This is a genomic window from Marinobacterium stanieri, from assembly GCF_900155945.1.
Lineage (GTDB): Bacteria > Pseudomonadota > Gammaproteobacteria > Pseudomonadales > Balneatricaceae > Marinobacterium > Marinobacterium stanieri.
Genome location: NZ_FTMN01000003.1, coordinates 57,672 through 115,342, shown reverse-complemented (window position 1 = coordinate 115,342; position 57,671 = coordinate 57,672). Strand labels below are relative to the sequence as shown.

Genomic DNA, 57,671 nt, shown 5'->3' with positions numbered 1-57,671 from the left:
TGTTTGCTGAAAACGATGTCGAATTTATCGACCCGACCGGTACTGATCATGAAATGCTGGGTGAAGGGTTACGTAAAGCAATTTACAACTTCATGCATGGTATCGGCTTCGATCAGCCGATGAGCTTCTGGTTCGAGCAGACAGTACCAAGCACACAAGTTCGTCCCGACCTCATCACCAACGCGGTCAATAATCTGATTTTAAGCAGTGAGCATTGATCTAAGCTATTGCTGCATTAAAGAATATGGATGCGCCTGACGTAAACAAGCTTCAGGCCGGTTAACCCATTGGTCTTGTGAACAGACATCAGTTTTCTACGTGTGTTAATGCTTACAAATTGAGATATAGTACGCTTGGCTATCAGGATGTAGCCCGACTCAGGTTTCAATCATTGTGAGTCACGATCAACAAGGAATGTTTCATGAACAAGCCCTCTATACGTGCGGGCGAAACCCACACGCGCCCTGCTGCCGCCGTTAAAACGGTTGTCGTCGCTGAGCCGTTCTCCAGCGATTCCTCTTCATTATTATTTAATAAGCGACCGCTTGCTCGTATCCAAAAACCGGCTGCTCACGGAGAAATAATCTTCAAGGACTCTGAGTCTGCTCGAAATCAGAATTCATCTCCAGCTAACTCCAGTAAACGAGCCACTAGCTACTCTAGTCACCTCAACCAATCTGGAGACTGGATTACCAGATCAAAGTCATGCACGCTCCAGCGCGTCGATAACCATAAAACACGAAAATGAAAAGCGTTATGATGCGTAATATTATTATATGGGTGATGATATTAGTTTCATTTACAATGTTTTTTAATTTTATTTCGAATTACAAAAAAAATAAATATGAGATATGGAGCTATTCTTTACCAAAGCTTTCGACAAGCCCAATCATAATATTTGATGACACCCTTTATTTTACAGATAAAAAAAACAAGATATATTCACTTTCAAAAAACGGCCATCTTAATTGGAAAATAGATTTAAAATGCCCACTACAAAAAAAATTAATTGTAGATAAAGATCATGTATTAACACGAACAAATGCTTCATATATAACATTTTACCCTCACAGCACAAAGGATTGTAAAAATCCTGAGAAACTACACATAATAAATCGAAAAAATGGCCTGCTAGATAGAATCAAAAAAACAAAAGTACTTTCGTATCAGAAAATCGCAGACGAAATTTATTATTCAACAACAACTGAACTTTTTAAATTTAACATAGAACAAAAAAAACAAATACAAATTTTTGATTTCAACTTGAATGATGTAAGACTAGGTGGCTTTGATTCTGATTTCCATATTAATGGACTTTATCTTTATATGAAAAATCAATATCAAGATGTATTCGCCATAGATACTAAAAGTAATAAGGTTGCATGGCGTTTCAATTCTGAATGGAAAATTGGTGAAGAAGATTTAATTGATCGAAATCAAAGATCACAATCACTAATTTATGATGACAACGTCATTTATACTGTCAATAAAGTCCAACACTCATCGGCAGCTGACGTTTATGCCTTTGATGCTAATACTGGTCGTATTTTAGGCCGCCATCATATTGAAGCAGGCGCAAGCCCAGGGCGTTTATCTTCATCGAATCGAAATATTTATGTTTCATCCAATGATGGGCGCGTACATGCAATGTCTAAACGAAACCTCTACCCTGTTTGGGATGTACCTGTGCGAGGTAGAGTTTTAGGAGCTTTAGTGCCTTATGAAGGTAGGGTATATGCTGGAACACAGGCTGGAGGAATCATTGGTCTTGATGAAAAAACGGGTAAGAGGCTTTATTACTACCCTACCAGGCATCCGATCCCGGGAACTCCGGCCATTGAGGATGGAATCATTTACTTTGCTACAAATGGCGGATCAATTCATGCGGTGCGCCTACCAGAAGAGCATACCTCAGATTCTACCGGCGGTGAAAATTAGATGATCATCTTACAGGTTCATAAACATAACTTTACGTTAAAACAATATGCATATTTCAAGAAGAATTAAAATAAACATAAAGAAAAATAAGAAATATTCAATCAGGTTACTATCTTTACTATTAATTATAACCTCAAGCGTTTCATATGGGGCAACGTTTTATAGAGGGAGCTATTCGCAGTCAAGCCACTACAAAAACATAGAAAGTGAGTATCGAGGAGATATAAAATGGGATGTAGAACTATCAAAGCATGCTATTTTGATTTCTCCAATAGTCGATAACCATAACGTATATGTAACAAGTAATGATAATAAATTATTTTCTATAGATAAATCAAATGGCGATCTTCATTGGTCGCGTCACCTTGAGTACCCCATAACATCTCAGCTTTTCATATTCGGAGAAACATTAATAGCTGGAAATAATAATGGTGAGATTTTATTATTTAACATCAATAATGGCAAGAAGGAAAAAACGATACAAAAAGAAGGATCAATATTTGGCCCATTTATAAATAGTGGAGATTATCTTATAGCAGGTAATAACGAAGGCATTATTTATTCTATAAACATTAAAACCCTAAAAGAAAAAAGCCAAATACAACTAAATAGACAGATAGGGCCACCTCTATTTTTTAAATCAAAGCTTATCATTCCAAGTTCCTCAATCTGCTGCGGGGCGATCATTAATATTTATGATTTTATCGATGGGACCTTTGGAGAACCAGTACAATTTCAAACCGACTTGAATTATTTATCACTACCAATTTTAGTCGATGGGAAAATGTATGCCTCTGGTTTAGGAAATAGAGGCTCTTTAACAAAACTGACTGTTTTTGATTTGGAACAAGAAAATTATCAAGAATTATTTGAAATAGAAACAACCTCACATTTGGCATCCGATGGTGAAGCAATAATATTCACAGATAAAAAATCCATTTATGCCATGGACAATAATCATGATCTACTTTGGGGTTATGATTTAGGAGAATTTATTACCCGATATGCTAGCCTTTCACACAACAGTGCTTATATACCTACACAAAAAAGCATACATGGCTTTTCCATAAAGAATGGCGATTTGAAATGGACCCACGAGAGCCCATACGTTATTTCAACTGCCTTAATTTTGGATAAAAAATCCTTATATTATGGAACAAAAGAAGGACGATTAGTTGCATTAGAATAAATTTCACCCTTGAAATTTTATTTAAAATAACTTAGATATTTAATCTTAATAGCCATGAAAATTTCATACTTCAGTATTTTATTAATATTTTTAACCAGTACTAACACCTTCGCCAAATGCGTTTGTGAACGATATAATGACCCGAACACCCCCGTCAATGTGGCAATCATAGATTTAATCAGAGGAAATAATACAACTGCCATAAACCTTTTGACAGAATCAAAAAAACCAAATATTTCTAATGCCTGCGGCGCCGGAATCTTACTTATTTCTTCTATCAATAACAATGAAGAAGTCACTAGTTTATTTCTACAAGCAGGAGCTGACCCAAACATGGCCAACCTAAAAGGCCTCACTCCTGTCCACAATGCTGCAAAATGGTCTAGCAATGAAACCTTATCAATTTTATTAAAGGCAGGAGGTAATCCGAATCCGAGCTTACACGGCTGCTTAAAAGAAAAAATTTATAACACGCCTTTACTGATTGCAGCTGCAAATAAAAACATCAATGGTATTAAACTTCTTCTAAAATATAATGCAGACTTTAATCACGAAAATAAGAATGGCTATAATGTTTTTGAAGTTCTTCTAATTGGAGAAATCCCTCTCAATTCAATCATTGAAGCAATAGATGAAATTCCGAGTGAAGAGAGAAAGAAAAATGCTTTATCGCTGCTGCTTTTTAACACTGCTACAACCATGAAAAATGACTACCTAATAAAACTGCTTTCTTTAGGAGTAGACCCAAACTTCATTTATAAAGATGATGTGAAATTTAATACTCCATTATTGGTTGCAGCCATATCTAATAATATTGAAGCGGCTAAAGCTTTAATTTCGCATGGTGCAGATATAAATTATAAAAATTCAAAAGGCTATTCCCTTGAAATAATAGTAAGTGAGGGTCATTCACAAGAGCTCTCTCACATATTTAAATAGTAGACTGGAAAATACTTTTATTAAAAATAACTTAAAAATTTGATCTTAATAGCCATGAAAATTTCATACTTTAGTATTTTATTAATATTTTTAACCAGTACTAACACCTTCGCCAACTGCGTTTGTGAACGATATAATGACCATAAAACCCCCGTCAATATAGCAATCATAGATTTAATCAAAGGAGATAATGCAACTGCAATCAAACTTCTGAATGAAACAAACAACCCAAATATTTCTAATGCCTGCGGCGCCGGAATTTTACTTATTTCATCTATTTATAACGATGAAGAAGTCACTCGTATATTTCTAAAAGCAGGAGCTGACCCAAACATGGCCAGTTTAAAAGGTTTGACTCCCATAGAAAATGCCGCGCAATGGTCCAGTAACGAAGTTCTATCAATGCTAATCGATGCAGGTGCTAACCCTAACCCCAAAATACTCGATTGTTCCAAAAACTCATCCTATAACACACCTCTTTTTCTTGCAGCTATAAACAATAATATTGAAGGTGTGTAAATTCTTCTAAATAGCGGCGCTGACTATAACCACAAAAACATTAATGGCATAACCTTTTTCGATATTATAATCTCCAAGCATAATAACGAAACAATAAACGATATAATAGAATCAATTCCTGAAAGCCAAATACAACTAAGAGAAAATATAGCAAATGGAATAATTTTCTATAGCGCTGCAACTATTGGCAAAGAGGATAAGCTAGAATTTTTACTATCAAAATCATTTAGTCCCAACTTCAATATAGATGAAAATGGCCCATACAATACTCCTCTTTTAATAGCAGCAGTTGCTAAAAACACCAAGGCAATAAAAATATTAATTGAATATGGTGCTGATATAAATTATGTAAACAAAAGTGGGTATAGTCTAAAAAGAGTAATAAGGGAACGCAATATCAAGAGTCTTAGTAATATTTTTCAGTAAAAAATCTCACAAATTCATGAAGAGAATCTGAGAAATGATTTTTTATGACCATAACAATATGCCCTCTATTTTTACTAAGATATACTGCCCAACCCATATTATTCGATCAAGGTTCAGGGAAGCACCTGATGTGAACCAACCATCAGGTGTTCTACGTAAAGACTTTCAATATCACTTGGATTCATCCACCCTAAGCTGATGGATGAAACAATTCGACTTCCCAGAGGCTCCCGCGTGAAACAGCTACAAGGCATCATTTTCGATCTGGATGGCACTCTCGTGTCATCGTCTCTTGATTTTCCCGCTATCAAGCGGGAAATTGGCTGCCCTGCCGATGCGGATGTGCTGACTTACCTGAAGACCCAGCCTGAAGACGTACAGAAAGCCGCGATGGACGTGATTCATCGGCATGAGCGGCTTGATGCAGAAAGTTGTGAGTGGATTCCCGGTGCTCGGGCATTTGTTGAGGCTTGCCATCACCAGGGCATTCCCATGGCCATTGTGACGCGTAATTCTCTGAAATCGTCTCAGGCCAAAATCGAGCGCAATTCCATCCCGATTGAACGGGTTATTACGCGGGAAAACTCCAAGCCCAAGCCGGACCCGTCCGCCCTCCTCCAGGTTGCAGAGGAATTTGGTCTACCACCCGAGTCGATGCTCATGGTCGGGGATTACCGTTATGACTTGGAAGCAGGCCGCAACGCGAACATGAAGTCCTGCCTGGTGAATTTCACCACCCTGCCCGATTATTCCCACCTGGCGGATTACACCTTTGAACATTTCGGCATGCTGCACCGAGCCATGTTTGGTAACTGAAGAATGTTTAAACGCCAGAGGTGCCCTGCCTCCAGGGCACTCGTATAAACCACAAGGATGGATTCAACAACATCGGCTTACAGCTGCAAAACCTTATCAAAGAAATTAACCAGTGCGCTGTTCAGCTGCTCATGAAAATCACCGCGATCGAAGCCTTCAGCATCGACACACACCATATTCCAGATACGCGGGTTGTGCTCTTTAAGCTTGGGGTTACATTCGGCCATGAAGGCAAAATGACCGGCTTTTTCGACGACGTGTGTTTCTACGATGTTGGGCAAGTGAGCCGCCAGATTGGCACCGTTGCTGGCGTGGGGCACGCGGACATCCACTGCACCCGACCAGAGCTGAACAGGCATATTCACTGCCGCCAAGGCTGATTCGTCAAACATATAGCTCAAGCCCGGTGCCGCAATGCTAATCGCCTTGATGCGACCATCCCCCGCCACGGCCTGTACCTCTTTGCCCAGAGCGTCAGGGTCGATCCCCTCCAACATGCCGATTTCACAGGTAAACTCCTGCGGATTGTTCTCGCAATGCTGCAGTGCCCGCTGGAAGTCAGGCACTGCACCTGCCGCTACCAGCGCGGTATAACCGCCTGCCGAGAAGCCGTAAACACCAATCCTGTCGGCTGCGATATGCTCTGACGCAGGCCAGTCTTGCAGCATGAAATCGATAACCTTTGAAATATCGGCTGGACGGGACACCAGCCACTCTGCCGTGCTGGCTGATTCATCCTCGCTGTTATTGCCCGGATGTTCGGGGGCCGCAACGATATATCCGGCCTCCGCCAGTTCAAGCGCAGCATCGGCATGTCCACCCATCCAGCCCCCATAACCATGTGACAGGATAACCAGCGGCAGATAATCACCAGAGACCTTGGCATTCAGCGCCAGAGTTTGGCGGAAGGGTGAGTTAATGGCCTTGGGTACAGGCGCATCAGAGGGATACCAGATACCCATCTGGATTGGGGTGGGAGCGTTGATGGATACACGTTCAAATCCAACCGCCAGCGTCTGCAGCGGCCAGACGATAATCGCGAGTAACAGTGATAAGTGGAGTTTCATGGCTTGTCCCTAACAGGGTGTTGAAAAGCGTTATCGAGGTAGCCGAGGCAAGGCAAAAACAGGCGAAAAAGCGCAGTTTAGTGGACTAAATGAGCATTTTGAGCCTGTTTTTAACGACGCACCGGCAACGCAGATAGATTTTCAGCAGCCTGCTAAGTCTCCAGTGACTTTAACGGCCCCTGACCGAAAAACCGCCGACTTTATCACAGCTTGCCTGCCAGCAAGTTACCTGTCGCAGATTAGGCTTCTGAAGCTGAAAAGCTTTTGTCTATTCTGTAACCAAGGGTTCACGGAGTGGTTTTAGTGTATTCATCACCATACAGTGATGAGGGTAAGCAGCAGTGAAGCTTGAACGGAAAGACAAAGCGTTTGTGGCCTGGTGGATTGATCACCAGTTTACAACCAAATCACATTTTCCGGATGCCGGTTGTAAACCGGGCACTAACCTCAAACGCCCAACCAAAAAGCACCTCAAGGCCTACAAGGCCTGGCGGCGGTTACCGCTCAAAGCAAGCAAAATGCAGGCATGGATGGATGAGTGGCTCAATGAGCACGACAAACAGGCCCTGATGCATTCCATGAAGCGCCAGCATAAAGATCATCCGCCCTGGAGTTGAGCCTTACTCGATCGGCAAATCTGCATCAGCCACTCCGACCAGGAACCATCATAGAGGCTCAGGTTGTCGTAGCCGGCAATGGCAGCCGCCAACAGAATGATACATGCCGTGATGCCTGAGCCACAGCTGAAAACGGTCTGCCGGTTCCTCTCTATTGGCAACTGACTGAACAGTTCTGCCAGCTCATGCTCGGGTTTGAACTCGATATCATTGAGCATGTCAGTGAAGGGCAAGCTGACAGACCCCGGTATATGGCCAGAGCGAAGCCCGGGCCGCGGCTCCTCTACCTGGCCAAGAAATCGCGCCTGCGAACGCGCATCCAGGATGTTCAACGTCCCCTTGCCCAGTTGTTGAAGCAGATAAACGGCGTTGCGAACGCACTCTGGCTCGAAGTGTACCTGCGGCATCTGATTCAGACTCACCGGTGTTTCCAGCTTGTCTGTTACCACGCGCCCTTCGGCCATCCATTTTGGCAGCCCGCCATCCAATACATATACCTGATCAAATCCGAAAGCCTTGAAAATCCACCAGGCGCGAGGTGAGGCGTAAATACCCTGGTTGTCGTAAATCACGACGGTAGTCTCTGCGGTAATCCCCTGCCTCTGTGCTTCCCGTGCAAACTGCTCGGAGGTTGGAAAAGCATGCACCTGGTCCGAGTTGAGATCACAGAGTTCCTGCTCCAGATTGATGAACTGGCTGCCGGGGATATACATCGGTGTGTCATAGGTGATGGGCTCTTTGCCAATCACCTTGCTCATGCTGGCATCCAGTATTACCAGCCCTTCCCGGTCAAGATTATCCTGCAGCCACTGAGTGCTAACGATGGGCGATGTCATAGGCGCAAATCCTTACAAGTCAGTGTGAGTCCCTGAAGCTCAGCCTAGCGAAAACATCGCCCCTTGTCTCCGAGATAACACGGCCTTCAGGATGACCCAGTATGTGACTGTTTAACAGTTTTACGAGCCTTGAACGCATTGACCGCCGCCGCAAACTCTTCCCCCTGCAGCGCCGTCACCAGTTGGTCCAGCTCCCGACTCATCGCGCCATCAATTGCTGTCTGCTCTGATTGTCGCATCAGTTTCTTCGCCGCCTGCATCGCCTTCGGCGGCGCGGAAGCCAGCCGTTCTGCATAGGCCAGGGCAGACGCCAGCGCCTCACCATCTGCGACGACTCGATTGATCAACCCGGCGCTTGCCGCTGCCTTTGCCTCCAAACGTTCGCCCAGCAACAGCAACTCCGAGGCTTTCTGCCGCCCTGCCAGCTGTGGCAGGATCCAGGTTGATGCAAACTCAGGACAGATGCCCAAATAGACAAACGGCATTTGTAACCAGCTGCTTTCACCCGCAACCACCAGGTCGCAATGCATCAGCAGCGTGCAGCCAATGCCCACGCCGTGCCCTTCCACCGCTGCTACAACAGGTTTCTGTAACCGGTTGAATTGCTGCATAAACCGATACACCGGATGTTCGCTATCACGAATAGGATTTTCCAGGAAATCGTCCAGGTCGTTGCCGCTGCAAAACACCTTGGATGATCCCGTGAATACCAGTGCACGCACGCTTTCATCTTCATCTGCCGCTTTCAGTTCAGCGATCAACGCTTCGTAAATCTGGCTTGTCAGTGCATTTTTGCGTGCAGGGTTATCCAGTCTCAATAACCTGACTGCCCCCTGTGTTTCAACCGATACACCCGTGCTGCTCATTTTGCATGTTCCCCTTCACAGTACCGGGGCCCAGCGGCCCCGACCTTGTTCAATTTCAGGCTGATGTACTGAACTGCTGGCGCAGGTTACGCTTCAGCAGTTTGCCCGATGAGTTTTTCGGAAGTTGCTGCACAAAGTGCACCTGTTTGGGTACTTTGAACGGCGCCAGGTTAGCCCGAGCATGGCTGATCAGCGCTTCGGCATCCGGGTCCGCATCCTGCTTCAACACTACAACCGCCGCGATCGCCTCGATCCATTTGTCATCGGGCACGCCGATGACCGCGACCTCATCAATACCCGGGTAGGTGTAGAGCGCTTCTTCAACATCCCGACTGGCCACCAGCACACCACCGGTATTTACGATGTCCTTGATGCGATCCACAATCCAGATATAGCCCTGCTCATCGCGATAGCCCAGATCACCCGAATGGAACCAGCCGCCATTGAAAGACTCAGCGGTTTCGGTCGGTTTGTCCCAGTAGCCGACCATCAACTGCGGCGAACGATGTACCAGCTCCCCCTGCTCGCCCGGTGCACATTCCTGACCCGTCGCCGGGTCGACAATCCGTGTTTCCACGTTAATGACGGGACGACCGCAAGACGCCGGGCGATCCTGATGTTCAGCCGGTGACAGCACCGTTGCCAGCGGCGCGATTTCACTCTGCCCGTAGCAGTTATACAGCCCCGAATCCGGCAGGCGTTCGCCCAGTTCTTTGACTATGGGTTCCGGCATGATCGACGCACCGTAGTAGAGCTTGGTCAGGTGCTGAAGCTCTGCCTCGACAAAATCATCATGATGCAGCAGCGCAATCCAGACTGTGGGCGGCGCAAAGAAGCTGTTCAGGTGCTTGGCCTTGAGCAGTTGCAAAATGGCATCCGGCGTCGGCGTATCCAGCAGATAGCTGTAGGCCCCCACCAACAGGCTTGGCATGGTAAATACATGCATCTGCGCAGAATGGTACAGCGGCAGCGCCGCCAGGCTGCGGTCTTCGGGTTTGATATCCAGGTGATACAGGCAGCTGAAGTACTCCGCCATCAGCGAACGATGGGTGTGCATGGCGCCTTTCGGGTCGGATGTAGTCCCGGAGGTATACAGAATCTGCACCACATCCTGCTCGGACAGTTCGACCTCTGGCGCCTGATCACTGCCACCACCGTTGGCCAGCTGCAGGATATCATCGCGCCCTTCGGCATTATCCGAATGCAGGCTGCCCTGGATAAACAGATCCAGCTGATCACCGACCTCCTCGACGAAGGCCTTCAGACTGTCATCCGCGAACAGCGCACGCGCCCCGGATTGCGTCAGGACGTAGACCAGTTCACGCTCGGTCAGTGAAAAGTTAACCGGCACGTGAATCAGGCCGGAACGGGTGCAAGCCAACCACAGAATCAGATAGGCATCGGAGTTCTTGCCATAGGCCGCGACGCGATCCCCCTTCTGCAGCCCCGAAGCCAGCAGGTGGTTGGCGACACGGTTCACTGCCGCATCCAGTGCCTGGTAGCACCAGCTCCGACCCTGGTATTCTAGCGCCAGCTTGTCCGGGTACTGCATGGCGGTACGATGAAAGGCATCGCCGATGGTATTGCGCGTCGTTTGTTCAACCACTGTGCGGGTTTGAGTGTCCAGATTCATACTACACCTCGGTTTTTATTGTTTTGTGTTGCCTAGCTCAGTTGTTCAACACCTTGCCGGTCGCCAGCAGATGCTCCATTCGCTGTCGTGATGCGGGGTTTTGCAGCAATAGCAGATTGCACTCGCGCTCCAGGTCACCGAAGGTGTCATACCATCCGGGTGTAACGGCTGCATTCAGTAGCTGCAGAAGTTGCTCTTCCAGCTCATATTGATAGCTGTTTTCTTCGCCATTCAACTGCGGTGAGCCCGCGCTCAGCGCAGGCAGGCTGTTAAAGCGGGTGCGGTCATCGACGCTGCGTAAGCGACGGGCCAGGGTAACCGCATCCGAAAGCACGCGGTCCCGGTTCATGCTGATGCCATCAGTTTCGCGCAGAAAACCCCGTTCGCGGGCTTCAATGGCTGAACCTGTTATCTGGGCATTGGCGATTAAAGCGAAGGTTTTCTCGACAGCAACGTCACTGCCAAAACGCTCCTGAGTGCGTGCCAGCAGTTCCTTGCAGCCACACCAGCCCGGCACGATACCCACGCTGGACTCAACCAGCCCCAGTGACGACTCGGCATGAATCTGCACACCATGGCAATGGAACATCAGTTCCACACCGCCGCCCAATGCCTTGCCAGCCACGGCAGCAACTACCGGAATATCGGCGTTACGAATGGCGGCAAACAGCTGTTGTCCACGGCGCATGTAGGTATCCAGCCCAGTCTCTTGCTCTGAAAGCTGCAGGAACTCCTTCAGATCGGCACCGGCAGCAAAAATACCGCTGTCGCTGTAGAAAATGAGCGCTTTATTCCTTGAGATCGCAGCGGCCAGGGCTGTCTCAATCTCATCCAGCAGCTGGTTACTCAGAGCGTTTACGCGGCTGGTAAATGCGAGGCACCAGGTGTCTTCATCCAGCTCATGCAGTACGCTTTGTGCAAAGGTGCGTACCGGCGCTTGCTGGCAGACCTTGTGCCACTCAATGATGCCTGCTGCCGGCTGATGGGGTTGGTAGACTCCCTGTTCATCGAGCTGCTGACCTTCCTGATAGCAGTGACGCCCTGCAGCCTGTTGCATGAACGGACTCAGCCCGGCCTCGCTGACATGCATCTGCTTCTCAAGCGCTGGCATGCCAATGCGATCCATCAACTCAAAGGGGCCATAGCGCCAGTTGTAGCCCAAACGCATGGCCGCATCGACTGCGCTGATTTCAGCCGCCACATCAGGTACCAGCCGTGAAGCGTAGTCCAACACTTTTATCAGCACCTGCCGTGCATAGCGGCCGCCCTTGTCATCCACCTGCATAAGCTCACCCAGCTGCCCCGGTTTCAGTTGGGCCGATGCCAGTTGGGAGGCCTGAGGGGCCCGGTAACTGAGCCTGTCCAGGTCCAGCACCTCTCTTATCTTGTGACCCTCGTCATCCAGACGCTGACGGTAGAACCCCTGCAGTACCCGTCCCTTGCGACCAAACCAGCTGTTTTTGACCATGCCGTTAATGACCGACACCGGTGATGCGTACGCCTGGAAGGAGTCTGTTTCTGGCAGAAGCCGGCTAAGACTGGCGGTCACTTCAGGCATCAGGTCAATGCCGACCAGATCCCAAAGCCCGAAAATACCCGTTTTGGGAAAACCACACACCTGCATCACGGCATCGGCATCTTCCACACTCAAATCCAGCGTGATCGCCTCCTGAAGCGCGACCTGCATCCAGTAAACACCCAACCGGTTGGCAATAAACCCGGGGCGGTCATTGCAGCGAATCACGGTCTTGCCCATGCAATGGTCAATAAAGGCATCTACGCGCTCAGCGACTTCAGGGCGTGTTTCATCCGAACTGACCAGTTCCAGCAAGCGCATATGGCGTGGCGGATTGAAGAAGTGCGTTACCACAAAGTGTTCACGCAGGGTCGCAGGCATGCCCTCCATGAGGGTTTCCAGCGGGATGGTCGACGTGTTCGAGGACACCACTGCATCCGCTGCACGTACCTGTTCGATGCGGCGGTAGAGGTCCTGCTTGATATCCAGACGTTCCACTACCACTTCGATGATCCAGTCCGCCTCGGCCAGCATATCCAGATCATCATCAATGTTGCCGACCTGAATGCGTTCAGCCACGGACACATCCATCAAGGCGCCTCTGGAGCCCGCTTTCAGCATGCGCTCGCGGGCACCCGCAGCAATGGCATTGCGTGCTTCGGCTGTATCACCCGGCGAGGTATCCGCGGCCGGTATATCCAGCAGGATTACGCGTGCACCACCATTCGCCGCTTGGGCGGCAATCCCGGCACCCATAACACCTGCGCCGATCACCGCGACTGTTTGAATCGGTTTGATTCCCTGAGCACTGCTCATGCTGCACCTCCCAGACGCTCCAGAATCAGGGCAATACCCTGGCCACCACCGATACACATGGTCACCAGTGCACGGCGTTTATTCTGGCGTTCCAGTTCATACAGTGCCTTAAGCGTAATCAGGCTACCGGTGGCACCCACCGGGTGCCCCAGCGCCACGGCACCGCCGTTCACGTTCACAATGGCAGGATCAAATTCCAGTGTCTGGGACACAGCCATGGCCTGTGAGGCAAAGGCTTCGTTGGATTCGATAATATCGATATCGGACATACGCAGGCCGCTCGCCTGCAGCGCCTTTTTCACCGCCGGAATCGGCCCCAGGCCCATCAAGTGGGGTTCGACGCCTGCGAACCCGTATCCCAGAATACGTGCTGTCGGCATGAGTCCACGCGCCTGCGCAACCTGCATGGAGGTCATCACCATGGCAGCCGCACCATCGTTAATGCCCGAGGCATTACCGGCTGTTACCAGGCCATCTTTCTTGAACGCAGGTCGCAGTTTCTGCAGGCTTTCCAGGTTAACATCACCGCGCACATGCTCATCTTCTGCAAACATGAGGGTTTCCTTGCCCTTGCGCACAGGTACCGGCACGATCTGCGATTTGAAATGCCCTGCTGCAATAGCGGCGGCGGCCTTGTGGTGACTGTCACAGGCGTACTGATCAATTTCATCACGGGTGTAGCCATATTGCTCGGCGATATTCTCTGCCGTTACACCCATATGCCCACTGTCGAATGGATCACTGAGGATTCCCAGTGTCATATCCAGTGCCTTGGCATCACCCATTCGCTGACCGTTTCGCATGCTCGGCAGCAGGTAGGCGCCACGGCTCATGCTCTCGGCACCACCCGCCAGTGCAATCGTGCTGGCACCAGACTGGATCAGTTGAGCGGTTGAGATCAGTGACTGTACCGAAGAGCCACACAGGCGGTTTACATTCAGTGCTGCCGAGCTATCCGGCAGACCCGCATTCAGCGCTATATGACGTGACAGATAGACATCCTGTGGACTGGTGGTAATGATGTGACCAAACACCGAGTGATCAATCTCACCGGCTTCTACGCCTGCACGTTCTATCGCAGCTTTTGCGGCAAAGGTACCCAGCTCGGCCGGCGTGTAGGCAGACAGGCTGCCGCCAAAGTCACCAATCGCAGTGCGAGCACCCGCAACAATCACGACATCCTGCAGTTTGACTGTATCGCTCATCATGTTTTTCCCTTTTATTGTTATCGGTTCAACCTGCTCGACCCAGCATGTCGCGGGCGATCACCTCTTTCATGATTTCCGAGGTACCGGCATAGATGGTTTGGATACGTGCATCCACATAGAAACGTGAAATCGGATACTCCAGGGTGTAACCGTAGCCACCGAACAGCTGCAAACAACGGTCTATGGAGCGACACTGCATCTCACTCAGCATCAGCTTCAGCGTTGCCGCATCGGTCCCGTTCATCAGGCCCTGCTGGTAGCGCTGCAGACACTGATTGAAATAGGCGCGCCCCATCTCCAGCTCCGCACGCACCTGCGCCAGACTGAAGCGGGTGTTCTGAAAATCGGCAATACGCTGGCCAAAGGCGCGGCGTTCCTGCACATACTCAAGTGTTAGCTGCAGAGCACCCTCGATGGCACCCAATGCCTGAGCTCCAACACCCAAACGCTCGCGCGCCAGTTCCTGCATCAGATACACAAAGCCCTGACCCGCTTCACCCAGTAAAGCGTCATCCGGCAGGATCAGATCGTCAAAGAAGAGTTCCGCGGTATCGCTGGCGTGCTGGCCAATCTTGCGGATCGACTTGCCACGGGAAAAACCGGGCAGCGAGGTATCCGCCAGAAACAGAGACACACCACGGGCTCCGGCACTGGGGTCGGTCTTGGCACAGATAATCACCAGATCCGCCAACTGCCCATTGGTAATAAATACCTTGGCACCATTGAGTTTCCAGCCACCCTCGACTTTCTCGGCGCTGGTACGCATGGCGGCAAGATCACTGCCCGCTCCCGGCTCGGTCATGGCGATGGCACCCAAGACTTCACCACTGGCCATACGGGGCAGCCAATGCTGTTTCTGGGCCTCAGAGCCAAGGTGGAGAATGTAGGGCATGACGATGTTGGCGTGGATGTTGTAGCCACTGGCCAGACCACCAAAGCCCTGGCGCGACATTTCTTCACAGATCATCAGGCAGATTTCGACGCCAGCTTCAGAACCGCCCAAAGACTCCGGCAGGTCTACGCCCAGCAGCCCGGCCTCGCCCAATCGGTTCCAGAGTTCACGTGGCACCTGATGCGCCTCCTCCCAGGCCTCATAATCCGGAGCCACTTCCTGTTGCAGGATGCGACGCACCATCTCTTCAAACAGTGCCTTATCTTCATTGCCCGCCTCTGGGGCAACAACAGACGTTGCCTGTGTATTCATGCTCAGCCCTTTTGTTGTTTTTACTTTAGGGGCCACCGGCCGGTTGACCTTTTACATCATTAAAGAGCCTGAGCCTTATCCTTTGAATGACCCTTGGGGTCTTTTTAATTGATCGGATAGGCCAATGCCTGCACACTGCTCCTGACTATCCGTTTCAAAACAGGTGGAATGCCATGCTCCCGCCCGACACCCGGCGCTCATCCGACAAGGCTCATATTGCCAACCACTACATACGGGCCAGTATTGGCGGTGCTTTGCGACAGGGCACTGATGCCAAAAGGCTTATGGCAGAAGCGGATATTCCCGGTCATTGGCTTGATAGCCCCGACAAATTGATTACCGAGCGACAACTCAGTGAGCTGGTGAAGGCTGCCTGGCGGGCGACCAACGACGAGTTTATGGGGCTATCGCCACATATCTGTAAGCGCGGTGTGTTTTCACTGGCCGCCGAATTATCCCAAGGGGCCAATACACTCGGCGGGATGCTCAAGCAGAGTGCACGCATGTACTCTGCCCTGTCGGATGATCTGGATATTGGTCTGGAGCTTGAAGGTTCCAGCCAGACCCCTCTGGTGTTTTTCCGCTTGCACCTACGACACCAGGGCGAGGATGCTGATCATTTTCTGCAGGAATTCATCATGTTGATGTGGCAACGCTTTGCCAGTTGGCTGGTGGGTCAGCAGATCCCCATTGCCAGTACGGTCTTTGGTTACCCTGCACCGGCCCACGCACGCGAGTATCGCGCCATGTATCTGGGTGAGCTGATTTACGAACAGCCCTGTTCAGGCTTTTATCTGCACCCGCGCTATCTGCAGCTGCCGATTATTCGCAACGCGGTTGAGTTACAGGCGTTTCTGCGAGATTGCCCTGCGGTAGTACTGCACCGGCCCGTGCGCGATAACAGCCTGCAAACGCGTATTCGCGTATTGCTGCAACGCTATGATCTTGAACAGATGCCGGAGCTGGACGAGATAAGCCAGCTGCTTGCCATCGCCCCGCGCACCCTGCGCCGCAAGCTGATGCACGAAGGCACTTCTATTCGCCAGATCAAGGAAAACCTGCGTCATGACTTTGCCCTGAAACTGCTGGCCAGTGAGCATCTGAGTGTGCAGGAAGTCGCTGAACAGAGCGGATTTGCCGAAGCGGCAGCGTTTTGTCGGGCCTTCAAGCGCTGGACAGGACAATCACCTTCGCAGTGGCGTCAGGCACGCTGCTGAGTCTAGATTTTTAAAACCCTCTTGACCTTACCATCGTTGGAAGGTCTATCGTCTTAGTCATTCAACACCCAAAGGAGGTTAACAATGCACCATCTCAAGGTTACCGGTATGTCCTGCGGCCACTGCGTGTCTGCTATCGAAAAAGCCGTCAAGGCACTGGACTCTCAAGCCGAGGTGTCCGCTGATGTGGCTACGGGCGAAGTGACTGTCAAAAGCGAAACCGAGTTTGCAGCGATCAGTGATGCCATTCGAGAAGCCGGCTACGAGAACCAGGCAATCAACGCCTGAGGGCCACACCTGAGGCCCGCTTCTGCCAAGGCTGTCCCAAGCATCTGCGCCCGGGACAGCCTTTTGTATTCCTGACAAGCTTTTTCAGCTCCTGTCACGCCTTTCCCTGTTATTACGCGTCAGTCCTCCGGCTTATCCTTGTTGCTGCCGCACCCGGAACCGGCCGTTTCATCACCCTTTTCGCTTCCCCATCCTTCAGAGAGCTCGTTGATTATCGGACAGTCGGGTCGAGAATCCCCCTGACAGTTGCCTGCCAGGTGGGAAAGTGTCTCGCTCATTTCCATCAACTGTTGCGCCTTGCGCTCCAGTTCGGCCACATGCTCTAGAGCGATACGCTTGACGTCGGCACTGGCTCGGTCACGATCCTGCCAAAGCGCCAGCAGCTCGGACATCTGGTCAACCGAGAAGCCCAGGTCCCGTGCACGCCGGATAAAGCGCAGGCGGTGTACATCCTTGTCCGAATAATCCCGATAGCCGGCTGCGGTCCGGGATACCTCGGGAATCAGCTCAATCGATTCGTAATAGCGAATCATTTTCGCCGACACACCGGATGCTTCAGACGCCTTACCTATATTCATGTTGCCCCCTTGCGTATACGATCAATTTCCAGCCACTTTTAGCCTCAAGCCGCCTGAGTCGGCGCCTTGAAACGGCGTAGCCTGAGCGCATTGGTCAGCACAAAGACTGACGACAGCGCCATCGCCGCAGCAGCAAAAATGGGTGACAACAGCAGGCCAAAGGCCGGATAGAGCGCCCCTGCCGCCAGCGGAATTAACGCCGTGTTATAGGCAAAGGCCCAGAACAGGTTCTGCTTGATATTGCGGATGGTTTCCTGTGACAGCGCAATGGCGCTGGGGATACCGCCCAGACTGCCGGACATGAGCACTACATCTGCTGCCTCGATGGCCACATCAGTCCCCGTGCCTATGGCCATACCGACATCCGCCGCTGCCAGTGCCGGCGCATCGTTGATGCCATCACCGACAAAAGCCAGCTTGCCATGTTGGGATTTGAGCGTATTCACCGCATCCACCTTGCCTTCCGGAAGCACTTCAGACACAACGTCATCAATGCCCAGCTGCTTGGCAATGGCTTCTGCAGTACGGCGGTTGTCGCCGGTAATCATCGCCACCTTCAGTCCCAGATCATGCAGTGCCTTGATCGCCTCAGGTGTAGATTCCTTGATCGGGTCAGCGACTGCCACAATCGCCGCCAGCTTGCCGTCAATCGCGGCATAAAGCGGTGATTTACCCTCATCGCCCAGACGCTCCGCCACGTCGGCAAAGGTCGCCACATCCAGGCCCAGCTTTTTCATGTAGCGGTCGGCACCGATATCCACTGACACGCCCTCGGCCTGCGCCTTGACACCAAAACCGGTCACGGATTCAAAGCTCTCGACCTTAGGCAGAGATAGCCCCTCATTCTCAGCCGCCTCGGTAATCGCACGACCGATGGGGTGCTCCGAGCGGGATTCCACGGCAGCAATCTTCGCCAAGACATCGCTGCGCTCAAAGCCCTCGGCCACTTCCAGGTCAGTCAGTGCTGGCTTGCCTTCAGTCAGCGTACCCGTCTTGTCGAGCGCGACGACTTTGGCGTCTTTCAGCAGCTGGAGCGCTTCACCCTTGCGGAACAGCACGCCCATTTCAGCACCACGTCCGGTACCCACCATGATCGAGGTCGGTGTGGCCAGCCCCATGGCGCAAGGACAGGCGATAATCAGCACCGCCACCGCATTCACCAGTGCCAGACTCAGGGCCGGTTCCGGCCCCGCGAAAAACCACACCAGAAAGGTGAGCAGCGCCGCCGTCATCACTGCCGGTACAAACCACATGGTGACCTTGTCCACCAGCCCCTGGATGGGCAACTTCGAGCCCTGAGCCTCTTCGACCATGCGAATGATCTGGGCCAGCACGGTTGTGCCCCCCACAGCCGTCGCCTTGAAAGTCAGCGCGCCTTTCTGGTTGACGGTACCGCCTACAACTTCGCTACCCGTCGCTTTTGCCACGGGCACGGGCTCGCCGGTGATCATTGACTCGTCGACATAGCTATCGCCGTCAGTCACCTCACCGTCCACCGGGATGCGCTCACCGGGACGCACTTCAACCAGATCGCCAGGCTGCACTTCGCCGATCCCTATTTCCACGGCTTTGCCATCACGGATAACGCGAGCTGTTTTAGCCTGCAGCCCCACCAGGCGCTTGATCGCCTGAGAGGTGCGGCCCTTTGCCCGCGCCTCGAAGAAACGGCCCAGCAATATCAGGGTGACGATCACAGCGGCCGCTTCGAAGTAGACGTTGGCGGTCCCCTCCGGCAGCAGCCCGGCAAAAAAGGTCGCAATGACCGAATACCCCCAGGCAGCGGAGGTGCCCAGCACCACGAGCGAGTTCATATCCGGTGCGCCCCTCAACAATGCCGGTATGCCCTTGCTGAAGAAGCGTCGCCCAGGCCCGAACAGCACCAGTGTTGCCAGTACAAATTGAATGTACCAGCTCAACTGCATGCCAATCGTATCGGCAATCAGGCCGTGCATGCCGGGAATCACGTGGGATCCCATTTCGATGACAAAGACCGGCAGAGACAGCACTGCCGCAATCGTCAGATCACGCTTAAGCCCGGCCAATTCGGCATCTTTCTTGTCGTCGCCTTCTTCAGCCTCGGCACCGGTTCGATCCACTTCACTGGCGCTGTAGCCGGCATCGGCCACGGCCGCGATCAGAGTTTCTGCAGGCAGATTACTGCGAATACTGGCGCGCTCGGTGGCCAGGTTGACGTTCGCTTCCACCACCCCGGGTACCGCTTGCAGGGCACGTTCCACCCGGCCCACGCAGGATGCACAGCTCATGCCCTCAACCGATAGCTCGGTCGTGGTCGCTGGCACGGTATAACCTGTCTTCTCAACCGCTTCGATCAGCGCGCCCGCATCCAGCTGATCATCGCCGCGTATATCGGCACGCTCGGTCGCCAGATTGACGGCAACCTCTTCCACATGCTCAACCTTCTTCAATGCGGCTTCTACGCGTCCAACACAGGAAGCGCAGCTCATTCCCTCAATCGGCAGGCTTATCGACGACTGTTTCTGTTGTGTCTCGGTATCCATCAGCTGCCTCCTTACAAGCATCTCATGATGATATTGCTTGACTATAAACCTTCCCACAATGGGAAGGTCAAGCGGGATAACGAGCTGCCCTGAATCAATTCGCCACAGTCCTGGTATGGCCATCCGCCCGAGAAAGACTATAATACTGTTTATTTATACAGTATTTGGATATCTATCGATGAACGCGGTTATTCTGGCGCGTGCCAGCACGCACACATCCCTGTCCATACCGCTCTTTATGGAGCGGGTACAGGCCGGCTTCCCTTCCCCGGCACAGGACTATGTTGAGCAGACACTGGATTTGAACGACCTGTGCATTCACCACCCGGCCGCCACCTATTTCGTGCGCGCCGAGGGCGACTCAATGATTGAGGTTGGCATCTTCAGCGGCGACATCCTGGTAGTGGATTCTTCCCTGTCACCCCGGCACGGCGATATCGTGATCGCCAGCCTGAATGGAGAGTTCACCGTCAAACAGCTGGAGCTCAAGCCCCATACGCGCCTGCTGCCCCGTAATCCGGCCTACCGCCCTATCCGCTTGCCCGAGGATTGCGAGCTGGATGTCTTTGGCGTGGTCACCAATGTAATTCACTCACTGCGCGGGCCGGACCGATGAACCCGGTTTTCGCTCTGGTGGACTGCAACAATTTCTATACCTCATGCGAACGGCGCTTCCGGCCAGATCTGGCAGGCGCCCCCATCGTGGTACTGTCCAATAACGACGGCTGTATTATTTCCCGCTCCGCCGAAGCCAAGGCGATGGGTATCAAGATGGGCGTTCCCTTTTATCAGATCGAGCCTTACCTGACACAACAGGGCGTGGCGGTATTTTCCTCCAACTACGCGCTCTATGCCGATATGTCGGCACGAGTGATGAGTATCCTGGAACAGGAATCCCCACGCGTAGAGATCTATTCCATTGATGAAGCCTTTCTCGATCTCAGTGGTATGGAATCGGTGGCAACGCTGGCGGACTTCGGTCGCCATATTCGCACCACCGTACAACAATGGACCGGCATTACCGTCTGTGTCGGCATAGCGCCAAGCAAGACACTGTCCAAACTGGCCAACCATGCCGCCAAGCGCTACCCCGCCACCGGCGGCGTGGTCGATCTGACCAGCCCGGAGCGCCAGCGACGCTTGCTGCAATTGGTCCCGGTCGATGAGGTCTGGGGCGTCGGAAGACGGCTGAGCAAACGGCTATATAAAGATGGCATCAAGACCGCACTGGATCTGGCCTGCTGCCACCCCAAAACCATCCGCCAGCAATATTCGGTCGTGCTGGAACGCACAGTGCGCGAGCTCAATGGCGAATCCTGCCTTTCACTGGAAGATGTAACACCGACCAAACAACAGATCATCTGCAGCCGCTCCTTTGGTGAACGTATTACCTGCTTCCAATCCATGCGCGAAGCCGTATGTGAATACACGGTAAGAGCCGCCGAAAAGCTGCGTGAAGAAGGCCAAACAGCCAAGCGCATCAACCTGTTTATGCGCACCAACCGGCATAACCCCGCAGAGCCACAATATATGCCGTCACTGGGCGCCGAACTCCCAGTGCCCACCGATGACACCCGCGATCTCGTCGCCGCAGCAATACGTTTGCTGCGATCAAGCTGGAAGGATGGATATCGATACATGAAAGCCGGCGTCATGCTGACCGACTTTTACGAGCCCGGCGTATATCAGCCCGGCCTGTTTGATGATGCCCACACCCGCCCAAACGCCAAGGCCCTGATGTCGGTACTGGACAAGATCAACCACAGCGGCAAGGGCCAGGTATTTCTGGCCGGACAAGGCGTACAAAAAGAATGGCGCATGAAACGCCTGCACGTATCGCCTGCCTACACCACCAACTGGCGATCGCTGCCGGTGGTGAAGTGAGTAGATGCCTGAGAACTCTGTTTAACCTTTGTCGATCGCATCGACATACCCTTAATCCATGTCGATTTTTTTGTGTTTTTTCGACATGAATATTTACTCGGTACCAAGCTTGATCCACCTGACACAAAAGCCCTTGCGTGCCATCACAGAGCCAGGAGTTTGAAGCAAGCTTAGGGACTTGGAGAGCGAGCAGTGCCAGATAAGCCGCAACAGGTTCAGTCACAGTTACCTGATCAGGTACACTTGTCGGAAAGCTTAGAGATAAAAGCAAGTCGCCCAGCATTACCAGACAATAAGAAGGTGTGGCAAGGATAAGCCGCAACTTCATGTCACAAACCCGCTATCACCCAAGGATGGACCCATGAAAACACTGCCCCACTTCACCCTTCTGCTTACGCTGGGTATCAGCATGCCAGCCAGCGCCGACATCTATAAATGCGAAGGCCCGGACGGCCGCAAGATTTACTCCGATATGCCGTGCAGCGCTGATGCCAAGCCTGTTCCGAAAGATGCATTCAGGGTCAACAGCGCGACGCTGGTGCCTGATGGCTCTGCTAAACCCGCAAAAAGCACAAAGAAAAAAGATAGCTCTGTTGCACTTGAGGTGAACCGGGAAGCGATCAGAACACGCTACAAGGAGTTGAAAGCACTGACACGGCGTCTTGTCGGGTATGACAACAAAGCCCTGCTCAAACGCGTGAATGGACGCATAGACGCCAATCTCAGGCGCGCACTCACCGCCAAGTCGGTATCCAAAGAACGCAGCAATATTCATCACCGGTTCGACAAGCAGGTCGCGGAAGCAAAGCGCCACTACCTCACCGACCACCCGGGGATGGCGCAGGCGCTGGTGACGCTGGAAGCCGAACGTGACGAAGCCCTGTACGGATTTTCGTCACGCTCCCGTGCACGCTGAAGTGTTAGCGCTTCGCCTGCATCACATCCGGTTCGACAAAGGGGTTGGGGTGGCCCTGAATGGCCTGGATACGCCGCGCCCTCGCTCGTTCCGCTTCATCTACCGGGTCCAGCGATGACCAGGCGGTAAACAGCTGTTCCTGTTTGCGGCTCAGCCGCACACCGTAGCGTTCAGCCATGTAAAAGTAGGTGCGGGCAATGTCGCCACGAACCTGCTCCGGCGGCTCGGCAACACGCGCCTTGAAGTCCACCTCAAAATCACACTGGCCATAGGCACGCGGCTCGCCGGCGATCATGCCGAAACGGTAATTGCTGCGGTCGCCATTGAGCTCACCTACGGCCGGAACCAGGTTGTACAGGTCCGCTTCCATCCGCTTGAACACCGGGTCCTTGCGACAGTTCTTGCGGCCGCCCTCCTGCCAGCATTGCAATTGATGGCCAAACTCCCAGGCGGGCATCACATGTTCCCACTCGATACGCCCAGAACGGTTAGCATTTTTACGCGGCTTGAGGCCACAGCTATCGGCGGCAGGCGTCAAACGGGTACGCCCCGGTTTATTGGGGACCGCCTGCTCGCTGTACTGACAGCCACAATAAAAAGTGACGCGATCAGAATTCTGATACACCTCTTTGGCGAGAATTTTCTTGGCGGAGTAAAAGGACGACGGGGTATCCGCGGCGGCGAACGTCGCCGAAACCGCGAGGATCAGGGGCAAAACAAGACGCATAGAGACTACCGTATGCAAACAGCTGAGCACACTTTATCCCTGTGCACCGGCGCCTTCCTTGCGCAGGCGGGATATTCAACGGATTTACCTTATAAATCAACCCTCTGCCTGCAAAAGTGAATCCTGTCTACGCGCAACGCGCTATAAGCAACGCAAACACGTAAGCCATAGCCCATGCTTGTCATATTATGACAGTCGATTGACCGATAATGTCACCTTTCAAAACATACAAACTTCAACCAACCCTGCGCAAACATGGGGCTTAGAAGCCAAATGACAATAAATGCCAGTGCAACTGGCGTGAAATGTCATTGGCTTGGCCAGCGGAATCCATGATGCTTGGTGCAACACTGAAAGACCTCTCAACGTCACCCGAGAGTGTCCAAGCCCAATAACAACACAAGGGGTTCACCACCATGCCCGAGTACAAGGCGCCACAGAAAGACATTCATTTCGTACTCAACGATCTGCTGGATTTCGAGCAGCATTACAGTCAGCTGCCGGGCTGCGAAGAAGCGACACCGGATATGGTCAGCGCCATCATTGAAGAAGGCGCCCGCTTCGCTGAGCGAGTTCTGGCCCCGCTGAATCAGGTGGGTGACCAGGAAGGCTGCCGCTTTGAAGACGGCCAGGTCACAACCCCCACCGGCTTCCGTGAAGCTTATCAGCAGTTTGTCGAAGGCGGCTGGCCTTCACTGTCGCACAGCCCCGAATGGGGTGGCCAGGGCCTGCCGGACTCCCTCGGCATGGTGGTCAGCGAACTGACCAGTACCGCCAACTGGGCCTGGGGCATGTATCCGGGCCTGAGCCACGGTGCCATGAATACACTGGAAGAACACGGCACTGAAGAGCAGAAGCAGACCTACCTGACCAAGCTGGTCTCCGGCGAGTGGACCGGCACCATGTGTCTGACCGAGCCCCATTGCGGTACCGACCTTGGCCTGCTGCGTACCAAAGCCGAACCCAATGCCGATGGTAGCTACGCCATCAGCGGCACCAAGATATTCATCTCTGCCGGTGAACACGACATGGCCGACAACATTGTCCATATCGTACTGGCACGCCTGCCGGATGCGCCGGCCGGTACCAAGGGCATCTCCCTGTTTATCGTACCCAAGCACCTGCCGACTGCCGATGGCGGTGCAGGTGAGCGCAATGCCGTTAACTGTGGCTCCATCGAGCACAAAATGGGTATCCATGGTAACTCCACCTGTGTCATGAACTTTGATGCTGCCACCGGTTACCTGATTGGCCCGGCCAACAAGGGCCTGAACTGCATGTTCACCTTCATGAACACTGCACGTCTGGGCACCGCCATGCAGGGCCTGGCCCATGCCGAGTGGGGTTTCCAGAACTCCCTGCCCTACGCCCGTGAGCGTCTGCAGATGCGCGCGCTGACTGGCCCGGCTGCACCGGACAAAGCCGCCGACCCGATCATTGTGCACCCTGAAGTGCGCAAAATGCTGCTGACGCAGAAAGCTTTCGCCGAAGGCGGCCGTGCGCTGATCTACTACTGCTCCATGCTGGTGGACAAGGTGAAGCTGGCCGACGGTGAGGAAAAAGCCAATGCAGATACCCAGCTGGCCTTCCTGACCCCTATCGCCAAGGCCTTCCTGACCGAAGTGGGTTTCGAAAGCGCCAACCACGCCCTGCAGGTGTACGGTGGCCACGGCTACATCAGCGAATGGGGCATGGAGCAGAACGTACGCGATTGCCGTATCTCCATGCTGTATGAGGGCACCACCCAGATCCAGGCACTGGACCTGCTGGGCCGCAAGGTACTGATGACCCAGGGTGAAACGCTGAAGAGCTTCACCAAGGTGATTCACAAGTTCTGCAAGGCCGCTGAGGAAGATCCGAAAATGCGCGCGTTCACCGGCCCTCTGGCCAAGTTGAACAGCGAATGGGGTGATCTGACCCAGCAGATCGGTATGAAGGCTATGATGAACAAGGAAGAAGTCGGTGCCGCCTCCGTGGATTACGTCATGTATTCCGGTTACGTCACTCTGGCTTACTTCTGGGCACGTTCGGCACAGGCTGCACAGCTGAAGCTGGCTGCCGGTGAAGGTGATGCGGCGTTCTACCGCAGCAAACTGACCACCGCGCGCTTCTACTTCGAGCGCATCCTGCCGCGTACCCGCGGTCTGGTCGAAACCATGCTGTCCGGTTCCGACAACCTGATGGAGCTGCCGGAAGACAACTTCATCTTCTAAGCAGCACACATGCGGTGGTTTTCCAGGGAGATTGGTCAACCACCGCTGCCAGGACAAAGCCTCTTGGCAACGCCCGATTGTCTGGCAATAAAAGCTGCCCGACAGAACAGCCCTCACAACAACAAGCATATGGGCATGAACATGATTAGGATGAACGACAACGGCCAACATATCCCGCCCTCACTCAACCCCGAGGGATATGAAGCCATCACCGATTTCTTCGCCGACGTATGCCAGCGCTACGCCGAGCGCCCTGCCTTTACCAGCCTGGGCCGCACCCTGAGCTACGCCGAACTGGACCGGCTGTCGGCGGCCTTTGCGGCTTATCTGCAGCAGGAAACCGACCTGGTGCCCGGTGACCGTATCGCCGTGCAGTTGCCCAACCTGATTCAGTACCCGGTAGTACTCTTTGGTGCCCTGCGTGCCGGCCTGGTTGTGGTGAACACCAACCCACTGTACACGCCGTCGGAAATGGAACACCAGTTCCGCGACAGCGGTGCCAAGGCCCTGGTGATCCACAAGAGCATGGCGCATAACGCCGAGAAGATCCTCGCCAAAACCGATATCCAGAACGTATTCGTGACCCAGGTGGGCGATCTGCACGGTTTTGTGAAGCGTCACCTGCTGAATGCGGCCGTCAAATACATCAAGAAGATGGAGCCCAAGTACTCCCTGCCGGGTGCCATCAGCCTGCGCACTGCGCTGCTCAGCCATATCGATAAACCCTATGAAAAGGTAGAGCGCAAACCCGGTGACCTGGCCGTATTGCAATACACCGGCGGCACCACCGGCGTATCCAAGGGCGCCATGCTGACGCACGCCAACCTGCTGTCCAATATGCTGCAGGGCCACGTGATCATCCGTGATGTCGCCAGCGACTGGGCTGCCAACGTCATCGCCCCGCTGCCGCTGTACCACATCTATGCCTTTACCGTGGCACAGATCATTATGGCCAGCGGCGGGCACAGCATCCTGATTCCCAACCCGCGCGATCTGCCGGGGCTGGTCAAGGAGATCGGCAACTGGCCTTTCACCACCTTCCTCGGCCTCAACACCCTGTTTGTGGCACTGTGCAACAACGAAGACTTCCGCGCCCTGGACTTCAGCAAGCTGCGCATGACCCTGTCTGGCGGCATGGCTCTGACCCACGCAGCTGGCGAGCAATGGCGCAAGGTCACCGGCTGCACTGTGATCGAAGCCTACGGCCTCACCGAAACCTCTCCGGCGGTCTCCATAAACCCGCCCGAAGCGATACGTTGCGGCACCATCGGTCGCCCGGTTCCTGAAACCGAGGTTTTCATTATGGGCGGCGACGGTGAAGCCGTGCCCGAAGGCATGCCCGGCGAGCTCTGCGTGCGCGGGCCTCAGGTAATGGCCGGCTATTGGCACAACGAAAGTGCCACCCGCGCCAGCTTTACCGATGACGGCTACCTGATCACCGGCGATATTGCGGTAATGGAAGAAGGCGGTTACCTGCGCATTGTCGACCGCGCCAAGGATCTGATCATCGTCTCCGGCTTCAATGTCTACCCCAATGAAGTGGAAGACATCGTTACCGAACACCCTGACATCGTCGAATGCGCCGCCATCGGTGTACCCGACCCGGTCAGCGGCGAGGTGGTGAAAGTCTTTGCCGTCACCCGCGATGACCAGCTGAGCGAGCAGGCCATTCGCGACTGGTGCCGTGAGCGCCTGACCGCCTACAAGGTACCCAAGGTGATTGAGTTTGTGCCGGAACTGCCCAAGTCCAACGTGGGCAAGATTCTGCGCCGCATGCTCAAAACCAATCACCAGGACGTGGCCTGAGGAGTCGTCGATGCCGCTTACGAAACCAACACGTCGACGCCTTCATCACCGCCGCCAGGTGCAGTGTGATGGCTATGAACGTGACGACGGTCTCTGGGATATCGAGGCTCATATCACCGATATCAAAACCTATGACCTGGATAATGCGGAACGCGGTGGCTATGTCAGCGCCGGTGAGCCTTTCCACGATATGTGGATGCGTCTCACCATCGACCGCGGCATGAAGATTCATGCGGTGGAAGCAGTGATTGATGCTTCGCCCTTCCCGCAGTGTCCAGCCATTGCCAGGCGTTTCTCCCAGCTCGAAGGCACACGCATCGGGCCTGGCTGGCACCGGGAAGCCAAGGAACTGTTCAACGGCATTCACAACTGTACACACCTGCACGAGCTGCTTGCGCCACTGGCCACCACTACGATTCAAACCCTGTGGCCAAGCGATGAGAAAAACGTGATGGAGCTAGCGGAAAACCTGTTGCTCGACAGCTGCCACGGCTGGTCACGTCACGAGTACACGGTGCGCAAATACATCCCACACAAATATGTACCGGCGGAACAGTCCAATGGCTAAGCCTGCCGAAATCACACTTAACAATGACAACCTGCGGTCATGCAATTCAATCACCGACCGCGATTGCCACGGAGTCTGACCATGTTGATGGAAGGAAAAGCAATACAACTGGCTGCCATCGAACCCGGGCTGTATGAGCTGGTCTTTGCCAGCCGGGACGATAGCGCCAACAAACTGAACCAGGCCACCATGGCTGAACTGCAACAGGCCGTTACCACCCTGAAAGCTCAGGACGACCTTAAAGGCCTGCTGGTTCGCAGTGACAAGGACAGCTTCATTGTCGGTGCCGATATCACCGAATTTGTCGGTCTGTTCTCAGCCGGCGCTGATGAGATCGCCAGCGGCCTGCAGCAGATGAACGCCATATTCAACAGCATCGAAGACCTGCCCTGCCCGACGGTGGCTGCCATCAATGGCGTCGCGCTTGGGGGCGGTTTCGAGCTTTGCCTGGCCTGTGACTACCGTGTCATGAACAGCGACGCCAAGGTCGGCCTGCCGGAAGTGAAACTGGGTATCTACCCGGGCTGGGGCGGCACCGTGCGCCTGCCGCGTCTGATCGGCGTGGATAATGCCAACGAATGGATCTGCGCTGGCACCGAGCAGCGTGCGAAAAATGCTCTGGCAGTGGGTGCTGTAGACGCCATCGTCGAACCCGAACTGCTGCGCGATGGCGCTCTGGACCTGCTGCGCAGCTGCGTCGCCGGCGAGTTCGATTATAAGGCACGCCGTACCGAAAAGCAGAGCCCGATCAAACTGAACCAGATCGAACAGATGATGGCGTTCGAATCGGCCAAGGGCATGATCGGTGCCAAAGCCGGTCCGCACTATCCGGCGCCGATGGCAGCTCTGGCGTCCATCCAGAAACACGCGAACATGACCCGTGATGATGCGCAGGCTGTTGAAGCCAAGGGCTTTGCCAAGCTGGCCACCAATGAGGTCACACCGGCACTGGTCGGCCTGTTCCTGAAAGATCAGCAGATCAAGCGCACCAGCAAGCGTTATGAAGCCGATGCCGAGCCAGTGCGCCAGGCAGCGGTGCTGGGTGCCGGTATCATGGGCGGTGGCGTCGCTTACCAGAGCGCGTCTCGCGGCACGCCGATTCTGATGAAGGACATCAGTGAAGATGCCCTGCAGCTGGGTCTTAGCGAAGCCTCCAAACTGTTTAACAAGCAGCTGGAGCGCGGCAAAATTGACGGCCGCAAGCTGGCCACCAGCCTGAGCCGTATCCGCCCGACCCTGAGCTATGGCGATTTCGGCAATGTGGACCTGGTCGTCGAAGCCGTGGTCGAGAATCCGAAGATCAAACAGAGCGTGCTGGCCGAGGTGGAGACCCAGTTGCCGGAAGGTGCCATCCTCACCTCCAACACCTCCACCATCTCCATCACGGAATTGGCCAAGGCCCTGAAAAAGCCGGAAAACTTCTGCGGCATGCACTTCTTCAACCCGGTACACCAGATGCCGCTGGTTGAGGTTATCCGCGGTGAGAAAAGCTCTGAAGCAGCCATTGGCCGCACCGTAGCCTACGCCAAGGCCATGGGGAAAACGCCTATCGTGGTTAACGACTGCCCGGGCTTCCTGGTCAACCGTATCCTCTTCCCCTACTTCGCGGGCTTTACCGGGCTGCTGCGTGACGGCGCCGATTACCGTCAGGTAGACAAGGTGATGGAACGCTTTGGCTGGCCCATGGGCCCGGCCTTCCTGCTCGACGTGGTCGGCATTGATACCGCCAAGCACGCCGGAGCAGTAATGGCAGATGGCTTCCCGGATCGCATGCGCAATGAAGGCGAAACCGTGATCGACCGTCTCTACAAGGAACAGCGTCTGGGTCAGAAAAACGGCAAGGGCTTCTATCGCTACGAGCCGGACCGCAAGGGCAAACCGAAGAAGCTAGTTGATGAGGAACTGCCGGCCCTGCTGGAAGGCGTGGTCGGCCCGGCCCGCGAATTCAGCGATGAAGAAATCATTGCCCGCATGATGATCCCGCTGTGCATTGAATCTGTACGCTGCCTGGAAGATGGCATCGTCGAAACACCTGCCGAAGTGGATATGGGCCTGGTATACGGCATCGGCCTGCCGCCGTTCCGTGGCGGTGCATTGTTCTACATCGATCAGATGGGTCTGCAGGCATTCTGCGATTTGGCTGACCAGCATGCAGAACTGGGCAAACTCTACCAGCCGACCGACAAAATGCGCGCCATGGCAGCCGCCGGCCAGACCTACTTTGGATAAGGAGAACAACCGATGAGTCTTAAACCCAACGATATCGTCATCATCGACGGGGTACGCAGCCCCATGGCCCAGTCCAAGGGCGGCTCCTTCCGCAACGTACGTGCTGACGACCTGTCTGCTGCCCTGATGAAAGGCCTGCTGACCCGTAACGCAGCACTGGACCCAACAAGCATCGATGATGTGATCTGGGGCTGTGTGAACCAGACCCTGGAACAGGGCTTCAACGTGGCCCGCAGCGCTGCCCTTTTGGCTGGTTTGCCGCACTCGGTCGCTGGCCAGACGGTCAACCGTCTCTGCGGCTCCTCCATGTCAGCTCTGCACACTGCGGCCCAGGCAATCGCCAGCGGCAACGGTGATACCTTCATGGTCGGCGGTGTTGAGCACATGGGTCACATTTCAATTCTGCACGGCATCGACGTGAACCCGGCCATGTCCAAGCAGATCGCCAAGGCATCCATGATGATGGGCCTGACCGCTGAAATGTTGGGCAAAATGAACAACATCTCCCGTGAAGAGCAGGACGCCTTTGCCGCCCGCTCGCACCAGCGCGCGCACCAGGCCGCCCTGGAAGGCCGTTGGGATAACGAGATCCTGCCGCTGGAAGGCCACGACAAACAGGGCTTCAAGAGCCTGGTCACCAGTGATGAAGTGATTCGTCCAGAAACCACTGTCGAGACGCTGGCCGGCCTCAAGCCAGCCTTCATGCCCAAGGGCGGTACCGTAACAGCTGGCTCCTCCTCCGCGTTCTCCGATGGCGCCTCAGCCATGCTGATGATGTCTGCCGCTCGCGCACAGGAGTTGGGCCTCAAGCCCCGCGCCCGCGTGATCGGCATGGGCGTTGCCGGCTGTGATCCGTCCATCATGGGTTACGGCCCGGTGCCAGCCAGTGAGAAAGCACTGAAGAACGCAGGCCTGACCATACAGGATATGGACGTGATCGAACTGAACGAAGCCTTTGCCGCACAGGCGCTGGCTGTCGTGAAGGGCCTGCGCCTGCAGGATGTGGTAGATGACAAGGTTAACCTGAACGGCGGCGCCATCGCCCTCGGCCACCCGCTGGGCTGTTCCGGTACCCGTATCTCCAACACATTGGTCAACGTGATGGAACAGCAGGATGCCACCCTTGGCCTGGCCACCATGTGTATCGGCATGGGCCAGGGTATCGCCACCGTCTTTGAGCGTTTGAACTAAGCATTAAGCAACTGATTGATGCCCTTTCAGCCCGGCCAATGAGCCGGGCTTTTTTATGCCAACAGCGAACTTACCGGAGCGTTAAGCACAGCCCAATACGTGTGCGCCCGATCAGGCCTCTTCTTCCATCAATGCCTGGATTTTGGCATCAGCCTGTTGTCGGGCCGGACGCTCAAGGAAAGGAGCGACGTAGGCTTCAAATTCCGGCTTGCGCGGGATGAGATTGAAGTCCATGCCAAAACGAAGCAGCGATCCCACATAAACATCCGCCGCCGTAAATCGATCACCGGCCACATAGGACCGATCAGCCAACCAGCTGGCCAGAGTGTCAAACGTCTTCTCGAAAGTACCGTACCCCAGGCTGCTCTGAAGCTCGTCTGTTTCCGGAATCCATCCCGCAGCATGATCAAACATGGCCGGTTCGCCACAGCCTGCAGCAAAGAACAGCCAACGGTAGTATTCGCCCCTATCTTCGAGCGCGGGCGCCAGTTCAGCTTGCGGGAAGGCATCCGCCAGGTATGCACAAATCGCGGCAGTTTCGGTCACGACAACATCACCATGTTTAAGCGCCGGCACCTTACCCATGGGGTTCAGAGCCAAGTATTCAGGGGCTTTCATGGTTGAGCTGTAGTCCAGTACGTGTACGGAATATGGCTGGCCAATTTCTTCCAGCATCCACTGCACAATGGCGCCACGGGACTGAGGGTGGGTATACAGAATCAATTCTTTGGTCATGGGTGTCTCCTTTCACTTGATGTGTGTGAGGAGACTTTACTGCCCACCACTGTCAGTTTCTGTCAGCAGTGTTTTTCGCCACTCTTTCATCATTTGGGAGCGACGTCTGGGCGTTTTCTCGGTCAGTAGCTGAGCCCCCTGAATGCGATCGATACGGAAATGGCGGTAGTCATCACGCAGCTCGCACCAGGCTGCCAGTACCTGTACAGAATCAAAGAACCCGACCGTTACCGGCCAGACAATACGCTGGGTTTTGGCGCCTTTTTGGTCCGAATAATCCAACAACAGTTTGCACTCATCGCTCAAGGCCTTGCGTATCAGCGGCAGGTCTTCACGCTCAGGCTGTGGACCACAGGGCACAACCACCAGCCCATCGTCATCAAACCGACGGCGCAGCTCATCCGGCAATACTGCACCCAGTTTTGCCATGGCATCCCGCGCTGCTTGCCCCAGAGGCCCATCAGTGCGTGTCCCCGCCCACTTCAGCCCCAATGCCAGCGCCTCGATTTCCTCAGGCGAAAACATCAGCGGGGGCAAAAGGAAACCGGGCTTAAGCACATAACCAAGACCGGGCTCGCCATCAATCTCTGCGCCCATCGACTGGAGGGTGGCAATATCCCGATACAGCGTACGCAGGGAAATACCGGTTTCCTCAGCCAACACGGCACCTCTTACCGGTCGGCGATGACGACGTAAAATCTGGAGAATATCGAGCAGGCGTTCGGTACGGGACATAGAGGCCAAATACAGATTGATTCAGGAGCGGGTAGTGTATGCCTAAAAGCATCAAAAGGCTGTAAGCGACGAAGCAATATGTCCATCAAGGATGGTCCATATAAGATAAAACGAGCCATATAAAAATATGGCTCGTAAAAATTACAAATGATAAAACCTATGGAATTTTAATTGTATTAACGCTATTCCTCAGCGCCTTTTCGTATTGAGGAAAGTCTTCTTTTGTAGAATTGAAGTTAAATAACAACATCTCTTTCCCATAGCTGGTTACCAGCATAATATTGTAAATATCAGTATCAATCGCATTGGACGTTACTTCGAAATAGATCCAGTCGCGTCCCGACAAATGGATCACTTCCTGCTTCTTCCACTCCACTCCACTCCAGGCACGACTCGCTCAAAAGTCGCTGCAAAATCCCCCATAAGCGCCTCCATCGGAGCTCCCGAAATGTCATGAGGCTTGAGGTCATAGGCAATTGTAGTACTACCCGTTTCATTCCCGACAACCCACCTCGGAGCACGGCTTTGAGGCCACTTGAAATCCAGTATCTCCTGCGATAAAGGGCCAAAATCATCGGGCGCTTCAAATGTTATACCCGTGTCGGCTACTTGAACTTCTTTCGCAAAACACAAGGTCGAAAGCATCAGGGCCATAATGCCAGAAATTATTTTCATTCAGCTATTCCATTTACTAAGGGTTAAAATGTCATGCGGGTATGCCTGATAAAAGGCAAACGCCTTCTGGAGCAAATGAAATGACTGAACGTGAGTACGGGAATATCACAGCCATCTTCCTCCTTGAAAACGAGCATGAATACTTTTCACAGGGTTAGGGCTACATCCTTTGCAGCCCGATTACCATGCGGAGGTGATACTGAGGTATTTCACTCAGATTTACCAGTACAACACCCTCCGGTCACAGTGCATGGCTGTGCTTGCTACCTACCGGTTCGTGCCAATCGGCAACAGGCACCCCGGCAAGATATTGCCTCACATAAAGACAAAACTGCCATACAGTCTTGCAACTCATTGATTTTAATAAACCATCATTCTGGCTCAAACCTTGCTAAGACTTTTTATAACCCAGCCAAGGAACCCCCAGATGATCAGGATCGATTCACTCACTACCCATACGTTTTCTCAGAGCAAAATCAGTCATGAGAACAAACAGATGGACTTTGCTGCACTGCTGATGGAAGAAGCCGCCAAGACGGCCACTCAGAGCAAGGAGACTCTGGAGCAGGATAAAGCTGTGTCTGGTCCCGATTTCTCCCAGGCTGAGCAAGTGGTGGAGCAGAATGCCCGCGAAGAGCTGCTGCGTATCCTGCAGATGTCCCCAGCCGAGCGTATTCGTTACCAGATGCTTCAGGAAATGGGGCTGACCGAAGAAGCCCTGGCCGCGATGCCGTTTGAAGAGCGCATGAAAATTGAAGCAATGATTGAGGAAGAGATCGAGCGCCAGCTGGCAGGCGGCAGCAAAGGGTCGGAGGGTATTCAGGAAATAGCTCAACAGGGGAAAACCCTGTGACTGCCATTAGTGGATCAATTACTTTAAGTAACCTTACACCGTTGCGTATAGATCCTGGCAAAGCCAAATCGGTAGATGAACTGCTGGCGCCTACCCTTCAGGCGTTTCTACAGCAGCAGGCAGAAAGCGCTCAGGCATCCTTGCTGGATACCTGAGGCTTGTTCATGACTCATGCAAAAACGGGCTCAGAGTACGGTCTGAGCCACTTCGCGGGTTTCACGACGGTAGTTGAGCAGGCATGACAGTGCCGGCAACAGGATAAGCGCACCCAGCATGTTGAGCAGGAACATGAAGGTGAGCAGCACGCCCATATCGGCCTGGAAACGAATGGGTGAGAACACCCAAAGGACCACGCCAATGGCAAGTGTCAGACCAGTGAAGGCCACTGACTTGCCCGTGGAGCGCAGCGTTTCGTAATAGGCTTCCGGCAAGGCCATGCCCTGCTGCAAAAAGCTGTTCAGGCGGGAGTAGATGTAGATACCGTAATCCACGCCAATACCCACGCCCAGTGCAATTACCGGTAGGGTTGCCACTTTCACCCCGATACCCAGCTTCGCCATCAGGGCCTGACACAGCAACGATGTCAGCGCCAGCGGCAGAATAATGCAGGCGACCGTGCGCAGCGACCGGAATGTAAGCAGGCATAACAGGCTGACCACGCCGTACACCCAGAGCAGCATTTCATATTGAGCATCCGCAATCACCTCATTGGTGGCGGCTTCAAAACCGGCGTTGCCTGCGCCCATCATGAACTGGATTTCATCGCTGTTATGCCGATCAGCAAAGGCATCAACGGCCGTGGAAACTCGCTGCAGTGTTGCCGCCTTGTGATCCTCCAGGAACAGTATCACCGGCAACAGGGAGCAGTTGGAGTTCATCAGCCCCGAAGGTACGTAACGCAACGAGGAGTTGATGACATACTGATTGCGACTGACGCTGCGCCACTTCAGGCTGCCCTCATTGAGGCCCGCTGTTACCCGCTCGGCCACATCCACCAGTGATACGCTGCTCTGCACACCCGCCACATTGGTGAGGTAATACTGGAAGCGATCCACCAACTGCAGGGTTTCAAAGCGACTGCATTGTTCGGCAGGCGTTTTCACCATGACCACGAAAACATCGCTGGAGTTGCTGTAGTTGGCCGTCACAAAGGCGTTATCGAGATTGTAACGCGAGTCTTCGCGCAACTCGGGTGCACCGGCACTCAAGTCCCCTATCTGAAGATCACGACTGGCATTAAAGCCGTACCAGGCCAGCAGAACGGCAACCGCCAGCGCCGCGAGTGCCCCCTTGGGCCGCGAGAAACATACCAGTGCACGCCAAAGCCCGGCACTGCGCTCAACCCCGTGGCGTGTTTTATGGATGGAGCGCTGCCCCACCCCTGCCCAGGAAATCAGCAGAGGCAACAACAGCAGGTTGGTCACCACAATCACCAGCACGCCCAGTGAAGCCGCCACGGCCAGATCCTGAATCACCTGGATATCGATCACCATCAGGGTGACAAAGCCAAGCCCATCTGACAGCAACGCTGTAAAACCGGCGATGAAGATGGTACGAAACGCCTTGCGTGCAGCCGTAAGCTTATCCGCCCCGGCAGCCGCTTCGATGCGCACATTGTTCACCACCTGAACGCCATGGCTGACCCCGATGGCAAACACCAGGAAGGGTACCAGCATGGAGTAAGGATCCAGCCCGTACCCAAGCCAGTTCAACAGCCCCAGCTGCCACACCACCGCGATCAGTGAGCAACACAGCGGAATAAGTGTGCCTGTAACACTGTGCGAATACAGGTAAAGCAGAACCAGCGTCACCGCAAAGGCGATGGCGAAGAAGGTGGCAACCTGTGCAGCGCCATCAATCAGATCCCCCACCACCTTGGCAAAGCCCGTGATATGGATATCGACCTGATCTGAGCTGTATTGCTGACGCACCAGCGTTTCCAATCGCTTGGAAAACTGCTGGTAATCGAGTTTCTCACCGGTTTCCGGAAGGCGCTCGAATAGGGGCACCTGAATCAGAGCCGAACCGAAATCATTGGCTACCAGGCGCCCCAGCTGACCGGAGCGCAGAATATTGACCTTAAGTTGTTCAAGTGACGCTGCCGAGCCATCGTAATCTTCTGGAATGACCGGACCACCGACAAAGCCCTCTTCCGTCACCTCAGTCCAGCGCACATTAGGCGTCCAGATGGACTTCAGTGCAGAGCGATCCACACCGGGGAGAAAGAACAGTTCATCCGTTACCGCCTTGAGCGTCTGCTGAAACTCTGGCTGAAGGATGTCTCCATCCTTGGCTGCAACGACCACGCGGATGCTATTGCCAAGGCCTGAAAGCTCGTCACGATGCTCCAGGTAATTTGACACATAGGGATGCGATGACGGGATCATTTTGACGAAGCTGGCATCGGGGCGTATCTGTGTGGCCTGCCAGCCAAGCAGCAGCGTGAGTATCAGAAAGCCAAGCGCCACCAGCGCCCGATGGCCAAACAGCAGCTGCTCCAGCAGACGCTCGGCACCCCGAACCGGCGCCAGCAGCAGGGTATCCAGGCGACTCATTGTGCACCTCCCTGCTCTGCCAGAGGCAATGTGGTAATACCACCTTCACCCGCCAGAATGAGGCGGCCATCCAACAGCACACCTGCAGCAAAGCTATTGCGGGATTGAGAAGAAACCGGCGTAAAACCGTTATTCTGATGCTTCATCACCAGGCCGCCCTGGCCCAGCAGGTAGAGCTTTCCTGATGCACTGACCGCTGCGTTCAGTGTTGCATCGGTGCCGGCAGATTCCGCCTGCCAGTTAACACCATCCGCCGAGCTGAACAGATGGCCTCGCAATCCCAAAACATAGAGACGATCTCTCTCTGCCAGCGCGAAGAATGAACCCTCATAGGGCGATTCTGCTGTTTGCCAGCTTTCCCCCAGGTCATCGCTGTATACCAGCAGGCCGGCTTCTCCCGCGACCAGCAAGCGTCCACTCGTGCTCAGCAGAAGACTGTTCAAATGCATGCGATCCGGATTCGGCAGACGGTCACCCAAGCTTACCCAGTTATTGCCACCATCCAGGGTCGCAAACATGCGGCCATAGGCACCTGCGACAAAACCGCGTTGTTCGTCGATGAAATAGAGATCCAGCAGTGTCGGCATGGCGCCGTCATCAAGCGCGAATTCGACATCCTCCAGCAACCACTGCAAATCATCGCTCTGAGCTGCATTTTCAGTCTGTTCGGCAACGTCCAGCGCCTGCTGTAATCCTTGCTGCTGCACCCTGAGCAGATCCTGACCCGATAGCTGCACCTGCCAGCTCAGACCACCATCGCCTGTATGCAGCACAACACCATCATGGCCAACCGCCCAGCCCTGCTGAGATGTCACCATCTGCACCGCCGTGAGTAACACGGCAACGGGTGCCTTGGCCTGCTGCCACTGTTGGCCCTGATCGTCCGAAAAGAGGATGCTGCCCTGTTCGCCTACCGCGATCAAACGACTGGAACCAGGAACACTGACAATATCCAGCAGCAATCCGTGCGCTGCTCCAGCCGAGACAAGGCTGGTAGCTTGAGCACGGTCAAACGGGCTGGCGGCGAAGGACGGCAAAGCGATAGGCAGGAAAAGTATCGGCCAGAGACCGAACAACAGGATCTTGTGCATGGCACCCCCGTTCTTGTTGTCATTATCGGGAGACCGGCCGTGAGCGGCCGACTTCTTATGTCAGCCATCATCACCTCAGGCGCGTGTTGCGGCAATAGCAAAACCCGCCTCAATCACTGACATTCTGCGTCAATGATTATTCAAACCCTTGTTTAAGCGTCCTCCACTGACAGGCTTTCCGTCAGCAGCTGCTGGCGATAGACGTCACTGCGGCGATACTCACCCGGCGTCATGCCGGTCCAGCGCTTGAACGAGCGGAAGAAGGCGGACGGGTCATCAAACCCCATGAGTTCAGCCACATCATTGATCGACAACTGCGGCGACCCCATGTAATGCAGGGCTGCGCGTTTGCGGCACACGTCCTTGATGGTCTGGTAGGACGTATTCTCTTCCAGTAAACGACGGCGCAAGGTGGAAACAGACAAGTTAAGTGTGGCCGCAATTTCCTCCGCACTGGGCAGCGGGCGACTGAAGCCCTTGCCGATTAATGCCTCCACCTGGGACGTGAGAGATGCGTCATCGTTGACCATGGCAATCAGCTGATAGGGTGCTGTTTTCAGGAAGCTGCGCAGCGTTTCTTCGGTCTGCACCAGTGGCTGATCAAGGTACTTTGCCGCAAATACCAACGCGTTATCGTGCTGGTCAAAGCGTACTTCCGAGCGGAACAGCTTGCGGTAAAACTCGGCGTCTTCAGGTTCCGAGAAAGTGAAATAGGCTGCCTTCAGTTCGATCTGGGCGCCAATCAGCCAGCTGATAAAGTGGTGCCACATGGAAAGCGTGGAGCGGATACGCTCAGGCGGAGCCTGCTGCACCAGGGCATCAAAGTCGATTTCAGCGTGATCAACCGGCCCGAACGAGACTTTGGCATAGCGACCTTTCTGCACCAGCACAGGTTTGATTTGCGCACCACGACAGATCTCGTGAAAAGCACTGGCACGGTAGATAGCCTTCTTCAGCGAGCCACAGTGAATAATGGCGTGGCACATCATGCGGAAGGTTCCGTTGGGCACCTTGCCACCGCTGACCATGCCAAAAAACTCATCCTGGGCAATGTACATCAGGCGCTGATACAGTGCACCAACACGCTCGGCGCTGAGCTCAGCCAGCGTCTCGATTTCATTGCCATCGATACCGACCGCCTGCAGCAGCTCATCCGTATCGACCCCCTGTGATCGGGCCTGTTGCAACAACTGGAGTACATATCCCGAGGGCACCGTCACTGTGCGCTGAATCATCCTGTCCACCTTTTATTATTCGTATACTGAGCTCGAATGTACTCCAACTGGACTGCTTTTGTCAGTCAATCTGCACGGCTTTGTCATTGAGAACAGTATCAGCGCCATGGATTATGAATAGCGTGAAGGCCACACTGGAATACAACCAAAGCCTCACAACTCATTGATTAAAAAATGAGATACCAAGCCCCTGCCGAATCAGGATAAAAATAAGAACGTCTCGGTGAACGAAATGGAAATAAAAAAACGCATTTTTCTCCGCCGCTTCGGACGCGTTCCGGGTACACAGCCGACTCTACTGGCTCTGTTGGTCGCTGCCGCACCAACCGCACAGGCCGTCTCTTTCAACCTGGGGGAAATTGAGGGCCGTTTCGACTCTCAATTATCGCTGGGTGCAAGCTGGAGACTGGAGGAAGCTGACCCAGGCCTGATTTCTCAGCCTAATGGCGGCACCAGCGCAGGCTCCGGCAGCTACGACGATGGCAATCAGAACTTCGAGCAGGGTGAAACCTTCTCCAAAGTGTTCAAGGGTATCCATGAGCTGGATCTTCGCTATGAAAATATGGGCTTTTTTGCCCGCGGTAAATACTGGTTCGATTTTGAACTGGAAAACGAGGGTCGTGCCCATGGCCATACGGCCAACGGCTACACGCCTGGCACAGAACTGAATGATGACGACTTCAACGACTACGCCAAATTCTCCGGTGCCGAGCTGTTGGATGCCTATGTCTACGCCGGTTTCGACCTGGGTGAAATGGGTCAGCACCCGCTGGATGTGCGTTTGGGTCGCCAGGTAGTTAACTGGGGTGAAAGCGCCTTTATCCAGGGCGGTTTAAACAGCATCAACAGTTTTGATGTCAACGCCATTCGACGCCCTGGTGCCGAGGTGCGCGATGCCCTGCTCCCCTCCAATCAGCTGTTTATGTCACTGGGCGTAAATGAAAACATCAGTGCTGAAGCTTTCTATCAGTTGCAGTGGGAACCTACGGCCATTGATGGCTGCGGTACCTATTTTTCAACCAACGATTTCGCTGCTGAAGGCTGTAACGGCATCCGCGTCCCGCTTGGATTGAATGACCAGCAATACTTCAACACTGACTTCACCGCTGCGGCACTCGGTTTTGACCCGGTCGTCTACCGACACGCAGACGGCCGACGCGAAGCCGATGATGACGGTCAGTTCGGCTTCGCCATGCGCTATTTCTCGGAGCAGCTGAATAACACGGAATTCGGTCTCTATTTCGCCCGCTACCATAGCCGTCTGCCGGTCACCAGCGGGGTCAATACGCCAGTCTCCGCAGCGGATCTCCAGGCGGTAGGCCAGGCAGCTGCCACCCAGTACATCATGGACAATGCAGCCAACCCCATGGCACCCACAGCTGCTGAGCAAGCGGCTGCGGCACAGGCTGCGCAAACCGCGGCCACTCAGGCGGGCAGCGCCGGCGTATTCCAAAGCCGCTACTTCACCTCCTATCCGGAGGAGATCAGCATGATCGGCTTGAGCTTCAACACCAATGTGGGTGATCTGGCCTGGTCCGGTGAAATCTCACACAAACAGGACGTGCCTGTGCAGGTCAATGGCCCGCTGCTGGTCGGCGCCATCCTGACGCAGTTCTCTGGCGGTATCGGTAACACCGCCGCCGATCAGCTGGTCGCCAATTCCGGCGCCGGTGGCGAGGTGCAAGGTTTTGGCCTGTTTGATGTGACTCAGGTACAAAGCAGCCTGGTCAGCTTCCATGATCGCGTGCTGGGTGCCAGCCGTCTGTCTTTGGTAGGTGAACTGGGCTGGACCCACGTACACGGTCTGGACGAGAGCGCCAACGCCCTCAAATACGGCCGCGCCGGTACCTACGGCTACGCCTCTGGCGATGATGAGGGGTTTGTAACTCAAGACTCTCTGGGCTACGTCCTGCGCGCTTCCCTGAACTACCCCAACGCCTTTGCCGGGGTTAACCTGACACCTCAGGTGAGTTTCAAGCATGGCGTTTATGGTAACGGACCAGAGCCTGGCGCAGCCTTCCGTGAAGGCGAAAAAGCCCTGGGTCTTAGCCTGACCGCCGACTACCTGAACCGCTACCGTTTCCAGCTGGGTTACACCAACTACTTTGGTGGCGATTTCAACGCGATTGATGACCGGGATTTCCTGTCCCTCAGTGCATCGGTATCCTTCTGACAGAGTTGAGGAGCGACAATAATGACAACATACTTCCCGACCAAACCGCTGCTGCTGGCGATGGCCATTGCTCTGCCCGCGCACGCGGCCGTATCACCGGAACAGGCAAATAAACTGGGGCAAAGCCTGACACCTGTGGGTGCCGAAATGCAGGGCAACGCCGATGGCAGTATCCCGGCCTGGAACGGCGGCCTTGCGCAAAGCGAAGAGCGTTACACCAACCCCTTTGCCGACGAACAGCCCTTGTTCGTGATCACTGCAGACAACGTCGACCAGTATGCTGACCGCCTGAGCCCCGGGCAGCTGGCTTTGTTCAAGCGCTACCCGGACAGCTTCCGCATGCCGGTCTATCCGACCCATCGCACCGCCGCCTATCCAGAGTCGGTGTACGCCAAGGCCCGCAAGAACGCTGAACAAACAGAGCTGACAGACGGCGGTAACGGGCTGAGCAATTTTGATGAAACCCTTGCCTTCCCCATTCCACAGAATGGTCTGGAAGTGATCTGGAATCACATCACCCGTTACCGTGGCGGCGCACTGGAACGGACCTTTGTACAGGTACCCGTTCAAGCCAATGGCGCTTTCACGCCAATTCGTATCAACGAAAAAATGAGCTGGCCGGAGTACCTGAAAGACCAGGGTAACAACGACCAGGACAATATCCTGTTCTACTTTGTCCAGCAGGTGGAAGCACCAGCACGCCTGACCGGTGAAGTACTGCTGGTACACGAAACCCTGAACCAGATTAAGCAGTCTCGCCAGGCCTGGACCTATAACGCGGGCCAGCGCCGCGTGCGCCGCGCGCCCCAGATCGCCTACGATGCACCGGGCACCGCTTCAGATGGTCAACGCACCACGGACAACCTGGACATCTTCAACGGCGCACCCGACCGTTACGAGTGGAATCTGGTCGGCAAACAGGAGCTGTACATTCCCTACAACAGCTTCAACCTGGCCGACCGAGAACTCAGTTATGACGACCTGCTGAAGCCCGGACACCTGAATCCGGACCATACCCGCTACGAGCTGCACCGGGTCTGGAAAGTAGAAGCCACACTCAAGGACGGCGAACGTCATATCTACGGCAAGCGCGTGTTTTACATTGACGAGGATAGCTGGCAGATCGCTATCGCCGATCACTACGATACTCGCGGCGAACTCTGGCGTGTCGCCGAAGGCCATGCCTTCCCCTACCGCGACGCCCTGATCCCCTGGTACAGCGCTGAAGCCCTTTATGACCTGCAGTCCGGTCGCTATCTGGTGGGCAGCCTGACCAATGAAGAGGGCAAGGGTTTCGACTTCAACCAGCGTTTCAAATACAACGACTTCACCCCCCAGGCCATTCGTCGCCTGGGTCGCTAAGCCAGACCCAACTGCCCCTTAGCAGGTTGTTGAAAAACGTTATCGAGGCAGCCGAGGCCAGGCAAAAACAGGCGAAAAAGCGCAGTTTAGTGTGCTAAATGAGCATTTTGAGACTGTTTTTAACGCAGCATTCGGCAACGCAGATAGGTTTTCGACAGCCTGCCAGGGGGCGGGCCAACACCCCTTCTCCAGCCCTTGCCGGCGCTCTCTGACAAGACTGCTTCAACAGCAGCACCAAGAGACCGTCGGCGCTTTTTTGCATCTGCGAAGCCCCTTCATCAGCCTGTTCTGTTATTCTGGCAGTACAGTCATTCACAACACCTATAACACTATATGACAGGGAGCCCGGCATGGCTGACAACACCCCTAGCCTCCAAGACGCCCGCCTCACGCTGGAAGACCGCGTTGCCACACTGACGCTGGACCGTGACGATCTGCGCAACGCCCTCACCGGCACAGCCCTTATTGACGATATCGTCGACACCATTCAATGGGCCAATCAATCGGCCAACGTATCCGTCCTGATTATTACCGGCTCAGGCCGTGCCTTTTGCGCCGGCGGCAATATAAAGGAGATGCAGTATCGCGAAGGCGACCATCGAAACGGTCCCTTTGGTGGCAGTGCACTGGAACTTGAACGCAAATACCGGGAAGGCATTCAACGCATCCCGATTGCCATTCACAAGGCCGAAGTTCCCATTATTGCTGCTGTAAACGGCCCCGCTATAGGCGCGGGCTGTGACCTGGCGTGTATGTGCGATATCCGTATCGGTTCCGAAAAGGCCACCTTTGGCGAGACATTCGTCAACTTGGGCATCATCCCGGGTGACGGTGGTGCCTGGTTCCTCCAGCGCCTGATCGGTTACCAGCGTGCTGCGGAAATGACCCTGACCGGACGGCTGGTGCATGCGGAAGAAGCGGTACAACTGGGCCTGATGATGGAACAGGTGCCGGCCGAACAGCTGATGAGCCGTGTGATGACTCTGGCGCAGCAGATGGCCGCCAAGCCACCCCATGCTCTACGCATGAGCAAGCGCTTGATGAAGCAGGCGCAACGCCATGAATTACCTGACTTTTTGGAACTCTGCGCCGCCTGGCAAGGCATGCTGCACAATACGGATGACCATGTTGAAGCAGTGAACGCCTTCGTGGAAAAACGTGAAGGCGTCTACCGAGGGAAATAATACTAAAAATACGAAGTACGTATTAAGTATTGTTTTTCGAGCTCAACTGCCGTTTGAGTGTTTCGCTCAGTTCACTCAAACGGCGAACTGTAAGCGTCGGCTCGACACCCCAGGGGTCAAAGATGGTACGCGGTGAACGCTGCACCCAGGCCCCTTTCATACCGGCCGAAATGGCGCCGATCACATCAAAGGGATTACCGGATATCAGCCAGCAGGCATGATTGGACGCCTTGGCCTGGCGCAGAAAATAGCTGTACACACCGGGGTCAGGCTTGAACGAACGCTGTTCTTCAACGCTGACAATTCCCTGGAAATACTCGCGAATTCCGGCATTTTCCAGCAATTCCTGCACCGATTCACGCGCACCGTTGGAGAAGGCATATAGCCTGAACCCGTCTTCCTGTAAGGCTTTCAGAGCTTCAGCTGCATCTTCATAAACCGGTAACTGACGATAAAATGCCAGCAACTCTCGCTTTTGCTCATCGGTCAGCGCCTGATCGAAATACATGCAGGTGTAATCCAGCGCCTGACGGGTACAGACTGCAAAGTCCGCGTAGTGACGCATCAGCCCTCGGCGAAACGCGTACTCCAACTGCTTCTCGCGCCATGTCTGAGCAAAGTCTTCAGCCAGATCCCCCACCCACTGCTCAAGTAGTACCACTACACCGCGTGGATCGATCAGGGTTCCGTATACATCAAAGGCCAGAGTTACCGCCATTTCCATACTCCTTGTTTGGCTAAACCCTAAGGAGCATAGCAGTCGAGGCCGAATCCGCCACCAGGCTCAAGATATCGCCAGCCTTAAATACAGGCCTTTTACATTAACAAAATCTAATATATTATTCAGACATTGCTAATATAAGGAGATTACCCAATGTCCCTGAATGCTGCACTGCGCCTGATGGCAGGCTCTGTCGTTACCCTTAGTCTTGTGCTGGCTTATTACGTGTACCCGGCCTGGTTGTGGCTTGCAGCCTTTGTCGGCTTCAACTTGCTGCAATCCGCGTTTACCCGCTGGTGCCCGGCAATTACCGTTTTTCGCCTACTCGGCCTTAAAGAGGAAGTCTGCGACAGCCGTGGCATGTCCATACATCAAGGCCTGCATATCATCGCTGGTACAGTCATCCTGGTCACAAGTCTGGCTGTTGTATTGGGTGTTGCACCCCAGGCTCTCCTGATTGTTCCGTTGGTAATGGGAGTGAGCCTGATACAGTCCGCCTTCACCGGCTGGTGCCCCGGCATGTTGATTGCCAAGCTTCTGGGCTTCAAACCGACTCATCCTGCCTAAGGGCCGAAGACGCCCAGGCTATCCTTGACAGGAACCGGCTGTGCATAGCAATTTTGTACAATGCTTATAGCCGGTTCCGAGTACACTAGCCAGATGAGCAAACCACGCGAACTGGCCGAGTATAAGACCGTCAACGAACTGGGCGGTCTTGAATACCTCAAGGCCGAATATCATCGTCAGACTTTTTCTCGACATACCCATAAAGGGTATTCTTGTGGCGTTATCTCAACCGGGGCTCAGCGCTTTCTTCGCAATGGCACTCGTCACATTGCGCCGGAAAACAGCATCGTTTTAGTCAATCATGACGAAGTCCATGATGGCCACTCCGCAACTGATTATGGCTGGTCCTACCAGGCGATTTATCCCTTACCCGACCAGTTGTCACAAATACAGCGCGAAGCCGGATTATCGCTGCAAGGCTCCATCTACTTCCCCAGTCCTGTAGTGGAAGACCCTGAACTGGTTGGCCTGTTTCGCCTGGCCTTCAACCATCTAAACCACTCGGATAATCGCCTGTTACGCGAAACGCTGCTCTACACTGCTCTGCTAAAATTGATACAGCGGCATGCCAGTGTACGCCCTGAGCTGCCTGACCTTTCTGGCGTCCGCCCTCGCATGGAGCTGGTCCGTCAGTTTCTCGAAGACCAGCCAGCGGCCGATGTTTCACTGGAGGATCTGGCCCGCTTGAGCGGCGTAAGCGTATTCCACCTGATTCGCCAGTTTCAGGCCTGTTTTGGCCTCCCGCCCCATGCATACCAGATACAAGCCCGCCTTCGCCTGGCCAAGCGGCTTATTCGCGCAGGGGAACCACTGGCCGGTGCGGCTGCACAGGCCGGATTCCACGATCAGAGCCACCTGAACAGACATTTCAAAAAGGCCCTTGGCGTAACTCCGGGTCAATTTGCCCGCTGCCAAAACTCGTCTTAGCCTGCCAGCAATTACATACAAGCTGGCAATGATCCAGGCAGTTAATCTGAGGCTTCTTTTGTTCTGGAGGAGCCTCAATGACAAACACCCAGCACCCTATCCAGCAGATGAAAACAGGAACACGGCTGATTCTGCCCCTCACGATTGCAGTTATACCTTGGGGCTTACTGGTCGGTGCCTATGGCGTGGAATCAGGGCTAAGCGCGGTACAGACTCAATTGCTGTCCTTGAGCGTGTTTGCAGGTGCATCACAGCTGGTTGCGATCGGCATGCTGGAATCCGGTGCCGGCGTCGCTTCAATACTGTTGACCACACTGCTGATCACCTCGCGACATTTTCTGTATGGCCTGGCGCTTCGGCAGGATATACAGCACCTGCCCGCTCCCTGGCGAGTATCACTGGGCTTTTTGCTGACAGACGAGCTGTTCATCATCCGTCACAAACATGAGAAGCGTTTTTGCCGCTGGTTCCTGATCGGAGCTGGAGCCAGTTTCTACCTGGGCTGGAATCTGGCTACCCTGGCCGGCATCCTGGCCGGGCAGTACCTGCCTGACCTGCCTTCATTGGGACTGGATTTTGCCGTCGTTGCGATCTTTATCGTCCTGCTGGTCCCCATACTGAAACATCGAGCGGCCTGGGTGTGCGTGACTGCATCAGCCATCACCGCTGTAGTGACTCACTTGCTGCAACTGCCCGGAGGCCTTCTGGTTGCCATGTTAACGGGCATGACGTGCGGCTATATCGCCAGCAATAAGGATGGTATGCAGCATGATTGAAGCTCTGATTCTGGGAATGACCCTGATCGTGTTTGTCAGTCGCTACCTGTTTCTGGAACCCAGACTGCCCATTCAGCCAGGGCCGCGACTATTACACTTTTTAAGCTTCTCCATACCCGCCTTGCTGGCAGCGGTCATCGCGCCGATGATCTTTATTCAGGATACTCTGCTTAACCTGGATCCTTTGAACCCCTACCTTGTGGGCGCAGGCACAGCAGCGGTTTGCATGAAGGTTACGGGCAAGACACTCACATCGGTCACGTTGAGCCTTTTGGTATTTATGATCTATCGCCACCTGCTAACGGGCAGCTGATCAAATATCCATCACAGTTACGCTCAGACTACACCGAAGTGGGACTCAATAGCCTGACGATCAACTCCGTCAGGGTATCCACGGCCTGATCCTCGCCAACAAGACCGGCAGTCAACGCTCGCGCCAGCTCATCACTGGCGCCATAGATCGCGATCAAGACCGCTGAGTCCTGCTCAAGGCTCAGCACGACTGCCGGTGCAAAAAGGTCACGATAGAAAGCAACAAAGAACTGGCAGATACGCGTGCGCAAGTCACGGTGCTCAGGAAAGGTGCACAAGGCTGCGACGACGTCATCGTACACCGCACCATTACGCACCGTGCATTTGAAATAGGCAACGGCCAGCCTGTGCGCCAATCCCTTCAGGCTGCAATCCGCCCCCGGTACCAGGGTACGCACATCCTGCACCAACCGCTCGTCATACCCCTGGTACAACTGCAACAGCAGCCCCTGACGATCACCGAAATGATTATAGGTGATGGGTTTGCTGACACCGGCACGCTCTGCCAGTGTCAGCAATGTCAGCTGCTCCGCCCCGTCCTCACGCACGATATCAGCCGCGATCTCAAGCAATTGCTCACGTCTGTCGGCCTTGCTCATGCGTGTTCGAGGCATGGGAGATCAATTCCTGTGTAACTTATTGCGCCGCCAGTGGCAGGCCGAAAATCCGGTCAAAACACCAGCTATAGGCAAAGGTGAAGAACATGAAGAACAGGGTCAAGCCGGCATCGAGCACAAAGGCATCCAGCAGGCTTAGCTCAAGCCACCAGGCGAACAGTGGCAGTGTTATAGCGACCAGCCCCAGTTCAAACCCTACCGCATGCGAAACACGACGCGCCAGGCTGCGGCCACGCACCGACTGGCGCGATTCCCACCATTCGAACAGCGAGTTGTACGCCAGATTCCAGATGATTGCGACCACCACCGTGATCACACCCAACATGCCCGAGTGGGCTGCATCCTTGTCCGAATAAAAGTAGAACGCCGTACTGATCAACAGTAGCGATAGAAACTCGTAAAACACCACGTAGGTGGCCTTGCGCTTGAAACCTTGCATGGAAGTACTCCGCATGAAAATGACATCAGGAATGAATCAGTGAAATGTCATCGTCGTGGCGGGCAATGTGTGCAAGTTGAGGCTCTCAACTGGAACAGGTCAGGCACAAACTCGGCTCCGTGACGTATTGCACGGAAACAGGTCATTATTTCTGCCCTGCTCAAGTTTGACATCATTGGCTCCAGTGGTGGATTCAAAACTCAGAAGCATAAGTTACCATTGGTAACTTAATTGTCAATATATCCGAAACACCCATTTCAAGACCCGCTTCCACCAGATTTTGCCTTCTCTATAATCACTGCCAAGCTTAAGTTGACTGTGTCTGCGAGGCCGGCTAGCTTAGCCCGGCCCAGCGGGTATTAGGGTCCAATATCGATTACTCAGGAGAGGATGCCATGTCTGATTCCATTCGCCTTACTCAATACAGCCATGGCGCCGGCTGCGGCTGCAAAATTTCGCCTGCGGTGCTGGATACAATCCTGTCAGGCAGTGGCTCCCAGGCGCTGGATCCCAATTTGTGGGTCGGCAACGCGTCTCGGGACGATGCTGCCGTTTATGCATTTGATGAAGATACCGGCATCGTTTCGACCACTGATTTCTTCATGCCGATTGTGGATGATCCCTATGATTTCGGTCGTATCGCAGCGACCAATGCCATCAGCGATATTTACGCCATGGGCGGCACACCGATGATGGCTATCGCCATTCTTGGCTGGCCGGTCAACCTGCTGCCGGCCGAAGTAGCACGTGAGGTCATCAAGGGTGCACGTGCCGTCTGTGATGCTGCTGGCATGCCTCTGGCCGGCGGACATTCCATTGATGCACCTGAACCCATTTTCGGCCTGGCCGTTACTGGTCGTGTCGATAAAAATCACCTGAAGCGCAACGATACTGCCCGGGTGAGCAACCGGCTGTATCTCACCAAGCCCCTGGGTATCGGCGTACTGACTACCGCGGAAAAACAGGGCAAGCTTCGTCAGCAGGACCAGGGGGTGGCACGCGACCTTATGTGCACTCTAAATCAGGCCGGACAACATTTCGCAACGTTAGAAGGCGTATGTGCCATGACCGACGTAACCGGCTTTGGCCTCTTGGGTCACCTGGTCGAAATGGCCGACGGCAGCGGACTGACTGCGAGGCTGGACATGGACACGGTCCCGCACATCGACCATATCCAGCACTATCTGGACGAAGGCTGTATTCCTGGCGGCACTGGCCGCAATTTTGACAGCTATGGCCATCGGGTCACCCAACTGACCGAGGATCAAAAGCACCTGTTATGCGACCCTCAAACCAGCGGCGGTTTACTTGTGGCCGTAACACCTGAAGGTCAGGCGGCCTTTAATGAAGCCGCTCAGGCCCTCAAGCTTCAATTGCACCCTATTGCCGAAATGGTGCCGGCAACCGAGCATGCGGTTGAGGTTGTGTAATGCGCTTGTGCACGGATGATTACCGTAAGATTTTCCTAAGCGGCGCTCCCCTGCTGGATGTTCGTGCGCCGGTGGAGTTTGCCAAGGGCGCATTCCCGGGCAGCGACAATCGCCCATTGATGAATGACGATGAGCGCCACCGCGTCGGTATCTGCTACAAACAGCACGGTCAGGAAGCTGCCGTTCGTCTGGGCCACCGTTTGGTGGCTGACGAGATCAAAGCGGCACGTGTACAGGCCTGGGTCGAGTTCGCCAATGCCCACCCAGAGGGCTATCTCTATTGTTTTCGCGGCGGCACGCGCTCCAACATCAGCCAACAATGGCTGCGTGAAGCCGGTGTTGACTACCCACTGGTCACCGGCGGCTACAAGGCAATGCGCGGTTTTCTGATCGATACTCTCGATAGCGCCGCCGAACAATGTCGCTTTATTCAACTGGGTGGCATGACCGGCTGTGGCAAGACCGAGCTGCTGCAACAGCTGGAACACTCACTGGACCTGGAAGGCTGCGCTCATCATAGGGGCTCAAGCTTTGGGCGGCACGCCACTCCCCAGCCCAGCCAGATTAATTTTGAAAACACCCTGGCGGTTGATGTGCTTCGCAAACGCGCTGCGGGTGTAGAGCATTTTGTAGTTGAGGATGAAAATCGCGCCATCGGCAGCTGTCATGTGCCTCTGGATCTACACCGCCGGTTTATCGATTCGCCGCTTGTCTGGCTGGATGAGTCGCTGGAACAGCGTATCGAACGCATTCGCCAGGAGTATGTGGTTAAGCTGGCTGCCGAGTTTCAAGATGCCCAAGGAGCAGAAACAGGTTTTCAAGCCTTTGCCGCGCGCTTGCGTGAAAGCCTTGCCAAGCTGACCAAACGACTGGGGCAGGAGCGCTATCGCCGGCTTGCCGAGTCGATGGAAAATGCCCTGTATCAGCAGTCAATAAATGGCGATACCCGCCCGCACGAGGACTGGATTAACAGCCTGCTGAGGGAATATTACGACCCCATGTATGCCTACCAGAGCGAGAAACAATCAAAGCGCATAATCTTTCGCGGAAACCGCAAAGAGGTGCTGGAGTTCTTGCAAACAGAGGATTAATCGGCTTGAACAGGGATGCCATCGCTCTCCCCTTTCAAGCGCTCCTTATCCTGATACATGCGCTGATCTGCCAGATGGATCAGCTCATCAGCCGTGAGGTACTCATCGGGACCGGTCTGCACAAACCCCAGACTGATGGTCAGATCCGGTTCCTGCTCACGAATGTGGGCATGCAGCCGTTCATCGAACAACTGAATGGCCTGCTGCTCATTACACTTGGGCAAGATGATGCAAAACTCATCCCCGCCATAACGGAAGGCCTGATCTTCCAGCCGTGACAGGTTTTTGATGCTGTCCGCCACAGTACACAGGATTTCATCACCCCGTTGATGCCCCTGGGTATCATTCACTTCCTTGAAATCATTGATATCCATGTACACCAGCGTCAGAGGCTCCAGCCGCCGCTGCGCCGCACGCAATGACTGCGTCAGCATCTCGGTGAGAAAACGCACATTCAACAGCCCCGTGAGCGGATCTGTACGGGACATGATCTCCAGCTGCTCGGTACGTTCCTGAACCTTGTACTCCAACTCGACGGCGTAGCGTTCTGATTTCTCGCGCGATGTTTCGATCTCGGAAATCAAGCTGCGGATATAGGTATCAAACACCAGCGAAATATCGAACATAAACAGCTTTTCAGCCGCTCGAATTACCCTGCGACATTCCTTGGGGTCCGGAATGATTCGCCTGAGGAGATGACCCAAAAGAGTCTGCAACTGCTGGATAGCGGCAAGGTAGAGTTTGGGTTCGACACCGATACGCTTATGCACCATACCGATGCGCAGACGATTATTGACGTATTCGATATCGTAGAAGCCGCTAAACAGGTCAATGACATATTTCCGCTGAGCGGAACGCAGCCGCCCCAGCGTATCGGCATCACCGATCAAAAGCGCAATTTCAGGCACACTGGTTTGCAATTCATAGAACTCACGCACCAAAGACTCGACTTCTCGCTCGATTAGAGGCTTTACACGTGTCAGGACTTCAACATCATCGTTCTCGATCATGAACAGCGCCTTGCGGTTCTCGATCTCAAGTTCGGTGATGCGCATCTGTTCCAGCAGTGTCTGATCCGTCCGTTTCATTCCGCTACTCCATGCAGAGAGGAAATGCCTGCCAAGGCGTACATGCCAAAGTTGATGCCCGCAATCAGCAAGTAATCGCAGTAATGATCATAGGCTTAATTTCATTTCTGGGCCAGAGACATGACAAGAGCCCCAAAAAAAAACAAAGAAAACGTCTCTTTTAAGAAACGTATAGACTCTTTTTACCGCGATTACCACCGTCAGCCCGGTTTAGAGATGCACATTACCTTGGTCATCAATCAACCAGAACGGGTTATGTGCAATCTCCCACAGGTGCCCGTCCGGGTCTGAAAAGTAGCCGGAATAACCACCCCAGAACACCTTCTGACCCGGCTTGGTGATATGTCCACCAGCTTGCTCGGCAAGCGCCAGCACGTCATCAACTTGCTGCGGGCTCTCAACATTTTGCGCCAGAGTCATGCGAGCACCGGCAGCAGGCGCCACTGGAACCTGAGCATCCTCTGCCAAGGCGTCATGCGGGTAAAGCGCCAGTATCAGGCCATTGAGCTGGAAGAAAACAATCTCGCCTTCAGACGCGCCGACCTGCCAGCCCATCGCCTCGTAAAATTCACGGGCCCGGTTCAAATCGCTCACCCCCAGTGTCACTACACTCAATCGCTGCTGCATCACCTGTTTCATCTTATTCATCCCTGTTTGCAATTTTGTTCTATAGACGCCGTTGGTTCGCTATTAGGCTAGCACCAAATAAAAATTGGAGGTGACCCCATGCTGACTTCAGCCCTTTCCATGCTCAGTTTTGCCTTAATTGGTGCGATTACCCCAGGCCCCGTCAACATCATTGCGACCAGTTCCGGTGCTAACTTTGGCTGGCGTAAAACCTTACCGCATGTATCCGGCGCAACCCTTGGCTATGTACTAGTCGTGTTAGTAAGTGGGCTGGGGTTAAACAGCCTGAACCAGGTATTACCTCAGTTCACCCATATCCTGCAGTATGCCGGTGCTGCCTTCCTGCTCTACATGGCCTTCAAAATCGCCACGGCAGCCGCCGAGACTGATACGGGGAGCACAGGCTTGAGCAGCCCGCCAAGCCTTGCTCAGGGCGCTTTGGCTCAGCTGTTAAATCCCAAGGCCTGGCTTGTTGCCATGTCAGGCGTCGCCCTCTTCGTTGCCAGCCAGGCGGAAGCAAACCTCTATCTCAGCCTGTTTGTAGGCCTGTCATTTGTAGCCTGCTTTGTGTGCGTGGGTTGCTGGGCCGTCTGTGGCCAATTGATCAGCCGCTGGCTGAACACACCCAAACGCCTGCGGTTCTTCAATCGCACTCTGGGTGCTATGCTGGCATTAACGGTAACGACCCTGTTCATTTAAGCCCCCACTGCCAATGAAAGACGAAACTCTGAAACTTGAACGCTGTGCCGCGCTGCCTTTTGTCGAAATGCGGCTGGCCAGCCAGTCATGCGCCTGCTATCAGGCGCATTCACATGATGAATTTTCGTTTGGCGTCATCGACCAGGGGGCTGCGGACTACCGCAACGGCGGAGCCCAGCACCGTGTCGCCAGCGGCACCCTGGTCACCATCAACCCTGCTGATGTCCATTCCTGCAACCCGGATGAAGGACTTTGGTCCTACCGGATGCTGTTCGTGGACACACAGTGGATTGGTGAACTACAGCAGGAATGTCTGGGTGGACAAACTGATTACCGTGCATTTGAAGCCCACTATCAATCAGATCCCGGTTTCTACAATCGCTTTTCGGCGCTGTATCAAACGCTGTCGCTGGATAATGACCCGCTGGCCGCTGAATCAGAGCTGATCGAATTTCTGCAGCCCCTTTTCCAGGTAACCAATGCAGACAACCCTAGATTGACCGCTCAACGCGCACCGGAAATACGCCGTGTGACCGAGCTGATTATGGACCACCTTGCTGATCCTCTGCCCCTTGAGCATCTGTGCCAGGTCAGTGGTCTTAACCGCTATCAATTGATCCGCCGTTTCAAACAGGTTCATGGCATGGCACCTCACGCCTTCCAACTGGACCACCGTATCAAGCAGGCACGCCGACTACTGCGTGACCAGCAGTTCCCGCTCATCGATGTGGCACAGCAACTGGGCTTTGCGGATCAGGCCCACTTTCAGCGCCACTTCCGCCAGCGTACAGCCCTCACACCCGGCCGCTATCGCGCCTTTTTCCAGGCCTGATCAGGGCGCGCATATGGCCAGCGTGCGAGGTTTAGGGTAAGCTGCCCGACCTCCTCAACCCCGAGGCATCAGAACCTGTTCCCAGAGTTCTTGCTCCCTCCGGTTGCCACCAGACCTAATCAGTGAGTCACGCATGAGTTTTGCCAGTCTCGGCCTGTCCGATGCTATTTTGAAAGCCATTTCCGATCAGGGCTACGATACCCCTTCCCCTATTCAGCAGCAGGCAATCCCGGCTGTACTTGAGGGACGTGACGTCATGGCCGCCGCACAGACCGGCACCGGTAAAACTGCGGGCTTCACGCTTCCGCTTCTGGAACGTCTGTGCAAAGGTGAACGCGCCAAGGCCAACCAGGCCCGCGTGCTGATTCTGACACCGACCCGCGAACTGGCAGCACAGGTTGCCGACAGCGTCGCCACCTACGGTAAGCACCTGCAGCTGAAGTCAGCCGTGGTCTTTGGTGGCGTTAAAATCAACCCGCAGATGATGGCCCTGCGCAAGGGTGCCGATATTCTGATCGCGACCCCTGGCCGGCTGCTTGACCTCTACAGTCAGAACGCCGTGCGTTTTGATAACCTGGAAGCGCTGGTTCTGGACGAGGCAGATCGTATGCTGGACATGGGTTTCATCCATGACATCAAGCGCATCCTCAGACTGCTGCCGAGTAAGCGCCAGAACCTGCTGTTCTCCGCCACTTTCTCAAAGGATATCCGTGAGCTGGCCAAGGGCCTGGTAAACGATCCGGTTGAAGTATCGGTAACACCGCGCAACTCTACGGCGGAAACCGTCAAGCAGTGGATCGCCCCGGTCGACAAGAAGCGTAAAAGCCCGCTGTTGATCAAGCTGATCAAGGATAACAGCTGGTATCAGGTGCTGGTCTTCACCCGTACCAAGCATGGCGCAAACCGTTTGGCCACCCAGTTGGAAAAGGCCAATATCAAGGCAGCAGCCATTCACGGCAACAAAAGCCAGGGTGCCCGCACCAAGGCCCTGAATGCATTCAAGACCAAGGATATTCAGGTACTGGTGGCAACCGATATTGCAGCCCGAGGCCTGGATATCGATCTCTTGCCCCAGGTTGTGAACTTTGACCTGCCCAACGTGGCAGAAGACTACGTTCACCGTATTGGTCGTACTGGCCGTGCCGGCGCAGATGGCCAGGCCGTCTCCCTGGTGAGTGCAGATGAAATTGATCAGCTGCGTGCTATTGAACGTCTGACCAGTAAAATCATTCCGCGTGAGATGATTGATGGTTTTGAACCGGTACACGAGCTGCCCGAATCCAGCCTGGACAAACCCAAGGGACGTCGTCGCAACCGCCCCAAGAAACCCAAGCCTCAGCATCGCGATGGCGTACGCTCAGGTGATGTGCATCGCGGCCATAAACCGCGCAGCCAGGGCGCCAAGCCCCGTACAGGCAGCCCCAAGCAGCGCTGATCAGCGACGTACTAAGAGACCGGCTGCAACCGTGTGGACTCAAAACGGTTTAGCAGTCGGTCCATTAGAAAGATCACCATCAGCGACAGCATGACGGCGACAGACAACGATGTGATTCGGTGCAGATCATTGAAAAACAGATCCTGCGCCGGCGTAAGGTACTGACCAAACAGAATCGCCATGGTCGTCAGCCCAGCAAACCCTACCCCCGGCAATCCCCCTTCCAGCATGTGACAACGCGCAAACAGCAGCAGGCTGATCCACAGGCCAAATGCGACCAGCAGCAAAATATCAAAATGGTTCATCAATACAAACTGCACCAGCAGTCCGACCGCACACCCCAGTAATGTGCCCAGTGCACGATTCCAGCCTGCAGGCCCGGCCCCTTTCCAGCTAAGCGGAAAGACCACCAGAATGCTGGAAATTTGCGCTGAAAGTGAATCCTGCAAATCCAGTACTTGAAACACCAGAAAGGACAGGGTTGCGACTGTTGTGGCCAGAATCACTTCGTGACGCACGTTGCTGGCCGGCTTAACCGGCATCTGACGAGGCTGGCGCGGCTCAGGGTCCGGCAGCAGCTGGTGCATGAGCGCACAGATTAGCAGTGTGGTGACGACAGCCATCACAAAAGCGCCCATGAGGTCACTCACATGTGCCTGAGGATAGCTGGCAAAATGTAGCAGCATGGACAGGTTGACCACGCCCATGGCACCGAAGAGCAAGTTCACGCCACCGCTCATGGCCCGGAACAGGCCGGCAAACAGCGCGATGACAACTAGCGTCATGGGAATCGGCTTGTCACCCAGCATGCCCTGAAGAACCATGACACACCCGACCACTAACAGAGTACTGGCCAGGTACTGACGCACAATATGGGCGTTGAACACCGGCACCATTCCCAGCAGCAAAATGGGCGATACCGTAAAAAAGGCGCCGTAACTCCACCCCATCATTTTGCAGACAAGAAACCCGAGGGTCCCGCCCAGTGCCGCGCGCAAACACTGGCGCAGATCATTAGGCGACATTTCAGGCTTCCGCACGACCACCATTGGCAGAAATCGAGACATTGCACTCGCCTCAGTAGATGTAGTGCATCAGGCTGACAATGCGAATCTGCAGCTGCCCCAGCCAGCTGGCCACACCGCCGACAGGAAACAGCTGTACTGTCGCCCGGGAGCCTGTGGGCAGGGCCGGAGCCTGCTCCTCGGTAAGCTCCAGATGTACTCGCTGACGTTGGGCATCGCGCACCCAGCGATCAGTCGCTTCAGGTGCAGCAAGACGGCCATCCGCAACGATTTGCCCGGCCAGGGTACCGGCGTCACGCTCGGTGACGACGCCTGAGAACACCCGCCCAGGGTAGGCATCAAACACGATTTCTGCGCGCCCGCCCTGCTCCATCATATTGAGGGACTTTTCGCGGAAGTCGGCCACGATATCCATTTCATCAACCACCAGCGCCGCCAGCTCTTTTCCAGCACTGGCGTAGGTACCGACACGAACCTGAAGGTTGGATACAAAGCCGGCTGATCGGGCACGAACCTGTGTGTAGGCAAGATTCAACTCAGCCTGTGCCAGGGCATTGGCGGCCTGTGCTTCACGCACATTCTGATCGCCTGCTGCGCCACGCTCTGCCTCCAGCTTCAACACTTCGGCTTGCGCAGCCGCCACCTGTGCAGCTGCGGACTGATGACGTGCTTTTGCCTGGTCATACTGCTGGATGGACACACTTTGACGTTCACTCAGAAATTTCAGGCGTTTTGCTTCACGCGCCGCCTCCTGTGCGTCC

At 54.2% G+C, this 57,671-nt stretch carries 54 protein-coding genes (2 of these 54 cut by a window edge); 31 read left to right on the top strand and 23 right to left on the bottom strand.

Annotated features, from left to right (window positions below; genetic code table 11):
- From BW956_RS08070 to BW956_RS08040, 7 genes are all read left to right on the top strand, one after another.
- Positions 1-218, top strand: partial view of a B12-binding domain-containing radical SAM protein gene (locus BW956_RS08070; protein WP_076462287.1) — the 3' end only. The gene continues 1,717 nt to the left of window position 1, outside the view; the window shows 218 of its 1,935 coding nt (coding positions 1,718-1,935); the start codon falls outside the window, past its left edge; its stop codon occupies positions 216-218.
- Between the two features lie 538 nt (positions 219-756).
- Entirely contained in the window at positions 757-1,938 is a 1,182-nt protein-coding gene (locus BW956_RS08065; protein ID WP_076462285.1) for a PQQ-binding-like beta-propeller repeat protein, read from the top strand.
- Positions 1,939-1,984: 46 nt separating this feature from the next.
- Entirely contained in the window at positions 1,985-3,127 is a 1,143-nt protein-coding gene (locus BW956_RS08060) for an outer membrane protein assembly factor BamB family protein (protein WP_076462283.1), read from the top strand.
- Between the two features lie 54 nt (positions 3,128-3,181).
- Complete coding sequence (locus BW956_RS08055) at positions 3,182-4,066, top strand: ankyrin repeat domain-containing protein (RefSeq protein WP_076462281.1); 885 nt, start codon at positions 3,182-3,184, stop codon at positions 4,064-4,066.
- 54 nt (positions 4,067-4,120) lie between these two features.
- Positions 4,121-4,585 (top strand): ankyrin repeat domain-containing protein, encoded by a 465-nt coding sequence (locus BW956_RS22215; RefSeq protein WP_139327148.1) that lies wholly within the window; start codon positions 4,121-4,123, stop codon positions 4,583-4,585.
- Positions 4,586-5,011 (top strand): ankyrin repeat domain-containing protein, encoded by a 426-nt coding sequence (locus BW956_RS22885; RefSeq protein ID WP_083703011.1) that lies wholly within the window; start codon positions 4,586-4,588, stop codon positions 5,009-5,011. It begins immediately after the preceding gene.
- 234 nt (positions 5,012-5,245) lie between these two features.
- A complete protein-coding gene (locus BW956_RS08040) occupies positions 5,246-5,827 on the top strand; it encodes an HAD family hydrolase (protein ID WP_010323175.1) in 582 nt (193 codons plus the stop codon).
- 77 nt (positions 5,828-5,904) lie between these two features.
- Here BW956_RS08040 and BW956_RS08035 read toward each other — a convergent pair whose 3' ends face one another.
- On the bottom strand, positions 5,905-6,894 hold the full coding sequence (locus BW956_RS08035) for an alpha/beta hydrolase family protein (RefSeq protein WP_076462275.1): 990 nt from the start codon (positions 6,892-6,894) through the stop codon (positions 5,905-5,907).
- Positions 6,895-7,235: 341 nt separating this feature from the next.
- Here BW956_RS08035 and BW956_RS08030 point away from each other — a divergent pair, with 341 nt between their 5' ends.
- The gene (locus BW956_RS08030; protein WP_076462273.1) at positions 7,236-7,511 is read left to right on the top strand and encodes a hypothetical protein; all 276 of its coding nucleotides are present in this window, start codon (positions 7,236-7,238) and stop codon (positions 7,509-7,511) included.
- Here BW956_RS08030 and BW956_RS08025 read toward each other — a convergent pair.
- The 6 genes from BW956_RS08025 to BW956_RS08000 all read right to left on the bottom strand — a co-directional run bounded on the left by BW956_RS08025 (position 7,493) and on the right by BW956_RS08000 (position 15,590).
- Entirely contained in the window at positions 7,493-8,347 is an 855-nt protein-coding gene (locus tag BW956_RS08025; protein WP_076462271.1) for a sulfurtransferase, read from the bottom strand. The two genes, BW956_RS08030 and BW956_RS08025, sit on opposite strands and share 19 nt — an antisense overlap.
- An 86-nt stretch (positions 8,348-8,433) precedes the next feature.
- Positions 8,434-9,213 carry an enoyl-CoA hydratase/isomerase family protein gene (locus BW956_RS08020; protein WP_076462269.1) on the bottom strand — a complete coding sequence of 260 codons (780 nt, stop codon included), beginning with the start codon at positions 9,211-9,213 and terminating at the stop codon, positions 8,434-8,436.
- 55 nt (positions 9,214-9,268) lie between these two features.
- Positions 9,269-10,846 (bottom strand): fatty acyl-CoA synthetase, encoded by a 1,578-nt coding sequence (locus BW956_RS08015; protein WP_076462267.1) that lies wholly within the window; start codon positions 10,844-10,846, stop codon positions 9,269-9,271.
- Between the two features lie 37 nt (positions 10,847-10,883).
- A complete protein-coding gene (locus BW956_RS08010; protein ID WP_076462265.1) occupies positions 10,884-13,178 on the bottom strand; it encodes a 3-hydroxyacyl-CoA dehydrogenase/enoyl-CoA hydratase family protein in 2,295 nt (764 codons plus the stop codon).
- Positions 13,175-14,383, bottom strand: coding sequence for a beta-ketothiolase BktB (gene bktB / locus BW956_RS08005; protein WP_076462263.1), 1,209 nt, complete (start codon positions 14,381-14,383; stop codon positions 13,175-13,177). Before bktB ends, BW956_RS08010 begins: the two co-directional genes overlap by 4 nt.
- A 28-nt stretch (positions 14,384-14,411) precedes the next feature.
- Positions 14,412-15,590 (bottom strand): acyl-CoA dehydrogenase family protein, encoded by a 1,179-nt coding sequence (locus tag BW956_RS08000; protein ID WP_076462261.1) that lies wholly within the window; start codon positions 15,588-15,590, stop codon positions 14,412-14,414.
- Between the two features lie 173 nt (positions 15,591-15,763).
- On the opposite strand from BW956_RS08000, the gene BW956_RS07995 reads away from it, so the two are divergent.
- Entirely contained in the window at positions 15,764-16,807 is a 1,044-nt protein-coding gene (locus tag BW956_RS07995) for an AraC family transcriptional regulator (RefSeq protein ID WP_076462259.1), read from the top strand.
- A gap of 84 nt (positions 16,808-16,891) precedes the next feature.
- Positions 16,892-17,095, top strand: a complete 204-nt coding sequence (locus BW956_RS07990; protein ID WP_010323165.1) for a heavy-metal-associated domain-containing protein — start codon at positions 16,892-16,894, stop codon at positions 17,093-17,095.
- A 119-nt stretch (positions 17,096-17,214) separates the two neighbouring features.
- Here BW956_RS07990 and cueR read toward each other — a convergent pair whose 3' ends face one another.
- Both cueR and BW956_RS07980 read right to left on the bottom strand, forming a co-directional pair.
- The gene (gene cueR / locus BW956_RS07985; protein WP_076462257.1) at positions 17,215-17,673 is read right to left on the bottom strand and encodes a Cu(I)-responsive transcriptional regulator; all 459 of its coding nucleotides are present in this window, start codon (positions 17,671-17,673) and stop codon (positions 17,215-17,217) included.
- Between the two features lie 44 nt (positions 17,674-17,717).
- Entirely contained in the window at positions 17,718-20,192 is a 2,475-nt protein-coding gene (locus BW956_RS07980; protein WP_076462255.1) for a heavy metal translocating P-type ATPase, read from the bottom strand.
- 178 nt (positions 20,193-20,370) lie between these two features.
- Here BW956_RS07980 and umuD point away from each other — a divergent pair, with 178 nt between their 5' ends.
- From umuD to BW956_RS07965, 3 genes are all read left to right on the top strand, one after another.
- The gene (gene umuD / locus BW956_RS07975) at positions 20,371-20,808 is read left to right on the top strand and encodes a translesion error-prone DNA polymerase V autoproteolytic subunit (protein ID WP_076462253.1); all 438 of its coding nucleotides are present in this window, start codon (positions 20,371-20,373) and stop codon (positions 20,806-20,808) included.
- Complete coding sequence (umuC, locus tag BW956_RS07970) at positions 20,805-22,076, top strand: translesion error-prone DNA polymerase V subunit UmuC (protein WP_076462251.1); 1,272 nt, start codon at positions 20,805-20,807, stop codon at positions 22,074-22,076. The genes umuD and umuC overlap by 4 nt, the downstream gene beginning before the upstream one ends.
- 361 nt (positions 22,077-22,437) lie before the next feature.
- Positions 22,438-22,992, top strand: coding sequence for a DUF4124 domain-containing protein (locus tag BW956_RS07965; RefSeq protein ID WP_076462249.1), 555 nt, complete (start codon positions 22,438-22,440; stop codon positions 22,990-22,992).
- Between the two features lie 4 nt (positions 22,993-22,996).
- Here BW956_RS07965 and BW956_RS07960 read toward each other — a convergent pair whose 3' ends face one another.
- Positions 22,997-23,719 (bottom strand): endonuclease, encoded by a 723-nt coding sequence (locus BW956_RS07960; protein ID WP_076462247.1) that lies wholly within the window; start codon positions 23,717-23,719, stop codon positions 22,997-22,999.
- 416 nt (positions 23,720-24,135) lie between these two features.
- Here BW956_RS07960 and BW956_RS07955 point away from each other — a divergent pair, with 416 nt between their 5' ends.
- The 5 genes from BW956_RS07955 to fadA all read left to right on the top strand — a co-directional run bounded on the left by BW956_RS07955 (position 24,136) and on the right by fadA (position 31,726).
- The gene (locus BW956_RS07955; protein ID WP_076462245.1) at positions 24,136-25,932 is read left to right on the top strand and encodes an acyl-CoA dehydrogenase C-terminal domain-containing protein; all 1,797 of its coding nucleotides are present in this window, start codon (positions 24,136-24,138) and stop codon (positions 25,930-25,932) included.
- Between the two features lie 141 nt (positions 25,933-26,073).
- A complete protein-coding gene (locus BW956_RS07950; RefSeq protein WP_420811649.1) occupies positions 26,074-27,738 on the top strand; it encodes an AMP-binding protein in 1,665 nt (554 codons plus the stop codon).
- Between the two features lie 10 nt (positions 27,739-27,748).
- Positions 27,749-28,306: a DUF2889 domain-containing protein gene (locus BW956_RS07945; protein ID WP_076462241.1), complete on the top strand. Its 558-nt coding sequence runs from the start codon at positions 27,749-27,751 to the stop codon at positions 28,304-28,306.
- An 81-nt stretch (positions 28,307-28,387) separates the two neighbouring features.
- Positions 28,388-30,535, top strand: coding sequence for a fatty acid oxidation complex subunit alpha FadB (fadB, locus tag BW956_RS07940; RefSeq protein ID WP_076462239.1), 2,148 nt, complete (start codon positions 28,388-28,390; stop codon positions 30,533-30,535).
- Between the two features lie 12 nt (positions 30,536-30,547).
- The gene (gene fadA / locus BW956_RS07935) at positions 30,548-31,726 is read left to right on the top strand and encodes an acetyl-CoA C-acyltransferase FadA (protein WP_076462238.1); all 1,179 of its coding nucleotides are present in this window, start codon (positions 30,548-30,550) and stop codon (positions 31,724-31,726) included.
- A 111-nt stretch (positions 31,727-31,837) separates the two neighbouring features.
- Here the strand turns inward: fadA and BW956_RS07930 are convergent, their stop codons facing one another.
- The 3 genes from BW956_RS07930 to BW956_RS22615 form a co-directional block, all read right to left on the bottom strand.
- On the bottom strand, positions 31,838-32,461 hold the full coding sequence (locus BW956_RS07930) for a glutathione S-transferase family protein (protein WP_076462236.1): 624 nt from the start codon (positions 32,459-32,461) through the stop codon (positions 31,838-31,840).
- A gap of 36 nt (positions 32,462-32,497) precedes the next feature.
- Entirely contained in the window at positions 32,498-33,196 is a 699-nt protein-coding gene (locus BW956_RS07925) for a helix-turn-helix transcriptional regulator (protein WP_076462234.1), read from the bottom strand.
- A 351-nt stretch (positions 33,197-33,547) separates the two neighbouring features.
- Positions 33,548-33,871 (bottom strand): hypothetical protein, encoded by a 324-nt coding sequence (locus tag BW956_RS22615; protein WP_244894334.1) that lies wholly within the window; start codon positions 33,869-33,871, stop codon positions 33,548-33,550.
- Positions 33,872-34,298: 427 nt separating this feature from the next.
- On the opposite strand from BW956_RS22615, the gene BW956_RS07915 reads away from it, so the two are divergent.
- Entirely contained in the window at positions 34,299-34,724 is a 426-nt protein-coding gene (locus BW956_RS07915) for a hypothetical protein (RefSeq protein ID WP_076462232.1), read from the top strand.
- 185 nt (positions 34,725-34,909) lie between these two features.
- On the opposite strand, the gene BW956_RS07910 is transcribed toward BW956_RS07915, so the two are convergent.
- From BW956_RS07910 to BW956_RS07900, 3 genes are all read right to left on the bottom strand, one after another.
- A complete protein-coding gene (locus tag BW956_RS07910) occupies positions 34,910-37,279 on the bottom strand; it encodes an efflux RND transporter permease subunit (RefSeq protein ID WP_076462230.1) in 2,370 nt (789 codons plus the stop codon).
- Entirely contained in the window at positions 37,276-38,370 is a 1,095-nt protein-coding gene (locus BW956_RS07905; protein WP_076462228.1) for a WD40/YVTN/BNR-like repeat-containing protein, read from the bottom strand. The genes BW956_RS07910 and BW956_RS07905 overlap by 4 nt, the downstream gene beginning before the upstream one ends.
- A gap of 152 nt (positions 38,371-38,522) precedes the next feature.
- Positions 38,523-39,605, bottom strand: coding sequence for an AraC family transcriptional regulator (locus tag BW956_RS07900; protein ID WP_076462226.1), 1,083 nt, complete (start codon positions 39,603-39,605; stop codon positions 38,523-38,525).
- 232 nt (positions 39,606-39,837) lie between these two features.
- Here BW956_RS07900 and BW956_RS07895 point away from each other — a divergent pair, with 232 nt between their 5' ends.
- The 3 genes from BW956_RS07895 (at position 39,838) to BW956_RS07885 (ending at position 44,324) form a co-directional block, all read left to right on the top strand.
- Positions 39,838-41,778, top strand: coding sequence for a DUF1302 domain-containing protein (locus tag BW956_RS07895; protein WP_076462224.1), 1,941 nt, complete (start codon positions 39,838-39,840; stop codon positions 41,776-41,778).
- A 21-nt stretch (positions 41,779-41,799) separates the two neighbouring features.
- On the top strand, positions 41,800-43,140 hold the full coding sequence (locus BW956_RS07890) for a DUF1329 domain-containing protein (protein ID WP_076462222.1): 1,341 nt from the start codon (positions 41,800-41,802) through the stop codon (positions 43,138-43,140).
- A 350-nt stretch (positions 43,141-43,490) separates the two neighbouring features.
- Positions 43,491-44,324, top strand: a complete 834-nt coding sequence (locus tag BW956_RS07885; RefSeq protein WP_010323139.1) for an enoyl-CoA hydratase-related protein — start codon at positions 43,491-43,493, stop codon at positions 44,322-44,324.
- A 22-nt stretch (positions 44,325-44,346) separates the two neighbouring features.
- Here the strand turns inward: BW956_RS07885 and BW956_RS07880 are convergent, their stop codons facing one another.
- Complete coding sequence (locus BW956_RS07880; RefSeq protein ID WP_010323138.1) at positions 44,347-45,042, bottom strand: haloacid dehalogenase type II; 696 nt, start codon at positions 45,040-45,042, stop codon at positions 44,347-44,349.
- A gap of 156 nt (positions 45,043-45,198) precedes the next feature.
- On the opposite strand from BW956_RS07880, the gene BW956_RS07875 reads away from it, so the two are divergent.
- The 4 genes from BW956_RS07875 to BW956_RS07860 all read left to right on the top strand — a co-directional run bounded on the left by BW956_RS07875 (position 45,199) and on the right by BW956_RS07860 (position 47,628).
- The gene (locus tag BW956_RS07875) at positions 45,199-45,612 is read left to right on the top strand and encodes a YgaP family membrane protein (RefSeq protein WP_010323137.1); all 414 of its coding nucleotides are present in this window, start codon (positions 45,199-45,201) and stop codon (positions 45,610-45,612) included.
- A 93-nt stretch (positions 45,613-45,705) separates the two neighbouring features.
- The gene (locus BW956_RS07870) at positions 45,706-46,539 is read left to right on the top strand and encodes an AraC family transcriptional regulator (protein ID WP_076462625.1); all 834 of its coding nucleotides are present in this window, start codon (positions 45,706-45,708) and stop codon (positions 46,537-46,539) included.
- 77 nt (positions 46,540-46,616) lie between these two features.
- A complete protein-coding gene (locus tag BW956_RS07865) occupies positions 46,617-47,315 on the top strand; it encodes an AzlC family ABC transporter permease (RefSeq protein WP_076462221.1) in 699 nt (232 codons plus the stop codon).
- The gene (locus tag BW956_RS07860) at positions 47,308-47,628 is read left to right on the top strand and encodes an AzlD domain-containing protein (RefSeq protein WP_076462219.1); all 321 of its coding nucleotides are present in this window, start codon (positions 47,308-47,310) and stop codon (positions 47,626-47,628) included. The genes BW956_RS07865 and BW956_RS07860 overlap by 8 nt, the downstream gene beginning before the upstream one ends.
- A 28-nt stretch (positions 47,629-47,656) precedes the next feature.
- Here the strand turns inward: BW956_RS07860 and BW956_RS07855 are convergent, their stop codons facing one another.
- Positions 47,657-48,241 carry a TetR/AcrR family transcriptional regulator gene (locus tag BW956_RS07855; protein ID WP_083702979.1) on the bottom strand — a complete coding sequence of 195 codons (585 nt, stop codon included), beginning with the start codon at positions 48,239-48,241 and terminating at the stop codon, positions 47,657-47,659.
- Between the two features lie 22 nt (positions 48,242-48,263).
- On the bottom strand, positions 48,264-48,683 hold the full coding sequence (locus BW956_RS07850; RefSeq protein WP_010323132.1) for a PACE efflux transporter: 420 nt from the start codon (positions 48,681-48,683) through the stop codon (positions 48,264-48,266).
- A gap of 395 nt (positions 48,684-49,078) precedes the next feature.
- On the opposite strand from BW956_RS07850, the gene selD reads away from it, so the two are divergent.
- Positions 49,079-50,113, top strand: coding sequence for a selenide, water dikinase SelD (gene selD, locus BW956_RS07845; RefSeq protein ID WP_076462215.1), 1,035 nt, complete (start codon positions 49,079-49,081; stop codon positions 50,111-50,113).
- Complete coding sequence (mnmH, locus tag BW956_RS07840) at positions 50,113-51,204, top strand: tRNA 2-selenouridine(34) synthase MnmH (RefSeq protein WP_076462213.1); 1,092 nt, start codon at positions 50,113-50,115, stop codon at positions 51,202-51,204. The genes selD and mnmH overlap by 1 nt, the downstream gene beginning before the upstream one ends.
- Here the strand turns inward: mnmH and BW956_RS07835 are convergent.
- Both BW956_RS07835 and BW956_RS07830 read right to left on the bottom strand, forming a co-directional pair.
- The gene (locus tag BW956_RS07835; protein ID WP_076462211.1) at positions 51,201-52,292 is read right to left on the bottom strand and encodes a GGDEF domain-containing protein; all 1,092 of its coding nucleotides are present in this window, start codon (positions 52,290-52,292) and stop codon (positions 51,201-51,203) included. The two genes, mnmH and BW956_RS07835, sit on opposite strands and share 4 nt — an antisense overlap.
- Positions 52,293-52,502: 210 nt before the next feature.
- Positions 52,503-52,931: a VOC family protein gene (locus BW956_RS07830; RefSeq protein ID WP_217695110.1), complete on the bottom strand. Its 429-nt coding sequence runs from the start codon at positions 52,929-52,931 to the stop codon at positions 52,503-52,505.
- 87 nt (positions 52,932-53,018) lie between these two features.
- On the opposite strand from BW956_RS07830, the gene BW956_RS07825 reads away from it, so the two are divergent.
- The 3 genes from BW956_RS07825 to BW956_RS07815 all read left to right on the top strand — a co-directional run bounded on the left by BW956_RS07825 (position 53,019) and on the right by BW956_RS07815 (position 55,885).
- Entirely contained in the window at positions 53,019-53,618 is a 600-nt protein-coding gene (locus BW956_RS07825; RefSeq protein WP_076462209.1) for a LysE family translocator, read from the top strand.
- A gap of 13 nt (positions 53,619-53,631) precedes the next feature.
- Complete coding sequence (locus BW956_RS07820) at positions 53,632-54,450, top strand: AraC family transcriptional regulator (RefSeq protein WP_076462207.1); 819 nt, start codon at positions 53,632-53,634, stop codon at positions 54,448-54,450.
- Positions 54,451-54,583: 133 nt separating this feature from the next.
- Entirely contained in the window at positions 54,584-55,885 is a 1,302-nt protein-coding gene (locus tag BW956_RS07815) for a DEAD/DEAH box helicase (RefSeq protein WP_076462205.1), read from the top strand.
- Between the two features lie 11 nt (positions 55,886-55,896).
- On the opposite strand, the gene BW956_RS07810 is transcribed toward BW956_RS07815, so the two are convergent.
- Both BW956_RS07810 and BW956_RS07805 read right to left on the bottom strand, forming a co-directional pair.
- Positions 55,897-56,952, bottom strand: a complete 1,056-nt coding sequence (locus BW956_RS07810) for a DUF2955 domain-containing protein (protein ID WP_083702978.1) — start codon at positions 56,950-56,952, stop codon at positions 55,897-55,899.
- Positions 56,953-56,962: 10 nt separating this feature from the next.
- Positions 56,963-57,671, bottom strand: the 3' portion of a protein-coding gene (locus BW956_RS07805) for an HlyD family secretion protein (protein ID WP_076462201.1). 350 nt of this gene lie beyond the right edge of the window; only the last 709 of its 1,059 coding nucleotides appear in the window; the start codon falls outside the window, past its right edge — the gene reads right to left on this strand; the stop codon is at positions 56,963-56,965.

Coding starts and splice junctions, on each gene's coding strand:
- BW956_RS08065 (WP_076462285.1), top strand. CDS start 757: ATGATGCGTAATATTATTATATGGGTGATGATATTAGTTTCATTTACA.
- BW956_RS08060 (WP_076462283.1), top strand. CDS start 1,985: ATGCATATTTCAAGAAGAATTAAAATAAACATAAAGAAAAATAAGAAA.
- BW956_RS08055 (WP_076462281.1), top strand. CDS start 3,182: ATGAAAATTTCATACTTCAGTATTTTATTAATATTTTTAACCAGTACT.
- BW956_RS22215 (WP_139327148.1), top strand. CDS start 4,121: ATGAAAATTTCATACTTTAGTATTTTATTAATATTTTTAACCAGTACT.
- BW956_RS08035 (WP_076462275.1), bottom strand. CDS start 6,894: ATGAAACTCCACTTATCACTGTTACTCGCGATTATCGTCTGGCCGCTG.
- BW956_RS08025 (WP_076462271.1), bottom strand. CDS start 8,347: ATGACATCGCCCATCGTTAGCACTCAGTGGCTGCAGGATAATCTTGAC.
- BW956_RS08020 (WP_076462269.1), bottom strand. CDS start 9,213: ATGAGCAGCACGGGTGTATCGGTTGAAACACAGGGGGCAGTCAGGTTA.
- BW956_RS08015 (WP_076462267.1), bottom strand. CDS start 10,846: ATGAATCTGGACACTCAAACCCGCACAGTGGTTGAACAAACGACGCGC.
- BW956_RS08010 (WP_076462265.1), bottom strand. CDS start 13,178: ATGAGCAGTGCTCAGGGAATCAAACCGATTCAAACAGTCGCGGTGATC.
- bktB (WP_076462263.1), bottom strand. CDS start 14,383: ATGAGCGATACAGTCAAACTGCAGGATGTCGTGATTGTTGCGGGTGCT.
- BW956_RS08000 (WP_076462261.1), bottom strand. CDS start 15,590: ATGAATACACAGGCAACGTCTGTTGTTGCCCCAGAGGCGGGCAATGAA.
- BW956_RS07995 (WP_076462259.1), top strand. CDS start 15,764: ATGCTCCCGCCCGACACCCGGCGCTCATCCGACAAGGCTCATATTGCC.
- BW956_RS07990 (WP_010323165.1), top strand. CDS start 16,892: ATGCACCATCTCAAGGTTACCGGTATGTCCTGCGGCCACTGCGTGTCT.
- cueR (WP_076462257.1), bottom strand. CDS start 17,673: ATGAATATAGGTAAGGCGTCTGAAGCATCCGGTGTGTCGGCGAAAATG.
- BW956_RS07980 (WP_076462255.1), bottom strand. CDS start 20,192: ATGGATACCGAGACACAACAGAAACAGTCGTCGATAAGCCTGCCGATT.
- umuD (WP_076462253.1), top strand. CDS start 20,371: ATGAACGCGGTTATTCTGGCGCGTGCCAGCACGCACACATCCCTGTCC.
- umuC (WP_076462251.1), top strand. CDS start 20,805: ATGAACCCGGTTTTCGCTCTGGTGGACTGCAACAATTTCTATACCTCA.
- BW956_RS07965 (WP_076462249.1), top strand. CDS start 22,438: ATGAAAACACTGCCCCACTTCACCCTTCTGCTTACGCTGGGTATCAGC.
- BW956_RS07960 (WP_076462247.1), bottom strand. CDS start 23,719: ATGCGTCTTGTTTTGCCCCTGATCCTCGCGGTTTCGGCGACGTTCGCC.
- BW956_RS07955 (WP_076462245.1), top strand. CDS start 24,136: ATGCCCGAGTACAAGGCGCCACAGAAAGACATTCATTTCGTACTCAAC.
- BW956_RS07950 (WP_420811649.1), top strand. CDS start 26,074: ATGATTAGGATGAACGACAACGGCCAACATATCCCGCCCTCACTCAAC.
- BW956_RS07945 (WP_076462241.1), top strand. CDS start 27,749: ATGCCGCTTACGAAACCAACACGTCGACGCCTTCATCACCGCCGCCAG.
- fadB (WP_076462239.1), top strand. CDS start 28,388: ATGTTGATGGAAGGAAAAGCAATACAACTGGCTGCCATCGAACCCGGG.
- fadA (WP_076462238.1), top strand. CDS start 30,548: ATGAGTCTTAAACCCAACGATATCGTCATCATCGACGGGGTACGCAGC.
- BW956_RS07930 (WP_076462236.1), bottom strand. CDS start 32,461: ATGACCAAAGAATTGATTCTGTATACCCACCCTCAGTCCCGTGGCGCC.
- BW956_RS07925 (WP_076462234.1), bottom strand. CDS start 33,196: ATGTCCCGTACCGAACGCCTGCTCGATATTCTCCAGATTTTACGTCGT.
- BW956_RS22615 (WP_244894334.1), bottom strand. CDS start 33,871: ATGAAAATAATTTCTGGCATTATGGCCCTGATGCTTTCGACCTTGTGT.
- BW956_RS07915 (WP_076462232.1), top strand. CDS start 34,299: ATGATCAGGATCGATTCACTCACTACCCATACGTTTTCTCAGAGCAAA.
- BW956_RS07910 (WP_076462230.1), bottom strand. CDS start 37,279: ATGAGTCGCCTGGATACCCTGCTGCTGGCGCCGGTTCGGGGTGCCGAG.
- BW956_RS07905 (WP_076462228.1), bottom strand. CDS start 38,370: ATGCACAAGATCCTGTTGTTCGGTCTCTGGCCGATACTTTTCCTGCCT.
- BW956_RS07900 (WP_076462226.1), bottom strand. CDS start 39,605: ATGATTCAGCGCACAGTGACGGTGCCCTCGGGATATGTACTCCAGTTG.
- BW956_RS07895 (WP_076462224.1), top strand. CDS start 39,838: ATGGAAATAAAAAAACGCATTTTTCTCCGCCGCTTCGGACGCGTTCCG.
- BW956_RS07890 (WP_076462222.1), top strand. CDS start 41,800: ATGACAACATACTTCCCGACCAAACCGCTGCTGCTGGCGATGGCCATT.
- BW956_RS07885 (WP_010323139.1), top strand. CDS start 43,491: ATGGCTGACAACACCCCTAGCCTCCAAGACGCCCGCCTCACGCTGGAA.
- BW956_RS07880 (WP_010323138.1), bottom strand. CDS start 45,042: ATGGCGGTAACTCTGGCCTTTGATGTATACGGAACCCTGATCGATCCA.
- BW956_RS07875 (WP_010323137.1), top strand. CDS start 45,199: ATGTCCCTGAATGCTGCACTGCGCCTGATGGCAGGCTCTGTCGTTACC.
- BW956_RS07870 (WP_076462625.1), top strand. CDS start 45,706: ATGAGCAAACCACGCGAACTGGCCGAGTATAAGACCGTCAACGAACTG.
- BW956_RS07865 (WP_076462221.1), top strand. CDS start 46,617: ATGACAAACACCCAGCACCCTATCCAGCAGATGAAAACAGGAACACGG.
- BW956_RS07860 (WP_076462219.1), top strand. CDS start 47,308: ATGATTGAAGCTCTGATTCTGGGAATGACCCTGATCGTGTTTGTCAGT.
- BW956_RS07855 (WP_083702979.1), bottom strand. CDS start 48,241: ATGCCTCGAACACGCATGAGCAAGGCCGACAGACGTGAGCAATTGCTT.
- BW956_RS07850 (WP_010323132.1), bottom strand. CDS start 48,683: ATGCAAGGTTTCAAGCGCAAGGCCACCTACGTGGTGTTTTACGAGTTT.
- selD (WP_076462215.1), top strand. CDS start 49,079: ATGTCTGATTCCATTCGCCTTACTCAATACAGCCATGGCGCCGGCTGC.
- mnmH (WP_076462213.1), top strand. CDS start 50,113: ATGCGCTTGTGCACGGATGATTACCGTAAGATTTTCCTAAGCGGCGCT.
- BW956_RS07835 (WP_076462211.1), bottom strand. CDS start 52,292: ATGAAACGGACGGATCAGACACTGCTGGAACAGATGCGCATCACCGAA.
- BW956_RS07830 (WP_217695110.1), bottom strand. CDS start 52,931: ATGAAACAGGTGATGCAGCAGCGATTGAGTGTAGTGACACTGGGGGTG.
- BW956_RS07825 (WP_076462209.1), top strand. CDS start 53,019: ATGCTGACTTCAGCCCTTTCCATGCTCAGTTTTGCCTTAATTGGTGCG.
- BW956_RS07820 (WP_076462207.1), top strand. CDS start 53,632: ATGAAAGACGAAACTCTGAAACTTGAACGCTGTGCCGCGCTGCCTTTT.
- BW956_RS07815 (WP_076462205.1), top strand. CDS start 54,584: ATGAGTTTTGCCAGTCTCGGCCTGTCCGATGCTATTTTGAAAGCCATT.
- BW956_RS07810 (WP_083702978.1), bottom strand. CDS start 56,952: ATGTCTCGATTTCTGCCAATGGTGGTCGTGCGGAAGCCTGAAATGTCG.